The sequence below is a fragment of the Streptomyces sp. NPDC004647 genome, from assembly GCF_040609575.1.
GTDB lineage: Bacteria > Actinomycetota > Actinomycetes > Streptomycetales > Streptomycetaceae > Streptomyces.
In genome coordinates, this window is the sequence record NZ_JBEXKU010000067.1 from 1 (window position 1) to 42,320 (window position 42,320).

At 66.6% G+C, this 42,320-nt stretch carries 36 protein-coding genes and 2 pseudogenes; 11 read left to right on the plus strand and 27 right to left on the minus strand.

The window, feature by feature from the left end:
- Positions 1 to 94: pseudogene (locus ABZW18_RS25645) on the plus strand (transposase); the annotation flags it as partial.
- An 809-nt stretch (positions 95 to 903) separates the two neighbouring features.
- Here the strand turns inward: ABZW18_RS25645 and ABZW18_RS25650 are convergent.
- Positions 904 to 1,509, minus strand: a complete 606-nt coding sequence (locus ABZW18_RS25650; RefSeq protein WP_356191490.1) for a hypothetical protein — start codon at positions 1,507 to 1,509, stop codon at positions 904 to 906.
- A gap of 416 nt (positions 1,510 to 1,925) precedes the next feature.
- Here ABZW18_RS25650 and ABZW18_RS25655 point away from each other — a divergent pair, with 416 nt between their 5' ends.
- The gene (locus ABZW18_RS25655; RefSeq protein WP_356191492.1) at positions 1,926 to 2,630 is read left to right on the plus strand and encodes a hypothetical protein; all 705 of its coding nucleotides are present in this window, start codon (positions 1,926 to 1,928) and stop codon (positions 2,628 to 2,630) included.
- Between the two features lie 29 nt (positions 2,631 to 2,659).
- Here ABZW18_RS25655 and ABZW18_RS25660 read toward each other — a convergent pair whose 3' ends face one another.
- Positions 2,660 to 3,349 (minus strand): permease prefix domain 1-containing protein, encoded by a 690-nt coding sequence (locus tag ABZW18_RS25660; protein WP_356191494.1) that lies wholly within the window; start codon positions 3,347 to 3,349, stop codon positions 2,660 to 2,662.
- Entirely contained in the window at positions 3,346 to 3,687 is a 342-nt protein-coding gene (locus ABZW18_RS25665; RefSeq protein ID WP_356191496.1) for a helix-turn-helix transcriptional regulator, read from the minus strand. Before ABZW18_RS25665 ends, ABZW18_RS25660 begins: the two co-directional genes overlap by 4 nt.
- Positions 3,688 to 3,771: 84 nt before the next feature.
- Between ABZW18_RS25665 and ABZW18_RS25670 the strand changes: the two genes are divergently transcribed.
- From ABZW18_RS25670 to ABZW18_RS25680, 3 genes are read left to right on the plus strand one after another with little or no spacing between them, the layout of a single operon-like run.
- Entirely contained in the window at positions 3,772 to 4,245 is a 474-nt protein-coding gene (locus tag ABZW18_RS25670) for a hypothetical protein (protein WP_356191498.1), read from the plus strand.
- A gap of 5 nt (positions 4,246 to 4,250) precedes the next feature.
- Positions 4,251 to 4,544, plus strand: coding sequence for a hypothetical protein (locus ABZW18_RS25675; RefSeq protein WP_356191501.1), 294 nt, complete (start codon positions 4,251 to 4,253; stop codon positions 4,542 to 4,544).
- Entirely contained in the window at positions 4,544 to 5,206 is a 663-nt protein-coding gene (locus tag ABZW18_RS25680) for an HD domain-containing protein (protein WP_356191503.1), read from the plus strand. Before ABZW18_RS25675 ends, ABZW18_RS25680 begins: the two co-directional genes overlap by 1 nt.
- On the opposite strand, the gene ABZW18_RS25685 is transcribed toward ABZW18_RS25680, so the two are convergent.
- From ABZW18_RS25685 to ABZW18_RS25710, 6 genes are all read right to left on the minus strand, one after another.
- Positions 5,100 to 7,706, minus strand: coding sequence for a preprotein translocase subunit SecA (locus ABZW18_RS25685; RefSeq protein WP_356191505.1), 2,607 nt, complete (start codon positions 7,704 to 7,706; stop codon positions 5,100 to 5,102). The two genes, ABZW18_RS25680 and ABZW18_RS25685, sit on opposite strands and share 107 nt — an antisense overlap.
- 769 nt (positions 7,707 to 8,475) lie before the next feature.
- The gene (locus tag ABZW18_RS25690) at positions 8,476 to 9,510 is read right to left on the minus strand and encodes a hypothetical protein (RefSeq protein WP_356191508.1); all 1,035 of its coding nucleotides are present in this window, start codon (positions 9,508 to 9,510) and stop codon (positions 8,476 to 8,478) included.
- Positions 9,511 to 9,643: 133 nt separating this feature from the next.
- Entirely contained in the window at positions 9,644 to 10,417 is a 774-nt protein-coding gene (locus tag ABZW18_RS25695; RefSeq protein WP_356191511.1) for an ATP-binding protein, read from the minus strand.
- Complete coding sequence (locus ABZW18_RS25700) at positions 10,414 to 12,009, minus strand: Mu transposase C-terminal domain-containing protein (RefSeq protein ID WP_356191514.1); 1,596 nt, start codon at positions 12,007 to 12,009, stop codon at positions 10,414 to 10,416. The genes ABZW18_RS25695 and ABZW18_RS25700 overlap by 4 nt, the downstream gene beginning before the upstream one ends.
- A 434-nt stretch (positions 12,010 to 12,443) precedes the next feature.
- Positions 12,444 to 15,659, minus strand: a complete 3,216-nt coding sequence (locus ABZW18_RS25705) for an SMC family ATPase (protein ID WP_356191516.1) — start codon at positions 15,657 to 15,659, stop codon at positions 12,444 to 12,446.
- Positions 15,656 to 16,897, minus strand: coding sequence for an exonuclease SbcCD subunit D (locus ABZW18_RS25710; RefSeq protein ID WP_356191518.1), 1,242 nt, complete (start codon positions 16,895 to 16,897; stop codon positions 15,656 to 15,658). The genes ABZW18_RS25705 and ABZW18_RS25710 overlap by 4 nt, the downstream gene beginning before the upstream one ends.
- 124 nt (positions 16,898 to 17,021) lie before the next feature.
- On the opposite strand from ABZW18_RS25710, the gene ABZW18_RS25715 reads away from it, so the two are divergent.
- The 5 genes from ABZW18_RS25715 to ABZW18_RS25735 all read left to right on the plus strand — a co-directional run bounded on the left by ABZW18_RS25715 (position 17,022) and on the right by ABZW18_RS25735 (position 23,018).
- On the plus strand, positions 17,022 to 17,843 hold the full coding sequence (locus tag ABZW18_RS25715; protein ID WP_356191520.1) for a hypothetical protein: 822 nt from the start codon (positions 17,022 to 17,024) through the stop codon (positions 17,841 to 17,843).
- Positions 17,844 to 17,891: 48 nt separating this feature from the next.
- Positions 17,892 to 19,034: a hypothetical protein gene (locus ABZW18_RS25720; protein WP_356191523.1), complete on the plus strand. Its 1,143-nt coding sequence runs from the start codon at positions 17,892 to 17,894 to the stop codon at positions 19,032 to 19,034.
- A complete protein-coding gene (locus ABZW18_RS25725) occupies positions 19,031 to 20,521 on the plus strand; it encodes a hypothetical protein (RefSeq protein ID WP_356191525.1) in 1,491 nt (496 codons plus the stop codon). Before ABZW18_RS25720 ends, ABZW18_RS25725 begins: the two co-directional genes overlap by 4 nt.
- Positions 20,518 to 21,882: an AAA domain-containing protein gene (locus ABZW18_RS25730; protein WP_356191527.1), complete on the plus strand. Its 1,365-nt coding sequence runs from the start codon at positions 20,518 to 20,520 to the stop codon at positions 21,880 to 21,882. The genes ABZW18_RS25725 and ABZW18_RS25730 overlap by 4 nt, the downstream gene beginning before the upstream one ends.
- A 506-nt stretch (positions 21,883 to 22,388) precedes the next feature.
- Positions 22,389 to 23,018 carry a hypothetical protein gene (locus tag ABZW18_RS25735; RefSeq protein ID WP_356191530.1) on the plus strand — a complete coding sequence of 210 codons (630 nt, stop codon included), beginning with the start codon at positions 22,389 to 22,391 and terminating at the stop codon, positions 23,016 to 23,018.
- 161 nt (positions 23,019 to 23,179) lie between these two features.
- Here ABZW18_RS25735 and ABZW18_RS25740 read toward each other — a convergent pair whose 3' ends face one another.
- From ABZW18_RS25740 to ABZW18_RS25765, 6 genes and pseudogenes are all read right to left on the minus strand, one after another.
- Positions 23,180 to 24,844, minus strand: a complete 1,665-nt coding sequence (locus tag ABZW18_RS25740; RefSeq protein WP_356191532.1) for a restriction endonuclease — start codon at positions 24,842 to 24,844, stop codon at positions 23,180 to 23,182.
- Positions 24,826 to 24,942 (minus strand): annotated as a pseudogene (locus ABZW18_RS25745) (IS5/IS1182 family transposase); the annotation flags it as partial. The pseudogene ABZW18_RS25745 and the gene ABZW18_RS25740, both read right to left, overlap by 19 nt.
- 427 nt (positions 24,943 to 25,369) lie before the next feature.
- Positions 25,370 to 26,566: a cytochrome P450 gene (locus ABZW18_RS25750; RefSeq protein ID WP_356191535.1), complete on the minus strand. Its 1,197-nt coding sequence runs from the start codon at positions 26,564 to 26,566 to the stop codon at positions 25,370 to 25,372.
- Positions 26,563 to 27,870: an MAB_1171c family putative transporter gene (locus ABZW18_RS25755; RefSeq protein ID WP_356191537.1), complete on the minus strand. Its 1,308-nt coding sequence runs from the start codon at positions 27,868 to 27,870 to the stop codon at positions 26,563 to 26,565. Before ABZW18_RS25755 ends, ABZW18_RS25750 begins: the two co-directional genes overlap by 4 nt.
- Complete coding sequence (locus tag ABZW18_RS25760) at positions 27,867 to 28,394, minus strand: hypothetical protein (RefSeq protein WP_356191540.1); 528 nt, start codon at positions 28,392 to 28,394, stop codon at positions 27,867 to 27,869. The genes ABZW18_RS25755 and ABZW18_RS25760 overlap by 4 nt, the downstream gene beginning before the upstream one ends.
- Positions 28,395 to 28,621: 227 nt before the next feature.
- Positions 28,622 to 29,140: a helix-turn-helix domain-containing protein gene (locus tag ABZW18_RS25765; protein ID WP_356191542.1), complete on the minus strand. Its 519-nt coding sequence runs from the start codon at positions 29,138 to 29,140 to the stop codon at positions 28,622 to 28,624.
- A 354-nt stretch (positions 29,141 to 29,494) separates the two neighbouring features.
- On the opposite strand from ABZW18_RS25765, the gene ABZW18_RS25770 reads away from it, so the two are divergent.
- Entirely contained in the window at positions 29,495 to 30,499 is a 1,005-nt protein-coding gene (locus ABZW18_RS25770) for a helix-turn-helix transcriptional regulator (RefSeq protein ID WP_356191544.1), read from the plus strand.
- A gap of 48 nt (positions 30,500 to 30,547) precedes the next feature.
- Here ABZW18_RS25770 and ABZW18_RS25775 read toward each other — a convergent pair whose 3' ends face one another.
- From ABZW18_RS25775 to ABZW18_RS25830, 12 genes are all read right to left on the minus strand, one after another.
- Positions 30,548 to 31,300, minus strand: coding sequence for a 3-keto-5-aminohexanoate cleavage protein (locus tag ABZW18_RS25775; protein ID WP_356191547.1), 753 nt, complete (start codon positions 31,298 to 31,300; stop codon positions 30,548 to 30,550).
- Between the two features lie 139 nt (positions 31,301 to 31,439).
- Positions 31,440 to 32,552, minus strand: a complete 1,113-nt coding sequence (locus ABZW18_RS25780) for a GNAT family N-acetyltransferase (RefSeq protein WP_356191549.1) — start codon at positions 32,550 to 32,552, stop codon at positions 31,440 to 31,442.
- Entirely contained in the window at positions 32,549 to 33,805 is a 1,257-nt protein-coding gene (locus tag ABZW18_RS25785; RefSeq protein ID WP_356191551.1) for an MFS transporter, read from the minus strand. The genes ABZW18_RS25780 and ABZW18_RS25785 overlap by 4 nt, the downstream gene beginning before the upstream one ends.
- Complete coding sequence (locus ABZW18_RS25790) at positions 33,802 to 34,221, minus strand: hypothetical protein (protein ID WP_356191553.1); 420 nt, start codon at positions 34,219 to 34,221, stop codon at positions 33,802 to 33,804. The genes ABZW18_RS25785 and ABZW18_RS25790 overlap by 4 nt, the downstream gene beginning before the upstream one ends.
- A complete protein-coding gene (locus tag ABZW18_RS25795; protein WP_356191555.1) occupies positions 34,222 to 35,376 on the minus strand; it encodes an acyl-CoA dehydrogenase family protein in 1,155 nt (384 codons plus the stop codon).
- A 26-nt stretch (positions 35,377 to 35,402) separates the two neighbouring features.
- Positions 35,403 to 36,386, minus strand: coding sequence for a beta-ketoacyl-ACP synthase III (locus ABZW18_RS25800; protein ID WP_356191558.1), 984 nt, complete (start codon positions 36,384 to 36,386; stop codon positions 35,403 to 35,405).
- A gap of 6 nt (positions 36,387 to 36,392) precedes the next feature.
- On the minus strand, positions 36,393 to 37,745 hold the full coding sequence (locus ABZW18_RS25805) for an aminotransferase (RefSeq protein ID WP_356191561.1): 1,353 nt from the start codon (positions 37,743 to 37,745) through the stop codon (positions 36,393 to 36,395).
- A 43-nt stretch (positions 37,746 to 37,788) separates the two neighbouring features.
- Complete coding sequence (locus ABZW18_RS25810; RefSeq protein ID WP_356191563.1) at positions 37,789 to 38,526, minus strand: glucose 1-dehydrogenase; 738 nt, start codon at positions 38,524 to 38,526, stop codon at positions 37,789 to 37,791.
- A gap of 11 nt (positions 38,527 to 38,537) precedes the next feature.
- Positions 38,538 to 39,533, minus strand: a complete 996-nt coding sequence (locus ABZW18_RS25815) for a hypothetical protein (RefSeq protein WP_356191565.1) — start codon at positions 39,531 to 39,533, stop codon at positions 38,538 to 38,540.
- 54 nt (positions 39,534 to 39,587) lie between these two features.
- Positions 39,588 to 40,838: a hypothetical protein gene (locus tag ABZW18_RS25820; protein WP_356191566.1), complete on the minus strand. Its 1,251-nt coding sequence runs from the start codon at positions 40,836 to 40,838 to the stop codon at positions 39,588 to 39,590.
- A 28-nt stretch (positions 40,839 to 40,866) separates the two neighbouring features.
- Complete coding sequence (locus ABZW18_RS25825) at positions 40,867 to 41,031, minus strand: hypothetical protein (protein ID WP_356191568.1); 165 nt, start codon at positions 41,029 to 41,031, stop codon at positions 40,867 to 40,869.
- A gap of 108 nt (positions 41,032 to 41,139) precedes the next feature.
- On the minus strand, positions 41,140 to 41,349 hold the full coding sequence (locus ABZW18_RS25830; protein ID WP_356191570.1) for a hypothetical protein: 210 nt from the start codon (positions 41,347 to 41,349) through the stop codon (positions 41,140 to 41,142).
- Positions 41,350 to 42,320 lie beyond the last annotated feature (971 nt).

Sequence of the window (42,320 nt, forward strand, 5' to 3'; positions counted from 1 at the left end):
CTGGCCTCGCACGATTGTCCAGACCTGCGTGGTTCACCTCCTGCGCAACAGCTTCCGTTACGCGGCCCGCCAGGACTGGGACAAGGTCGCCAAAGTGATGGTCTGCGGGGAAGTGTCAGTTGGGCATCGTCATCTGAGTGTCAGTGGCGCAGGCTTAGTGACCTGGTGGTTGGCACTGACGGACGGTGCTCACCTGTTGCTGACATGAGTGACGAAAGGCCATGTCATTCTTACGCCGACCGCTATAGCGGGCGCGGAGTTTGCACTGGTCAGAGACGTGAGTTCCATGCTGTTGAGGTGGGTTCCGTCCGGTCGGTGTCGTGTAACGCCGTGTGTCCAGCACAGTTAGCCCTGGCAGCCAGCGACTGGTACATGGACAGCAGCAGCGACAGCGCGTGATGGCCATTGTGTGTCCAGGCTGGCTGGTGCCGCAGGCCGCGCAGAGGGAACTGACGGATGGGAGCGACCTGGCTTCGCCCTGCGGGCGTTCACTTACGACCGCTTCCAGATCTCCCGGCACCTGTATGTCGCCGCCCTCGACCGCGCCACCTTCTCCGTCGTAGAAGGCCTGTGCTTCTCCTACGTCGAGACCCACCGCATCCGCACCACCAGAGGCTTGAAGGAACTGTGCGACCAGGTCGACCGACCCCGTGACGGCGGCGCCGGCCTCGAAGACCTGGGTATCTCCCTCATGCAGCTCGCCCTCGCCGACGAAACCGTCGACTACGCCGACACCCTCCAGCCCCCCTTGCTATCCGCTGGAGCCGACGAGCCGAGGCCCTGCACCGTCCCGCCCAAACCCCTGCCACCCTCAAAGATCGAAACCCGGAGCGGTCAGCGCGAGTGCTACCCGCCAATCCGAGGCTGGCGAGGCGCTGACGGTGGAGCCAGGCGCGGTGCCGTTCAGGCCGGGGCAGGCGCGGCCTTCTCGTTGATTTCGACAGCGTCGGAAGCTTGGGTGTTGGCGTCGTTCTCGAGCGCCGGTGTGGGGTGGGAGTAGAAGACGTTGCGTCCTTGCTTGCTGCGGTGTGCCAGGCCTTTGGCGACGAGGGAGTTTTCCAGGGTGTTGCGCACGACAGTCTCGGGCGCGGCGTGGTGAGGATGCTCCTGCTTCAGCAGCTGTGTCAGCTCCGCCACCGTGCGCGGCTGCTCGCTGAGCTGCTCGAGGAGGAGGTCGGCGCGGGTGGGGCTCTTGCGCCGCGCTGTGCCTCCAACCTGTTTGGCCACACGCGGCTTCTTTGTGCTTCCTGCCTTCTTGGCCGCGGCCTTCTTCGGCCGGGGCTTGGCGGCGTCTGCTTTCGCGGGTCGTGCGGCGGGCACGGTTGCCGGCTTGGTCGCCTCGGTGTCGGCTTCCGGAAGCTGTGACGTGTCAGCTTCGTTGCTGGGTCCTGTTTCGAGGTGTTGCTGGAGGTCTTCCAGCTTCGTTTTGAGCTGCTGTAGGTCGTCGATCTGTTTCGCGATGCTCTTCAGCTTGGTAGCTACGTGCTCAGCGAGTTCCGCGTCTGACATTGCCCAGCCTGCTCTCTGTCCCCTGATCGTTCTGTGGTTGGCCGGATGCTACTCGTCTTCTCCGCAAGTCACCCCATGCCCTTCCATCCGTCAGTGAGCAGCTGGCACCCGTGTTCCACGGTCAGCCGAGCTCTTCCGGTACCTGGTTGTCGGTCCGCGTCACGGTTTGTGCCCACTGAGTGTGGGGCTTGAATGCGTCGTGCTGGAGACGTTGATGGGGATCGTTGAAATCCCCCACCCCCTGCTCAGGTTCGGGACAGACCTGCTCCCCTCGGTTCCCCACCTCCGTCGTTCGGACGTGCGACGAGGAGCCGCAGCGGACGGCGTCGCCCCTCCCGCACGCCCGCCGATCAGTCTGGATTCCGCACCCCCTACGCTCGCCCGTCAACAGGCCGATGCAGATGGAGAGGGAGCGCATGGCGGGGGACAGGGACATACGCGGGCTCGCGGCAGGAGGCGACCGAGCTGCCCAGCCGGCTGAGAACGCCCCGCCCCCACGCCGTAAGGGCCCCATTCACTGGTTTCTGTGGTTTCTGTTCAACAGCGCGTGCGTTGCGGCTTTGGTGGCCCTGATGTGGTTCGGGCCGGTGGTGCCACTGCCGGCCCTGCTGCGCGGCCCGGCCTTCGTCACCTCCGCGCTGCTGATACCCCTGGCGCTCATCCTGGTGCCGGCCCTCTTGCTCCGCCACGTCCCTCACAAGAAGACGCCGAAATTGGGCGTCGGGGCGCTCACCGTTGCCCTCGTTGCCGCAGTCGTGCTGGCGATCATCACCCGAGAGGCCGGCGACGAGGGGGGACTGGAGAAGCGGGGCCGGTGGACCGAGGCCGTTGTGGTCGAGGTCGATAACGGCAAGACCGACGAGTGCACGCTCCGCACCCGCGACGGCCGGGAGATCTCACCTCAGATGACGGACGGCTGCGACCCGAAATTGGTTGAGCCAGGCGACAAACTGCGCGTGCTGTACGACCCCAAGGGCGCAGCCGATCCGTTGGAGGACGAGGACACGGAAGTGGACCTGGACCCCGGCTCGTACCGAGGGACAATCGGCGGCCTGGCAGGGCTGACCGTCGCGACAGGCACGTGGGGCTGCGTACGGCTGAATCGGCGGGACAACGAGTAGGACGGGAACACCCCCTAGCTAGTGCCGCATCAGGCAACGTTCGCCCTTTGCGTGGTGGGCAGGCGGGCGCAGTGACGGCAGGCACGGGCGGAAGCTGCTACTGCGGCGTGCGAGGCGGCGGCGAGCGTGCCGGCGAACGTGAGCAGTGGCCAGTTCGTGGCCAGGGCGGAGGCGGTGGCGAGCGCGAGCGTTGTGACCGCCATGGCGGCGCTGGCGGTGGTACCGGCCCAGGCGACCACGAGCGGCAGCCGATGCGGCGTGGGCAGCCAGCGGGCGAGGGCTCCGGTAGCGGCCAGCGTCGCTGCGGCGAGCAGCGCGGCGACGGTCGCAACACCGGCCAGATGAACGGCCAGCAGCTGAGCCGTGCGCGGCAGCAGCCCGGCCTGATCGTGGTTGCCGGACCAGGCCAGGTACCAGCAGGCGATCAGGAAGGGGGCTGTGAGGGCGACGGCGCGGGCGGTGTGCCGGGCCTGGGCGATGGTCAGTTCCCGTTGGCAGCTCGGCACGAGCTCGTCGATGGTCCCGAACTCCCGCACTGCTTGGTGGGCGGCGTGTTGGTAGGGCATTCCTTCGCTGGTGTGGGCCGCAGCCGTGTCCGCGAGGCCGTCGCGTATCTCCTCGATCATCCGGGACTTGGCCCGGGCCGGTCCGTGCAGGGCGGCTGTCAGGGCCGCCACGTACTCCTCGATGAGGTCGGTTTGCCGGCCGGTGGCGTTCACGTGGCCAGCCCGGGCGGTGTGGCGGGGTTCAGGACCGAGCCGATCGCTGTGGTGAACTCGCTCCACGCCGTCCGCTCACTGGCCAGGGTGCGCCGTCCCGCATCGGTGAGCTCGTAGCACCGACGACGCCGTTCGCCGGCAGATTGCCAACTGCTGCTCAGCAGTCCGAGCCGCTCCAGCCGGTTCAAAGCCGGGTAGATCGTGCCCGTGCGCAGCTCGAGTACGCCCCCGCTGCGGCGTTGGACCGCGGCGATGATCGCGTAGCCGTGCAGCGGCCCCGGCTCAAGCACGGCCAGCAACAGTCCATCCAGGTGCCCTCGCACCGCATCCGCTCTCATAGGTAGGCAGCCTACCCAAGACTGCTATAGGCAGGGTATGTATTGGTAGCCAATATATTGCGCTCTGCCTTGGAGGCACCCGCAGTGACCAAGCTGCTGTTGTCCGTACACGTCCTCGCCGCGATCCTGGCGATCGGGTCGATCACCGTGGCCGCCTCGATGTTCCCGCGCTATGCGCTGCGGGCATCCAGCGGCGAGGAGCAGGACGGCCGATCCGCCGGGATCGCCCCACTTTTGCACCGAATCTGCCGCGGCTACGCTGTCGCCGGTCTCGCCGTCCCGGTGTTCGGGATAGCCACCGGCGCCCAACTCGGCGTCCTCACCGACGCCTGGGTGATCGCATCGCTCGCACTGACCGCGATCGCCGCAGCCCTCCTCGCATTGGCCATCCTGCCCAGCCAGCAGCGCCTGCTCGCCCTGACCCAGGACGTGCCCACCCAGGAATCAGCGCGTCCCACGGCGACCCGCCTGACGATGCTCACCGGCATCTTCAACGTCCTCTGGACGATCGTCGTCGTCCTGATGATCGTCCGCCCCGGCTCCACCACGGGTGCGTGATTCCGGTGCGCACACTGCGGATCGCGGCCGGCGCCGAAGCCGCATCTCTCGCGATCCTGCTGGGCAACCTGCTCAGCACACACACGCAAGCGATCACCGCGCTCCTCGGCCCGTTGCACGGCACCGCCTACCTCGTCGTCATCGCAGCCACTTGGATGATCCCGCCGGCCACCTCGCCCGGGGCCCGATGGCGCGCCCTCATCCCGGGCATCGGCGGACTGCTCGCCCTGCGGCCGATCCAAAACCGTGCCCGAGCAAGCCAACCCCCTACTCACCAGGCCCCAGGAAGGCTGACCTGATGGACAACGCATACCGGGAACTTCCCTTTCCTCGTACCGACATGGCGCTGAAGGCGGTGCGCTACGTGAAAGGCATCGAAGCCCTTGCGATCTTCAACCACAGCATGCGCAGCTATCTCTACGGGCGCTTCCTCGGCGAGCAGCAAGGTCTGCAACCCGACCGTGACTATGACGACGAACTGCTGTTTCTGGGTTGCCTTCTGCACGACGCCGGGCTCAGCCCCGAGGGCAACGGCGATCAGCGCTTCGATCTCGACGGCGCCGATCTGGCCGCCCGCTTCCTCACCGACCAGGGGCTGTCACCCGAAAAGGTCGACATCGTATGGGATGCGGTCGCCCTGCACCTGCACTACGAGATCGCTATCCGCAAGCGCCCAGAAATCGCCCTGGTGACGGCCGGTGCCGGATACGACCTCGGACCGCAAGGGCCACACACACCCCCGGCCAGCTACGTCCACCACATCCATGCCGCACTGCCTCGCCTGCACGCCGCACCCGTGCTCTACGACACGATCGTCGGTCAAGCACTCGACAAACCGCACAAGGCCCCACCGTTCAGCATGCCGGGGGAGCTGGTCCGCCAAAAGACCCAGGAAACCTGGCCCACGTGGGAACAACTGATGACCCAACCCCCCTCTTGGAACGACTACGACGGCTACTGACGTTCGGCAGCCCTGGCACGTGGGGCCACCGCTTTCGTTTCTGCCTCTGTTTCGGAGTGTCTTTCGTGCCGCGTGGTGGCCGCTTGGCGTTCGGGTGGATCGAGCGTTGAAGGTGTGATGCGGGCCGCAACGACTGCAAGGTGGCGGTCAGCGCGGCGTCGAGCGGCCCGATGTGTCCGTCGTAGAGGGCCCCGACGAAATCGCGAGTCGGTTCGTCGTAGAGGAAGACGACGCCTCGCGGCAGGCCGAGCTGATGCTTCTTGGCTCGCAGGTAGCCACGGAGGTTCTTCTTGGCCTCATCGGGGTCCTGTCCAGCTGGGCGTGTCGCCCACACGAACAACCATCCTTCGGCCGGATCGACGCTGGCCGTGACGGGCACCGTCATGCTGCGGCCCTGGCCGTTTGGGAGCGGGTTGTTGAGGAGGATGTCACCGTGGCGCGCGAACTTGTGCTGGGCGGGCGTTGCCAGGGATAGCAGCGTCGCGCCGATGCTGAGCCATCCGGTGACGTTCCATGACTGCAGTTGGTCGAGGAGAGGTGCGAGTGGCGAGGGCACCATCGCCGGCTTGGGTGCGGATCCGGAACCTGTGTCATCACGTCCCTTGGTGTGAAACCACTTGTCGAGCACGTCGGTTCGGCTGGTCAGGAAGGTCGGCTCCTGTGCCCTGTAGCGGCGCAGCTCGGCCGTGGTCGGCTCAGGGAGGAACGGGAACGCGGCACACACCTGTGCCGGGTCGGGTTCGACCCGAAGGCCCGCCTCGAAGAAGTACAGGAACAGGTCCAGTTCGTCCGGTGCGTGGAACATGACGGTGACATCAGGGTTGCGGCGCCGGCGCAGGTAGAGGAGAAACTCGGCCGGGCGTGCGACGAGTTCGGTGATCAGCTCGAGGTCGTGCAGGGACACCGTCCAGGGGATGTTGTCGGGGGTGAGCAGGCCGGCCCGCACTAGCTCTGCGGTGGCGGTCAGGACGGTCGAGAGGTCGTCGAGGCTGACGGCGATGGTGTGGATCTCACGGATGTGGCTGAGGTCGACCCAGCCTTCGTCTTCGATACGTAGGCCACCGTCCCGCTCGATTGCATCCCGCATGCGGCCGGACTGCTCGGCTGCTTTCGTGATGATGCCGGTCAGATCAGTACGGATCCGTGTCGTCTTCCCTCCGCGGGACAGGGCGCTCAACGCGACGGCCTTGTCCTCCACGATTAGGGCGACGTCGTCGAGGACGATGAGGTGGTCGCCCTCGACGCGCTTGGTGTACTTCGCCGGATCAGCAGTCTTGGCTTCCTTGTCATTCGCGGGCACGTAGTACTCGAACGCGTCCCGGAAGTGAGCCCCGGGGAGTACGCGGTCGAGCGCGTCGCGCGTGCGGGACTCGAGAAGGTCTCCGCGGTGCTTCGCGTACTGGCTCCATAGGGGCGACGTCTTCAGATGCTCTTCGAGGTTCTCCCGGACGGCGAACACGCTCAACGCCGGGTGCGGCAGCATGAAGCGCCCGTTGTCGGCGACGATGAGCGGCCGGCTACGCATCGGGTTCCTGCCGGTGGTGAACGCATCGATGACGTCCGCAGGGTTGGCCGTCACGAGGTCGAGGCGGAACCGTTTGACAACGGCCCCCACACGTTCAACAGCAATGCCCGTGCGCGCGACGACGTCGTCGATCGCAACCGTGGCCTGGTCGCCGTCGGGCTCGAACATCGACATGACACTGGACCTGGCGAGTTCTGCCAGCCCGTCGTCTGCCCGGCCCGCCTCCACCGCGGCCATCGCCTCCAGCACTGCGTCCCCCATCGCTTTGAGGCGGTCATTCAGACCAGCCTCCTGCAGGTGGTGGCATGCGTCGAGGACAGCCAGGGCGTCGGTCGCGTCGAAGCCGAGTTCGGCGTTCAGCGCCGCGCGGACGCTCGGGTTGCCGTCGAGAAGCGGCAGGTTGGTCGTTGCGACCATCTCCGGGTAGGACGAGTTACGCATCCACACCTCGGCGCCACGAATGAGCATGGACACGAGGGCAAGCTTGTCGGTCGGGTCAACAGCGGCGAAGGACCGTATCTGTGCAAGGCGGAGGATCCCGTCGAGTTCGTCCTTCGCCTCGGAGGCGAAGTGGCTCATCTCCTGGTCCTCGACTGCGGGGGCACCAGCCGTCGCCGAATCTTGCCGGGCGGCGAGAGCGACCAGCGCCAGCAGTTCCAGGTACGCGGCGCCCGCCTCCGCAGTGACGGGCGTCTCGCCTTCGCGCGCCATCGGCAGGAACCGCTGACGAGCCACCTCGATGAGCCGGATCGCGTCGAACAGCCCCAGCTTCGCGACGAACTCGTCGACAGCCTTGTCGAATGCTGCGTCGACCGCCGCCGCAGGATCATCGCCAGCGAACGTGGCCATGAGCGCCGTCAACGCAGTCAAGGAGTCCACCATCACTTGCGCGTGCGGGTCGAACGCCGGCGACGCCGGACCGGAACGGCGCTGCCTCCTGTTGCGCGCTTCACGGCGCTTCGATCGGGAACCCATGAGCCAACCTCACCACATATCGGGACCGATCAGCGAACGGTCCGCTTCGATCAGCCGGTGCATCCACGCCCGCTCGCCTCGTGGGTTTGGCCGGCGGGAGCACTCCGGTCTGCTGGGGGGAGTGCCCGCACAGACGGGCAACGACGGCCATGTCTGCTGCGGGGCTCGCCGCGGTGGTGTGGGCGGCCAGGACCACCACGGCCAGGCGGTCTGCGGGTTTTGCCGTCGCCGCAACGATGAGCGGGGCGGGCTTGAGGGCCCAGTGGGTGGCACGCTGGCGGGCGCTGCGGCCCGGGGCCTGGTTCAGCGCCGCGTCATTCAGCAGCCGCACCTGCAAAGCGCTGCCCGGGGATCGGGCAGGTCGAGCCAGCCGTCCTGCACCAGCTCCTGCCACGCCTCGGTGCGCCGGTACAGGCGCATACCGCGCAGCAGGCCGGCCGGCAGTCGGGCGCAGCCAGTGTGTCGGCGCGCAGGGCGCATTGCAGGGCAAGCAGCCGGGCGGCGGGAGAGGTGACGCACCTGCGGGCCAAACGCACCCGTGAAGCGCTTGAGCACCAGCACGCTGCGCGAGCCCAGGCCCGTAGGACTGCCGCGGCGCGCAGAAAGGTGCCCGTGCCGAAGCGCACCTGAGCAGGCTGCCTGTGCTTCCGGGGCGAGAGAACAGGCGTCGCTGCTGAGTCCGGCCACACAGCGGACGAAGCATCCGAAACCACGTGCATCAACGCTGCCGTTTCCCTGCTGCGCAGGGCGGGCGGTCGCTACCCACAGCTCACGGGACAAGGGCGCCGGCGGGCAGGGACAGGTCGAGCCGGGGCAGACGTCCGGCGTGCGCGCGCAGATGGCGTGCTTCGGCGAGCATCGCGGGGGCGAACACGCTGTCCGCGGGCGGGTGGGCCGCCAGACGGTGGTGGGCGCGGGCGCCGGCCAGTAGCGGGCGTGCCCAGGCAGGGACGGCGTGCAAAGGGCAGTACCGATGGCCGACCCCGTGGAGCTTGATGGCGGAGACGTCGCCGGTGATGTCGAGGTCGCGGGTGAAGCGCAGGCTGCCCAGGCTGGCCCGGGTGAAGGCCAGCACGCTCAGCGCTCCGGCGATGAGCGGGTGCGCGAGAGCGGCCAGCGCGGCGGCTTCCTCGGACGCGATCTCGATGGCAGGGGCGGCCTGGACCAGCTGCGCCGTTGCCATTGCGCCGGTGCAAGGGTGTGCCCGCCGCCCGGGTTTCATCGACGCCGCTTCGGTCCCCCGCGGCTGCGGGGCGGGTGACTGCCTCGCAGCCACCGCCATCGCCGCCGGTCCCGTCATTGTCGGGAGAGCGGGAGGGAAGGACGGGCGCGCGGGTATCGGTCCCGGCTCGGTGAGGAGTGCCTCGAACTGGTCCCGGCCGCTGATACGGCGCTCCACGGGGGCCAGTGCCGGCGGCAGCCCGCGCGGCGGCTTCTGCCACAGCAGGGTCAGCTGAGCTCCCGTCAACTCCCGCCAGGCGAGCAGTTGGTCGATCCGCCGTAGGGTCAGCAGATGGGCCCGGGGGACCACAACGTGCCGCACCCCGGTCGCGACACCCCAGGCCGCCGCGGCGAGCCACGCCGCGTTCACCGAGTCCAGCCACGCATCGGGGGAGTTGGGCCCGGGGGCCAACCGCTTGCCCAGCGCATACAGCATGTCGTGCGCCAGCGCGGCCGGGCTGCCACTGGCTGGCGTCGGCTGCACGGTGATGCGGCCTTCCCCAGGGTGGTGTGCCCGCAGCGCCGCCCGTGTGTAGAACAGGTCGTCCCGCTCGTCCACCACGATCGTCACGTCGCTGTACACCAGTGCCACCACTCCTCCCGGCCCGCGCCGCGACACTGCCCCGGACCTGCCAGGTGCCAGGCCGGTCCGTACGGCGCGCAAGGTTGTTGGCGGCGGCCCGAGCTCGCCGGGCCGCCGCGCACCGCGGCCGCTGCTACATGCCGCCCAGCTTGCTGTACACCCAGTTGACGAGGTCCTGGCTGACCTCGGTCAGCCCCTTCTTCTGCATGCCGTTGAGCATGAGCTTGGTGATGGTGGCCCAGTTGCGGAAGTTGCCGTGTGCCGCGGCCCGGTCGATGTTGCGGATCATCTGCGGATCAACCCCGGCCCACAGGGAGTGGAACGCCGGCAGCGTGCCGACGACCTTGACCTCGGGAATGCGCTTGAACTTCTGCCAGATGAAGATCCGCGACGCCAGCATCGGTTCACGCTTGAGGACCTTGTAGCAGTTGTCGCCGCCGGCGAAGATCACCGCGATGTCGGTCTTGCGGTCGTCCCACAGGTGCCGCCAGTACTCGAACGAACTGCGGCCCATCCACTGGGCCTCATCGCACACCAGCACCCGGAACGTCTGCGACAGTGTCTCCTTCAGGAGCGTGTCGAATTCGATCGGCCGGGTCGGCGGTTCCCCGGGCAGCCCCAGGGCGTGGAACAGCCCGTGGCGGATGTCGCGGGGCGTCGGCCCCGAGCGCAGCTCCAGGCGGTAGGTGATGTCGGGGGCGACCTTGCGCAGCGCCGAGTTCACCGACATCGTCTTGCCGTATCCGGCCGCTCCGTAGGCGACCATCATGGCCTTGGCCTCGATCGTCGCCTGGACGTCGCCCAGTGTCGTCATGAGCGAGTCGGTGGCCACCAGATGCGCATCGAGGCGGTGGAAGTGGTCCTCGCCCTCTGCGGGCAGCCTGCCGTAATCCATGTCGCCGCTCACGCGTTCTCCTCAGGGGTGTCGTTTCCCGGCCCGTCCGCGGCCGGTGGGATCGGGCGTGCCCAGCCGTCCGGGACGGGCTGGTGCGGGATGTAGCCGGGATTGGCCCGCCGCAGGTCCGTGGCGGCCGATTCGGCAAGTTCTGCCTCGGCCTCCGCTTCGGTCAGCGCACCCAGACGCTCGGGCGGGGTGGCTGTGGTGACGGCCTTGAAGCGCTCGCGGCGCAGCCGTGCAGCGGCCTTCATATCCGCGCGAAGCCGCCGCGCCTTGGCGGTGCGGGCTTTGCGTACCTTGCGGACCTGTTCCTCGCTGGCCTCCTCGGCCAGAACGGCGCTGCCCAGGTACGCGCCGTCAAGGCCGAAGGCCTCGATGGTCGTGTCGTGGTGGGGCAGGTGGCGCACCGCGACGCGGACGCCGGCCTGGCCGACCATCCAGGGGGCGATGTAGTGGCGGTTGCGCCACCGCACTCCCTGCGTGGTGATGGTGCGGGTCCGTCCGTCGTCCTCGAGCCCGAAATGGGCCAACTGTTCGGCGGGTACGTCGTGCAGGGGAGTGGGGTCGCAGCGCCACGCCTCCATCGGGGTGAGGCCGCCCAACGCCCTGGGCTTGTGCTCGGTGTTCCACCAGTGCACCCACTTCAGCAGCAGTTCCACGAACGCCTCGAAAGTGAGCGCGGGCTCATCCGGATCCGCGGTGTGCCCGCCGGTGAGCCTTTGCTGGTGGACGTAGCGCGGCATGGAGACGAACAGCATCTCTTCGACCGCGTCGTTGAGCGCCTCGATGGTGCCCTTCAGATGCGGGCTGTAGGCCGGGAGATCGACGACCGGTACAGCGAAGGCGCCCAGAGCCGAGGTCACGGTGCCACACAGGAACTCCTTACCGCGGTCCACGCGGACCAGACCGGGCAGCCCACCGGCCGGGCCGAAGGGCTCGCCACGGTCCAGCGCCGTCCGCAGGGCCGCCAGAACCGCATCCCTGCTCGGCGCGTGGGGCGTCACTGCCAAACCCATGATGACCTTTCTGGCGCAGTCGATGAACCAGGTCAGCCAGGGCTGTACGAGTTCGTCCTCGACCCACACCCGCACGGGCACGCACTTGTGGTCGCCCTCCCACGCTTCGTTGCGGTGCCCGGGCGGGCGTTTGCCGAACACGTCGAAGGCCCGCCGGGCGGCCTCCCCCTGGGCGAGCCCGGCCCGTTCCCCGGGGGCCAGGTCCCGTCGCAGCGCCCGGTGCAACGTCGCAAGCGACGGGGGCTTGGGCAGTCGGGGATCGGCCAGGGCCCGCTGTTCCAGCTCACGGTGCACGGCAGAGGCGTTGCCTCCCCACAGCACCACCAGCCGCCGGAGCTCGGGGGTGACGGTGAACCGTGTCCGGGGCGCCGCGGCGACGTGGCCGGTGGTGCGCGCCTTGGCGACCCACCGCCACACCGCCCGCTCCGAGCGGCCCACAGCCGTGGCGACCAGCCGCACGTGCGCACTGGTCAGCTCGCCGTGCTGGTCCAGCGCCATCAATCGCGGTACTGCGGCCAGTCGTCCCGCGTGGGCGGTGAAGACCGGTTTGCCGGTGCCGTGCGTGCCGGCACAGGAGTCACTCATAAGGTCTGCTCCCTGCAGACGAGGGGACAAGGGGGGGTGGTCACGAGCGCCGTGCCTGTGACCGGCGTGAAGTGGTGTCCGGAGCGCGGATGACTCCTGGCCTTCGCCCGGGCGTGACGCAGCGTCGTGCCAGGTGACGGCCAGGGCGGCGGAGCCTGGACCCGTACCGCGGGCCCCGAACCCTGCCGCTCCGGCCCGCGAGCACCAAGGGAACTTCCCTGGAGGACAGGCGCGTGGAGGGCCCGAACCGCCTGGTGCGGCATGCGGCGCCGGAACATCGAGAACGGCGCCGGCCGGCGCCGGTTCAGCTGCCCGGGAGACAAGCGCGGGGTCGCACGGTCACCGGCAGGAACGCTGCCGGTGACCGAAGAGACCTCTCTCACGCCCGGATGACGGGCTTCCTCGTGACGCTGCCGCCCCGGCTTTGCCGCCGCTCAGATGTGCTCCAGCATTCTCTGGATTCCGTCGTGGATGATCCTGGTGCGTTCCTCCGGCGTGAGCCAGACGGCCGTAGAGCCCTGGGCGGCCTTGTCGACGTGCAGGACGTCGTCCACCGCATCGGCCACCGGATACAGATGACTGATGACTGCGACCGTCTTGTCCCGCGTCATGCTGCCGCGCAGGACGGAAAGGGTTTCTTCCAGACGTTCGGAGTCCAGTGAGCCGAACCCCTCGTCCAGGAACAGGCTCTCCAGTTTACTGTGGCCGCCGCTGCGGCTGTGGAGCTCGACGAGCGCCAGTGCCAGGGCCAGGGACGCCTGGAAAGTCTCCCCGCCGGAGAGGGTCTCAGCGTCGCGAGCGAGATGGGTGGCGCAGTCCATGATCTTGAAGTTCTCGGTGAACACGTAGCCACCCGCGGAGATCTGCTGGAGAATCCTGCTGCCGTGGCTGAGCAGCGAATGGGTGCGCTGCTCGGTCAGATACTTCAGGAACTTCCCGTCTGTCAGCTGATCGACCACGCTCCGCCACGCCGCTGCCTGCTGAGTTCCGGCTTCGAGAGCGGCATCCAGCGCGTCGGCGTAGGGGATCTGGGACTGCGCGGTGCGCAGGTCGGCCTTGGCCTTGTCGTGAGCGGCCTCCGCCTGGCTCGTTTTGCGGCTCAGCGGGTCGAGAAGGGAAGGCGCGAGCAGATCGCCCTTCGGCGGCACCCAGAACCCTGGGCTGTCGTCGGTGTCGTCGCCGACGGCACCGGCCTGGCGTGTGATTTCCGTCTTGAACGCGCTGATCTCCGCCAGGGCCTGCTGCGCGCCCTGCCCGAGTGCCTCGGCCAGCCGCTGATCCAGTGCGGCGAGGGCCAGGCTGTAGGCGTCGACGGCGGCCAGGTCCGTTCCGTCCGGGGCGGGCGGCGGTTCAGCGGATGCCCTGTCGCGAAGAAGGCCGGCGGCATCGGTGGCCGCGTCCGCCCAGCGCTCCAGCTGCGTGACGAGGTTACGCGCGGGGGTCTCGACGTTGCGCCGACAGCGCGCGTCCAGGGCGTGCCGGCTCTCGGTGTGCTCCGCGAGGGCCTGCCTCGCCTCATCGCGGTACTGGGTCGCCTGCTCGAGCTGCTTGAGCCGCCGGCCGGCCGCGTCCCGTGCGGAGGCGATGTCCTGCGGGAAGGGAAGCTCCTGCGGGCAGGGCTGGGCGGGGCGCACGGAATCCGGGAGCTCGGCCAAGTCCCTCAGCAGCGCCTGCAGGTCCGTGTCGTACTGCAGCCGGGTCTTGTCCAGCCGTTTGCGTTCACGCTGCAGGCGGCTGCGCCGGCGTTTGATCTCGGCCCGGGCCCCGTCGTGCTCGGCCTGCGCCGCCGCCAGGCCGGCCTGGGCGCCGGTGTGGGCAGAGAGGGCTTCACTTTCCGCGTCGCGCAACGGCTGGACGAGCGCCTTGACCGCACGGGGGATCTGCGTCCGGCCCGTCGGCTCGCCCTCGGCAAGGACACGCGCCTGCGCGATTACCTGCCCGGGCAGGGCGTCCAGGGCACAGGCCGTGGCAGGAGAGCAGGCCGGCCGCACCGAGTCCACCAGCTGCTGCACGTGGAGCAGAGCCGCCTCCATGCGCTCCCCGGCGGCCCGGTGCGCACGCCGGTGTTTCTCGGCCGTCCGCTCCGCTTCCTTCGACTGGGCGGCTGCCTCCGCCTTGGCCTTCCACGCCTTCTCCACGGCCTTGTTGCGCCGGGTGACCTCGCGCCGGGCCCGGCTGAGCGCCTTGCCGTCAAGCGGTGCAGGGGGAGTGAAGCCGCCCGGGAGAGGCCGGCTGCAGACCGTGCAGGCATCCCCCGACGCCAGTCCGGAACCCGCCGCGTGGGCCGCGTCACCGCGCTGCAGCGCAGCGAGGACGTCCTGGGCTGCTACCAGCGTGCCGCGCAGCTCATCCAGCGTGTCCTCCAGGCCGGTGCTGCGGCCACGCTGTTCCTCCACCGACTTCAGCGCCGTGTGGTGCGACTGCAGATGCGAGGCTGCGGCGGTGGCTTCCTGCAGCGTCGCCCGGACGGCCTCGTGGACCTGCTCGGTGTGCGTGCGTGCCGTGGCCACGGTGCGCTCGGCCCGGACGGCCGCCTCGACGAGAGCAGCCTTGCCCTGCTCGCGTTCGGCCAGCTCCTGCTGTGCCCGCGTGTGTTCCTGCTCCTGCGCGTCGTGCTGACGCTGATCCTGCTTCACCCGCTGCATCACGGCGTCCAGGCCGGCCGCACGGTCAGGCAGGCGGGACAGGACAGCGAACGCGCTGTGCAGGGACCCGGCCGTGTCACCGGCCTGCGCGGCCGCGTCCAGTGCGGCCTGCGCCGCGTCCAGTTTCAGGCTCAGTTCACGCCCGGCTGCTTCCTGGGCTGCTGCCTCGGTATCGAGTTCCTTCCTCGCGCGTGCCAGCGCCGCCACCGTGACACCTGCATCCGGGACAGCGCGTTCCCGCAGCAGCCGGGCAGCCTTGTCCAGATCGGCCTTGTGACGCTGGTGCTCGACAGCATGGTTCTGGGCCGCTCGCAGGACTTCCAGCCGTTCGCGCCGGCGGAGCGCGACACCCCGGGCGTGCTCCATGTCCCGTGCTGCCTTTGATGCGGCAGCGCCGGGATCCCGCTGGAGATCCTGACGGGCCCTGTTGGCATCGGTGATCTGCTCTTCCAGACGCTTCAGCCGTACGCCGGCGTGCTTGCGCACACGCTCGAGTTCGCTGACACCGAAGACGTGCCGCAGGATGCCGGTACGGATGGCACTGGGCGCCTTGAGGAGGATGTCGAGCTCTCCCTGGCGCGGCATGACCGTGCGGACGAAGCCGTCCCCGTCCATCCCGATGATCTCGGTGACCGCCGTTGTCACCGCGTCCTTGTGATCGACCCGCATGCCGGGGTCGTCCTCGGACAGGCGCTCGAGCACGGCCTTCGGCCTCGTGCCGTCCGCATACAGAATGCGGCGCACGCTCCACGCGCGGCCACTCGCCTCGAACTCCAACGCCACGTGCATGCTGGGCGAACCCTGGCTGATCAGCTCGTAGGCGGCCTGGGGGGCCTTCGACCACGAGCACATCCCGTACAGGGCGAAGACGATCGCCTCGAGGATGGTGGACTTGCCCACGCCCGTCTCGCCGAGGATGGCGAACAGACGCTTGCCGGTGAAGTCGATGGTGCAGGTACCGGAGTAACTGCGAACACCCGTCAGGGTGAGCCGCAAAGGCTTCACGATGCCTCCGCCCAGGTGTCTTCCAGCGCAGCGCGCAGCAGTTCCTCGGCCGGGGCCGGCGGCGGTGCCTCGTCGTCGACTTCGTTGAACAGATGGATGAACGCGGTGACCGTGGACTCCACGGCAGCACCGCTCAGTCCCTCCCGCGCCAGATAGGCGCGCAAAGCGTCGGGCAGCGCCGGCTCGTCGCCGGGATCGAAGTCGAGGACGGCGTTGGTGGCCGCCTCCCGGGCCAGTGCCGGCTTGACGACGATCGCGTGCGGCACGATCTCGGCGATCTTCTGGCTGAGGGGCACATCGGGCTCCTCGCCGGTGATCAACGGCTTGAGGAAGGTTCCGTCGTACTGGGCAGCCCCAGCCCTCAGTTCGTCCAGGGTTCCCTTGAAGTTGGCCAGCCGCCGGCCACTGGAAAGCCGACGGGTCCGTACCCGCACAGGCCGCCCGGGGTCGGCGTCGACGATGACGACGCTCTTGGAATCATTGGCCTCGCCGAAGTCCATGGGCAGCGGACTGCCCGCGTAGCGGGCGGTGAACTCGGGGCCCCGCACAGCCTGCGGGCGGTGAATGTGCCCGAGGGCTGTGTACGACACCTCCGGCAGATCCTCGACGGCGGTCTCGAAAGACTCGTCCACGGCCCGTTCGCTCGGGGAGCGCCCGGCGCCCGTGACGTACACGTGGGCCGTGAAGAACAGGACGTCCCGGTCGGGGGCGTACCCCTCGCGCATGGCCTGCGTCAGCTCCGCCTGCAGCTTCCGCATCCCCTGGGCGTAGGCGCCGTACGACGTGCCGGCCGCGGACCGCTGCCAAAACCGGTTCGGATGTACGAACGGCAGTGCAGCCAGGCGGATTCGCTGCTCGCCACCGCAGGCGTCGAAGGTGAAGACACCCCCTTCGTGTGCCGGGCGGAACCGGTCGACGAAGAACAGGCCCCGTCCCACCGACGAGCCGGTCATGAGATCGAAGAACTCGAAGTACGTGGGGGAGTCGTGGTTCCCGGCCACGACCACGGTCGGTGCGACAGCGGCGAGTTCGGCCAGCGTCCGCATGGCGCGGATCAGATCCCTGGCCGTGGGACGGGAGGAGTGGAACAAATCCCCGCTGTGGACGATCAGGTCCGGCCGGCTTTCCTGGGCGATCGCCACGATCTCGGCTAAGACGGCGTCGAAGTCCTCATTGCGTGGATGCCCGTGCAAGGTGTGGCCCAGATGCCAGTCGGAAGTGTGGAGCAGTCTGCTCATTCCTTCATGCGCCCTTCGGAAGCGAGGCGTAGGAGGGCACCGGTGGTGCCCTTATGAGCCCGGGACTGTACACCAGAAACACAGGGCAAAATGAGGACACATGAGTGGCTGCTAGCATGCGGGCATGCACGAGCATCTGGTCGCGCTCGAGGAACGCATGCGGCAACTGCAGCAGGCGATCCGGCAGGCGCTCACGCAGCACGACCATGCCCAAGCAGCAATTCTCCGCACGGAGTTGAAGCGGACCCAACGAGCCTGGGACGTGCTGTGCGACCCGGACGACGCTGCGGACAACGCCCAGCCCGAGCCCGCACCACCGACAGCCCCTGAACACAGCTGGGGCGGGCAGCCCGCGCGCGACCAGGCTCGCCAGGCGCTGACCCTCCTCACCGTCCCCGCTTCGCCCAGACTGCTCAGCCAGGTCCACCAGGCATTCTTCTCCGGCCCACTGAACACCGCGCGCCTGACCACCCTGCGCCGCGACGAGGAACGCTCCTTCCGCTCAGCCCCCTACGCCCGCCCCTACTACATCTGCTCCGCTCTGACGTCCGACCTGCTCTCACCCGCCCGGGCCCTGCTCGCCCTGAGCACCTGGCCACTGGAACAGCGCATCGTGGGACCACTCACCCCCCGAGTCCACTTCCTCACCTCGGCCCTGAAAGTCGCGGACGCCGCCGAACACCTCGCCGGCGACACCGAGATGCCGCAGCCCCTCCAGCAGCTCCTCCTGCACTGCAGCCGCAACCTCAACGGCTACAGCCCCCGCGGCCCGCTCGACCTTGAGGCGCTACGCCAGGCCGCGGCAGCCGAACTGGAGATCCACGCCGACGAGGACGCCGACACCCGCGCTGAAGCAGCCCTGCGGGTACGCCACCAACTCGGCGACGTGGAACAGAACTTCGGCAACACTCTGCGCAACGTATCCCGCCAGTCCCGGACTGCGTGACTACCACCCCAACCGCACGACGTGTGCCCCGTCCCTCTCGAGGAAGCAGTGAGTACGCTCGACGCCCGACTGAACGAGTTACGCGGAGCCGCACCGCCCCTTGCGCACAACGCACGAACCCTGGCCGCCCTGACCGCCAACCCGAGCTGCGACCGCCGCTCCCTGCTCGACGCGGCCGGCATCGACAAAGACGCCCTCGCTGCCCACCTGGGCCTCCCACGACCGCTGACAAAGTCCCAGCTCGCCCTCGACTACGGCATCGCCTTCGAACGCCAGGTCACCGACCAGGCCGGAGCGACCCTGGTACCGCTGCTCCGCCAAGCCCTCGGCCTGACCCTGCCCGAGGCGTCCTACAAGGACGTCAACAGCGTCGGCAGCGACGACGACAAATCCCCCCTCCGGCTACGCCACACCCACACCCGCTCGCTCATCCTCAGCGCAGCACACCGCAGGTCGAAGCCCTACACCCTGCTCGACCACCCCGTGCTGACGCTGACCGTCGCCGACCACCAGGCATACCTCGAACCCGACATCATCGCCTTCCACCACGAAGGCGTCTTCCACGTCGTTGAGATCAAATCTTTCCCCGTCATCCACGGGCAGCCCGACCCCATCAAGGCCACCGCGGCACTGACCCAGGCCGCCGCCTACGTCCTGGCCCTGCGTGAACTCCTCGCCGGCGACGGCCTTCCAGCAGACCGCGTCTCCGACACCGTCATCCTGGTCAACCCGCGCAACTTCACCCCCCACCCCACCGCCACCCCCTACAACGCCTCCCAGCAGATCAAGCACCTGAGCCGCCACCTCGGCAGACTCCGACGCCTGCCCGAACTGCTCGACAACCTTCCTGCGGGCACCACCTTCGACCTGGCACCCGGCCCCGACACCAGACCCACCCGCCCCCAGGGCGAACTCGTCGCCGCACTCGCCACCACGCGCCCGCACTACACCCCCCACTGCCGCCACCACTGCGACCTGGCCCCCCACTGCCGCACCGAGGCCCGCAACCAAGGCAGAACCGAAGCCCTCGGCACCACCGTCCGCGACCACCTGGCAGGAATCGACACCATCGCCACAGCCCTCGCCCTCACCGACGGACACCTGCACCCCTCACAGGACCAGGAAGACACCGCCCAGGCCCTGCGCCACGCACAGCGCATCCACGCAGAACTCCAGAAAGACCCTGCATGAGCCTTCTGGCCTCACTCCTGCGGATGCGCGCCCACTCCACCGGCAACGTCCAACACGCCGGCCAACTGCGCCACCTCCACCTCAGCGACCAACCGCTGATGCTGCTGGCGCTGAAGCGAACCGGCCCCGCAGCACGACCGCTCGCCGTCATGCTGGGCACCGATCCGTACCGCCCCGAGCTTCTGGTCGCGCCTCCCTCAGGAAGCACCGCCCCCATGCTCGCCACCCTGGCAGACACCGTCATCGCGTACATCGACGCCTGCCGGCAGCGCAGCGAGCACCTGCCCGCCACCTCCACCAAGCCGGCACGCCAGCGGTACACCGACGCACCCCAGATCCTCGTTCCCAACCCCCAGACCGTGGAGTACCTGAAAGTCCTCGGAGACGACCTGAGATTCCGCCGTGCCGACGATCGGACTCCCGGCTCCCGATCCGCCCAGCGCCTGGGACACTGGCTCACCTATCTCACCGACCGCTCCGACATCCCCGGGTCAGCCGCCCTCATCCCCGTGACCGACTTTCTCGGCATGCACTGGATCACCGGCCAAAGCCCCCTGGAGGACGAGGACTTCGCCACGCTACTGGCCTGGATCGACCCGCCCCGCCACGCAACCTCGGGACGCGACGCCGCCGACGAGGCAGCAGACCCGGCCGCCCACCAGCCCGCGGGACCCGCCACCGACGCAGCCTTCGACAACGACCAACTGGCGCCCCTGTTCCACGCCTACGCCCGCAACCGAGAGCAGGAGCGCACACGCACCCTGCAAGAACTCAACCGCCTGCTGGCCACCTGCATGCAGCCCACCTGGGACCACATGTGGCACGCCTACACACTCCTGCAAGCCCTCCCCGAAGCCAAGAGCACCGCACGCCGATGGGACCACGAACGCACCGCATTCACCGACGAATGCACCTACCTGACCCAGGACGGACGCCCCCGACCGGCCCGCGAACAAGCCGTCGCCACCGCCGTCCGCCTGGCCCGCATGGAACACGCAGCCACCGCCTTTGCCGCCGAACGCGCCGCCGACGACCCCTTCGTCCGGGCAGAACTGCGCACCACCGGTGACGCCTTCGGCGGCCCCGTCACCACGATCGAGCCCCAGCACACCCTCCGCGGACCCACCGGACGAACTCAATGGCGACCCCGGATCACGGTGTCCACCACAGACCCCGTGCACATGGAGCCCGGCCAACTCCTGGCCTGCCACACCCACCGCAACGCCCGCTACACGATCTGCCGAATCACCCCGGCAGACGGCGACACCCTCGTCGGGCTCGAGATCACCGCAGGCATGGGCACCGTGGCCCGCCCCAACCACGCCGTCCTGCCCGAATCCGGCGCCTTCCTCGTGTTCACCCACGCGCCGGACCACTACCGGATGCCAGAATTCCCCGCACGAGACCAGACCCCCTGGACCCATGGCGGCCCTCCTCCCGACCATCCGCACCCCAACGACGGCAACGAGAACGAGGAAGAGCAGTGACACCGCCTCGCCGGCCGTCTCCACAGCAGCAGACGGACAAGGCCACCCGCGCCGTCCTGGAGCAACTGCCCGCACTCACCCACCGCGGACTCGTCGTGGAAGCCCCGCCCGGCGCCGGCAAATCCACCCTGGTCGCCCAAGCCGCCGACGCGCTCACGCAATCCAGCGGCCCCTGCCCCGTCATCGCCCAGACCAACAGCCAGGTCGACCACCTCGTGCGGCGATTCGCCCACAACCACCCGCACCTTCGAACCGCCCGGTTCACCGCAGTCGATCACACCGCCCCGGACGACCTGCGGGCACACTCAGGCGTCCGCATCGGCACCCGCATCGAAGACCTCGAACGAGCCGCCGACGTCATCGTCGGCACCGCCACGAAATGGGCAACAGTTACCGACCGCCGATGGCCGTGGGGGGTCATCGACGAGGCATACCAGATGCGCTCCGACATGCTCCTGAGAACCGCTGATCTCTTCGACCAGACACTCTTCGTCGGAGACCCCGGCCAGCTCGACCCCTTCTCCACCGTCAGAACCGACCGCTTCGCAGGCATGCCCCATGACCCCATGCACAGCGCAGTCGCCGTCCTGATCGCCAACAACCCCGACCTGCCCATCCACCAACTGCCCGTGTCCTGGCGCCTGCCGCCCTCAGCCATCCCCTTGATCAGCAACGCCTTCTACCCCCTCACACCCTTCCAGGCCGGAAGCAACGAAACCGACAGAACCCTCACCTTCTCCATCGCTGGCATGCGCACCCCCGCCGACCACGTCATCGAGCACGCCGCCCGCACCGGATGGGCACTGTTCGAACTACCGGCGCGCACCACCCACCACCTCGACAACGAAGCCCTCCACGCCGTCCTCGACATTGCCGAACGGCTGCTGGCCCGAGGCACCATCGCCACCAGCGAGGAGACCCCCGAGGGACACGTCCTGCGCCCCGACGACATCGCCATCGGCACCACCCACCGCAGCCAGGCTCACCACCTCCGCGCACTCCTGGCCCGCCACCACCCCCAACTCCACGGCATCACCGTCGACACCGCCAACCGGCTCCAAGGCTGCGAACGCAAAATCACCATCGTCTTGCACCCCCTCTCCGGCCGCGGCGACGCCTCCGCCTTCCACCTGGAAGCCGGCCGCCTGTGCGTCCTCACCTCACGACACCGCCACGCCTGCATCGTCGTGGCCCGCGCCGGCATCGCCGAACTCCTCGACGCCCACCCCTCCAACACCCCTGCACGTCCCGGACCCGCCTCCAAGATCCCCGACGGCTGGGAGGCCCACCACGCCGTCCTCGCCCATCTGACGCAGCACACCATCCATGCCCAGGCGCGTCCGCGTCGCCGCCGCGAATGAGTCGATCCCCACCCACAGACGGTCCGGGTGATGTCGTTGCAGAGCAGATGCCGGCCCTGGAGAAGGGCCACCTCGTAACCCAGGAGAGGCGCCCCGCATTCCACAGATGCGGGGCGCCTCGCATGCGCGGGCGGGATGGATCGGCCCAGCCGCCGAGCGGCGCCGTCCGGGCCGACCCCGGGTAGGTCAGAGCTGCCGACTGGTCAAGAGCGCACGCCCCCGCCCCGATCCCCGCGGGGTCCAGAGCCAACGAGCGAGGTCTATTTGGCCAAGCCCGCAAGGTCTGCTCGCTACCCGGGGGAACCCACGAGACGTCACGCAGCGGCTGAGAACTGCCGGCCACTCGAAGCCGAGTCGCCCGATCATAGTTCATTCTTGACCCATGCCCTCAGGTGTGGTCGGGTAGGCATGTGACAACTCCCGCAATCCGCACGACGCTTCCAACGGTTGAGGTACTGAACCTGCTACTGGAGGCTTCGGCGGACGATCCGCCGTGGGCGTCGAGGGTGAGCGAGCAGGCCGGCCTGGGCAAGAGCACCGTCTCGCAGATCCTGGCCAGGCTCGCCGCATTGGCGTGGGTCGTGCTTCGGGATGAGCAGGGTCCGCATCCGGGTCGTCCGCCGCGGGTCTTCTGCACGCTGACCGGGGAGGGACGCCGTCAGGCAGAAGGGGTGCTGGCCGCGAGGGGCGCTCGCCGCCAGCCCCGTGCGCACAAGCCGACCAGTGCCTCAGTGACCCGTGAGGTCTCGACACAACATGATGCTCGCCGCCCCGTTCAATCCGATCCCAGCGCTTCGCAAGCCGGCGAGAAGGCACTCCACCAGCAGGACTCGCGCCCGCGAATGCTAGGCCACTGGCCGATCGATTTCTCAAGCCTCAAGAAGCGCCTTCCCGCAGCCGCTGCTCCTTCCGAGCCAGAAGACGATGTCCCGGAGAGTGACTCTGTTGTGCAGCTGACTGCGCTCAGGGAAGCGCTCAGGACCCTCCAATCCGTCAACAGCACGCTTACGAAGGGCTTCGTCGCCCGGAGCGCCGTCGCTTCTGCTCACAAAATGGAGCACGAGGAAATCATGCGCGACATGCTGATGGCAGCTGTTGACATTCGAGGGAAAGCCTTCCGGGCCCACAACTACTGACGGCTCGACAACTCAGACCGCACGTCTGAACAACGTGATGGCAACGGTGCAGCACCGTTGCCATGCCACTGCAGAGATGCCATCACCGGGCTTGCGCGACACGACGGACAGCAGGCAACGCGGGAGCGGGTCTTCCCGCACCTGATCGCAACCGTGCGGAGTCAGCTCAGGTCCCGTGGATGCCAACCCGGCGGCATCTTCGGCAGTCCGATCAGGGCATCGATGCCGAGGTGTTCCAGCAGCAGGGCCTTCAGGTTCCGGCCGTCGATGAGCTCGAGCCGATTGCGCGGTGCGAAGTCCGTGCTGCTCTTGCCGAACCACGCGGTCGTGACCACGATGCCCTTGGAAGCACCCGTGTCATTCACGAGCCCGGCGACTGCGCGGACTGTGTCCGCAGGTACGACGTTCTTCGTGCGCTTGGCCTGGATGATGCACTGCGTACTGAGGAGCGGCTGCTCGATCACGGCCACAGCGTCGATGCCGTCATCGCGGGATGCCTGAGTGACCCACGACTTCAGCCCCGCCTTCTCGAACAGCCGCCGGATAAGGTGCTCGAACTCTGTTGGATCCATCGCGAGCAGATCGGGCCGGCTGTCGAGGCCTGCGACGACGTCCCGCCCCGGCGCGAGCTTGTACCTGCTCAGGTCGAAGGTGACGACCGGCGGAACGGGCTCCAGGTCGTAGGGATGCTGCGAGACAACGGCACCGAGATAGCGCAGACTCTCCACAGGATCGAGCTCGGGTTCGTCCAGTACGAGTTCGCCGAACGCTTCCCGGCTCACTCTGAGGCCGATCAGGCACGGTTCAATCGCCTTCCCGGTCGCCCGGTCCTTCGCGCGGACGATCCCGTTGAAGGCGACGCCGTCCACCAACTCCGATGGCGTCACCGCGAACGTCTCGTCGATCGCCCGCAGCGCCACACACGCGACCGCGTTCCTGTACAGAGACCGGCACTCCGATTCCTTACGGGGCTGCGGCACCACGGCCGGGGGAGCGGCAGCCTTGAACCGGTACCCCAGGACCGACGGCACGACCGCCTGAGCCGGCAACTCGATCTCAAGCACCAGCTCCCGCGACTCCGGAGCGAAACCCACCCGCCTGGCACCTCCGAGCCCCGCCGGGTACGCGATGTGCGCGAGCGCACCCTCCACACCGACCGTGAACGCCTCGAGGTCCCCTTCACCCAGTGCCCGCTCCACCCGCAAGCGATGATCGTGCAGGTCCACAGGACGCACCCGAAGCACCGACCTGAGCTCCTCCACCTGCGCTGCAATCTGCGCCGTGCGGGCCTCGGCCTCCTGGCGCATGCTCTCAGCGCGGTCCTGCTTCGCCCGCCGCTCGGCAGCTGCCTTCTCCCGGTCCTCGGCACGCCGCTTCTGCTCGGCTTCACGAGCCCGGGCGGCCTCGCGCCTCTCCAGATCCCGAACGATCTGCTCGGCCCGGCGCGAATCGGAAGTCTGCCTCGTCTGCTTCTCCTTCTGTTTCCGGGCCCATGCCTGCGCCTGCTCCCGCTCCCGCCGGGCATCCCTCTTGGCTCGCTCGGCCGCCGCACGCTCTGCGGCTCGCGACTGACGCGCCCGCTCCTGCTCCTCGTGCTTGGCTGCTGCTGCCTTCGCCTTCTGACGGTCCCGATAGGCCTGTACGAGCTGTGCCGCCAGAGACTTCCTCTGAGCCATCCGCCCCCCACAAGTCAAAGCACTAGAACTGCCCCGGGCGAAGGATTGGCAATCCCGAAGACAGGTCAGTGACTCGAACGCAAAGAACTTGACCGTTTCCCATCTGCCGACCTGCAGCACACTGACCGCCTGCGGTGTGGCCGGGCCCATACTCGGTCCCGGCTCCACTGGGCAAACCGCCGGCAGGCTGTTTGCGAGCAGGACCCGAACACCGGCGGCAACTGCCGCCGGGTGCAGCCTGAGGTGGCCGCGCCGTTCCAACGACTCCGCCTGCACATTTGCCAGGTGGCCAAGAACCACGAAAGCCATGGGGACACCGAAGAGCAGTCCCGTGAAGCTGGACATGAGATTAGTGAGGAAGCCGCGGTTATCCCACCATCCCTGGCCGTCTCCGTACACGCCCAGGAGGGCAGCAACCATGCCAAGAGGGACGAGGACCCAAGACAGCAGCCGAATGATCCGCGGTGCCTCACGCCATGCCGAACCGATCCCGCCCATGTGCCCCCTGCTTTAGCCCCCGACTGGAGACGACGGCCGCAAGGTGGCTGCCGGTTCCCGGCAGCCATCTCCAGGAATGCCCTATTCCCGACTGCGGGTCGACGGCTGATGGCTCGTCGGCCACCCGCCCATACGAAGGAGCCGGGCCCACCGTCTCCATCGGAAGCACCAGTGACATCACAGGGAAACCGGCAGCTCTCGAAGGCCGCGGCTGCGCAGAGAATCAGTCCACTGAAGTGCGTCAGCGGTGCCCATCAGCGACAGTTCCGGGAAACGATGCATCAGGGAGCTCACGGCGATGCTGTTCTCCAGGCGGGCAAGAGCCGCCCCAGGGCAGTAGTGAGCGCCGTGACCGAATGCGAGATGACCATTGCTGTCTGCGCGGGTGGGGTCGAACGTCGTCGGCATCGCGAACTGATCGGGGTCACGGTTCGCCGAGGCCCAGGACAGCCAAATGCGCTCGCCAGCTGGGATGGTCGTTGTGCCGATCCGCACGTCCTGTTTGGCGAAGCGCCGGACAGCAAGCATCGCTGGGGAGTTCCAGCGCAGCGCCTCCTCCGTCACTGCATCCATGCTCAGCCCACCAGTACGGACAGCAGCCAGGTGCTCCGGATAGGTGAGCAGAGCCAGCACGGTGGTGGCGATCAGGCTCGCGGCGTTGTGGTAGCCGCCGAAGAGCAGCAGAAAGGCCATGGCCACCAGTTCGTCCTCGCCCAGGCGGTCTCCCTCGTCGCGGACGGCGATGAGCGCAGAAAGGAGGTCATCGCTGGGCGCCCTTCGCTTGCGGTCAATGAGATTGACCAGGAAGCGGTGCATTTCCCGCATGGCTTCTCGGGATCGCACTGCGGCGTCGGGAGCTGAGGACTGGAGCGTATCTGTCCACTGTCGGAAGTCGGGGCGGTTGTTCTCGGGTACGCCCAGCAGATCGCAGATCACGGCCATGGACAGGGGCATCGCGAGGTCGGACACGATGTTCGCGTGGCTGTGAGGAGCCATCCGGTCCAGCAGCTCTCCGGTGACCCGCCGTATGGAATCCCGTAGGCATTCCATACGGCGGGGCGTGAACGCAGTCCCCACCAGGCGTCGCAGCCGGGTATGGGCCGGGGGGTCGGTGTTGAGCAGGTGCGCGTCGAGCTCGGGAGGCATGGAAGCACCCTGGTTGCCGACGGTCCGCCCATGGCACTTGTTGACCGACAGCATCGGGTCCTTGGTCGCGGCACGCACGTGTCGGTAGCCGGTGACCAGCCAGACCGGAACCCCGTCCGGCGCTACAGCCTGGTGGACCGCAGCCGTGCGGTGCAGCGCCGCGTAGGCGGCGTGTGGGTCGGTCAGGAAGGATTCGTCGAGGGCGACTGGATCCTGGGGCGCCGTCACGGGGTCTCCTTGCTAGTTCGAAGGGGGTTCGACGATGAGCCGTCCACGACCTGGTAATTGGATGGCACACGACGGAGGGCTGCGGCTACCAACGGGGAAGTGGTAAATGCGTGTGCTATCGCGGCCAGTGAGGAGATCTCCTCACTGAGCTCGCCTGTCGTCGTGGAGAGCTCCACGGTGTCAGCTCCGGGCACTGGAGTGTCCTGGCGCTTGGCTCGCATGGCGGCGGAAAGTACGGCGGCGTCCACGACGGCCTGGCGCGCCTCGTCGTCGAGGGCCGCCTCAGTGGCGAGCTCGTGGGCGACGGTTGCTATTTCCGGGTCGAAGTAGGGCCGTAGTTCCCGCTCCCCGTCGCGTATCTCAATGACCGCGCGGTACAGCCGTTGCTTGAGGGCAAACACCTTCCACGCAGCTGCCAGGCGTGAACTGGGCACGGGGGCGTATGCGATGTCGGGGCGTACTTGAGCGATGGCGTGCCACAGAGGCTGCATCCGTAGGTAGCACCGAAATAGATGCCCACTCTGCTCCAGGCGGGATCCCCACGCAGGCAGTGTGGACCCGCTTTGGTGCAGGAGAGCGCTAATGACAGCCAGCAGGGGCCCGATGACTACATTCGCGAAGTTCAGGAAGTCGTATCCGAACCACAGTGCGAGCAGGGACGGAACCTTCGTGGCGAACATGGCCAGCCCGCACATAGACCCGAGCATGGTGATATTGAGTCCGCGTCGGGTCCAAGGCATGCCGTCGACCATCGCCGCGTATTTGCGCAGCATGAGGATGTTGGCGATCAGGCCGGCGGCGTAGCAGGTGTTGTAGATCAGCTGGAAGATGGCGATCGACGGCGTGGTCGCGTAGTAGACGTCGAAGTCAATGGGCCGGTTAACCGGTATGGACGCGACCAGGAAAAGCACGATCATGCCGGGAATGATGAGCGCGTACAGCGCCACGAGCCATCGCGCCGTCCGCCACGCCTCCGCCCGATCCTGCTGCCAGAATCGGAGGATGAGCTGGGAAGCCAGGCTTTGGATAACGATGCACGGATACGTGATCAGCGTCCCGATATTGGGTACGTCGGTCGCCTGGGCAAGATGGTCTTGCAGCCAGGGCATGCCACCCAAAAAGGCCACGATAGTGATGCAGCGCGTGACGACAAGAGCGAGAAGCTCCGGGCTCCGCTCCTTCCACCAGGCCATGGCCTTGGCCGCGGTGACCACCGCGCCGGAGCATGCGCACACCAAATAGAGGACATTGAAGAGATCGGCCCAGCCCGCGTACTGGGTAGGGACGGGTGGATAGGAGTTCAATCGAGGTCCTCACGTTGTTCGAGAGACCGCTCCAGACGGCGAGCTATTCCCGCCGCGTTCGGCACGGGAGTCCATCTCTTTGGTAGCCGCCAGCGACCAGCTCGTTCGAGAAGCAGAGACGCGATGAGTTCGGCTTCCTGCTCCTCAGGTTCTGTGTAGCGAGTCCGGCCGAGCATCGCCCGCACTACCTGCGGGTTGAGGTTGGGGAGCAGCAGGCGTGACACCTCATCGCCCATCGTTGGCGTCGCGTCGTGCTCGGAGAGCAGATGGCCGATCTCATGCAGGATGATGTGTTCCTGGTGCACCCTGCTGGTGCGCCGCTCATAAACGATGGCGTCGTAGGAATCCGTGTACAGCCACAGACCGCTCACGCTTACCGGCATGTCCATCGGTACCAGTCGGATCGGCCGTCCACGCCGGTCACCGATCCCGTCGCACAACGCCTTGACGTCGAACGGCGTGGATATCTCAAGATTATCGACTATCTTCCTGCAACGTTCGCGCAGGCGTTTCGTGGATCTCACATCCTGCTCCCTCTCACGGGACCGCCAGACCACCCAGGCGAATGGCGACTGCTGCTGAAGTCCATACCCCTCACTGTTCATGCTCACGTCGCGCTAGTAAGTGGGACCGCGACCGAACCTGACCAATTCCGTCTCGGCGTCCAATGGCAAGCGCCCTGGGTAAGGGCTCGTAGGACCATCTTGAGGTTGAGTGAGGGGTGGGCCAACGGCGAAAGCGTCGCGCGCCATCACTCGGAATGGCCTTCCTGTGCGCTCAGCTGGGCGTCGCCGGAACTGTCCAGAAGGGGCAGCGTGTCACTGGCAGCTTGCGCGGTATCGACGAGTTGGCTGAGCAGAGCCGTCAGCTGGTCCACTGCGGGATTCGCTATCCCGTCGGAATGTGACGCCCGCAGCGCTACGCTTCCCACCTTCCCATCGCGCAGGTTCTTCACCAATTCCAGCTCGGAGTTGATCTGCTGGAAGACGTGCTCGTCGAGGAAGTACGCGTGGCGCTCGATGCCCAGGCTGTGCGCGATCTTCGCGATGATCTCGATGGTGAGGTTTGTCCCATCAGCCGACTCGGCTGCCGACAGAGTCCGCTTGGAGACCTGGGTACGTTCGGCGAACGCATCCAGGGTGAACGGTCCTTGCGGGTGGTTCTTCCGGATGTATCGCAGCCGGGAGGCGATCGCCGCCTTCGCTGCTTGCACGTGATTGTCCAGGGCTTGAGGTGCGGCTTCCGCCGGCTCGCCAAGCTGATCGTTCATTGCCACTCACCTCCGTTGCAGTATGTTGCACTACGAAGCAACTTGTTGCAATCCACCGGGTGGAGAACCTATGGTCATCAGGACCGAAGCATCTCTGAGCCGAGCGGAACATGCTGGCCGGATGTCAGCACCGCGCCGACCCGGTGCGGACCACAACTCAATCGGCCATCTCAGCAGGGGTGACCGCATCTCAGCAGGGGTGACCGCGTCGTCGCCTACTGCCTTCGCCGACGCGCTTCACGGCAGCCGGCAATTGACCTCCTGTCATGCGCTGATCATTTCAGTAGCCTGCCATTGGTGGCGTGGAACCCGGTTGCCCACTTCCGGGGTTCAGCTCTATACAAAGGGGGAACCATGCTTGACCTGCTAGGTCTTGACGCCGTCGCTGAATCCGTTTACAGGGCAATGCTGGTGCATCCGCAAGCGGGGGTGGAGGCCCTGAGAGTCCAGTTAGGGATCTCGGAAGAGAAAATACGTACCGCTCTTGACCGGCTCAGTGAATTGGCACTCGTGCGGCCTTCGGCCAATGATCCGCGCCAGATGCATGCTGTCAGCCCTCAACTCGGCATGGAGATGCTTCTCGCTCAACAGCAGGCCGAACTGGCGGCTAGGCAGCAGCGTGTCGAGGCGAGCAGGGCCGCAGCCGTCAGGCTAATTTCAGAGTTTGCGCACCAAAAACCCGGTGCAGCCGAGACCGACGTGATAGATCTGGAAGGGATCGATGAGATCCGAGACCACCTGGTTGCTCTCAACAGCGACGTCAAAGAGGAGTTCCTGACCTTCGCGCCTGGTGGCCCGCAAACTGCCGCGAACATGCAGGCCTCTCGACCGCTGAACCAGCTCCTTCTAGAACGCGGTATCCGGATGCGTACCGTTTATCTTGACAGCATTCGCAACGACCCACCCACCGTAGCTCACGCTGAGTGGCTCACATCGCTCGGTGGACAGGTCCGCACCGCCCCATTACTTCCTACACGTATGATCATCTACGACCGCCGTACTGCTGTCATTGCAACTGACAGCGACAACACCACAGTCGGAGCCGTAGTTCTCAGCGCCCAGGGCTTGATTGCCGCACTTTGCGCTCTGTTTGAGAGCGTGTGGCAGACGGCTGAGCCGTTGGGTGCTCCTCGGAGAAGAGACGCTGAGGCTGATCCGCTCACTCCTCAACAGTCGACAGCCCTGCGGCTGCTCGCTCAGGGCTACACCGACGAGACCATCGCTAAACGGCTCGGCGTATCGACACGCACTGCGCGGCGAATCGCTACGGACTTGATGGCACATCTCAACGCACGCAGCCGCTTTCAAGCTGGGGCCCATGCAGTTCAACACGGTTACCTTTCTACCGTGCCCGATTGACGTGCGTACGGCCCAGGCGGCTTGCTTGCATGGCTCAACTCTCTTTTCTCAGCCTCTCCTCCTGTCTCCCCTTGTTCCCGTGGAGTCAGGATGGCTGAGTACGTGTTTGGCTGCTCGTACGAGGGTAGGGTTCGATGCCGTCGGAGTCCCTTCCGGGTCATGGAGAACGTCCTCCAGCCCGATGCGTGTATCCAGATGAAGCCTCGCTGCCATCCGGAGGACAGACCAGGCTCCTTCATTCTCGCCATGCAGCAAGATGGGGGCTCTGACCCCCCGCAGGTCACTGAGCAGTCGTTCGCCTGTTAGGGTTGCGGTCTTCGCTGATGAATTCATGACCTCAGCCAAGACTCGAATTACAGAGTCAGCGAGTGGAGAGACGCGGAATCGGGTGGCCGCGTCAGTGCCCGAGTAGATTCCCGCCTCGACGCCGATGTCCTTCTCGAGGAGGGCGCGGACGACCAACTCCACCCCGTTCTCGTGCCAGTTGGCCGAGGCATAGTCGGGTAGCGCAGTCCATTGGCGGACGAGCTCCGCTCGCAACTGCGGATCCGGCGTGGTCCAGGCGCCTGTTGTGACCCCAATCGGGATTCCTGGGACAGCAGCCCGAACCTTGGTGACCGTTTCAGCCACAATGGCGGGATCGAGCGTATCGGTGCCGTCAGGTTTTTTCGGGTGGAGGTGAACGGCTTCGGCACCTGCCTTTACCGCGTCTCGTGCAGCGACGGCGAGTTCGTCAGCAGAGATGGGAAGCAGTGGGCACTCTGCTCGGTTCCGGGAGCCATTCAGGCATACCTGCAACATGTGGCGATGATGACAGAGCCTACTGGCACCGGCGGCGGTCATCCTCCGTCTCCCGGTTCCCGAAACCGCATCTGAGGCAGCCAGGGCAGAAGCCGATCGGGGCGCGGGCTCGCCCGTGCCCCGATCGGCTTGGGTTCCTCTACACCTGGGTACCGGCGGGTTCCGCCAAGGGACGCAGGATGCTCTCGGCGGTCTGGTTCAGTGGCAGGATCCAGGCGCTGCGGTCGAGCTGTCGGCAGCCCCGGCGGAGTTTGACGTCTCCTGCGGAGACCGAGAAGTCGAGGGTGGACACTCCGTGGGCGTAGGCCCATTGGATGGCAGCGTGGTAGACGGTCCCGAAGTAGACGGGAGCTCCCGCGCATGCGTCCTGATCGAATCCTGCCTGCCTGAGGTACGCGGTGTCGCCGTGGCGTACGAGGGAGGCGAATCCGATCGGGGCGCCCTTGCGCTCTGCCTGCACCAGCAGGACGTCGTCCCCGAGGTGGTCGAGGTAGGCCTGGTGGAGGGAGCGTGCCTCTTCCTGGAGATAGTTGCTGCCGTGGCGGCTGTAGAGATCGAGCTCCATTGGCACGATCCAGTCGATGTTGTCTGCCCTCATGGGGGCGACCGTGATGCGAACACCGCCGGCCTGGAGCTTGCGGGCATCAGCGGTTTCGTTGCTCCGGCGCTTGCGTGGCAATGAGCCAAGCCAGTCGCCCCAGGTGGCACCTGGGAGATCGAGAACGAAAGCGGGGTGGGAGGGGAGGCGTAGAGCCCCGTGTTCGGCGAAGGCTGCGGCGAGTGCGTGGTCGTCCTGATCGCAGTACAACGCGGCCAGGGTGGATGCCCCTCGGGATGTGGCTTCTTTAGCCGCGGTTCCTATCAGCTCGGTGAGCATCGTGGATCGGTGTGTGTCCGGCCCACCGTGCAGGAGGCGGCTGTGCCCAGGGCGGCGTCCGCCGAGCAAGTAGCTGGGTAGGACGCCGGTTCCGTCGGCGATGGGGAATCCTTGCTGCTGAAGGAAGAGGTCCAGCCGGGCGTAGGGCCAAGGGTTGCTTGTCTGGTCGAAGCGGTAGGCGGCTGCGAATGCCGTTCCACCGTCGGCATCGTGGGCCCATGTAAAGAACGGAGGTTCGGATGCGACGGCCTGCTCAGCGCGAAGCCACGCAGGGCTTGCGTAGAGGTGATCTGTGCTATCGAGGAGGTTGTGGACCGGGCTGGGCAGGCTTCCCAGCTGGGATGTGGTCTTGCTGGCACCGGACAGGGTGCTCACTGAAGGTCCTCCCGAGCTGGGTGGTGGAAGGATGGGGTCGCGGCTGCCATGACGATCCCGGCAGCGACCACGAGGATCCCGGCACCGACGAGAACAACTTGAGGTGAGGTCGCGGCGCCCAGAACTCCGGCGAGCGCGGAGCCCAGGGGCAGTCCGCCGAAGGCAAGCAGACGGTAGGCGGCCGTCACGCGGCCGAGGAGATGATCGGGCACGGCGCGTTGCCTGTAGGAGAGGGTCACGATGTTGACGAGGACGAGGAGACCAGTGCCAATCATGCCCGCGACCACGAGCGGAAGGTTCGTGGTTAGCCCTGGAGTGACCAGGCCAGCTGCCAGGCCGAGCGAGCCGATGAGCAGACAGGTTCGATTTCCTGCCTGGCGCACGAGTGCCGGTGCGAGGAGCCCGGCTACCAGGCCGCTGATGCCCGCGGAACCAAGCATCACTCCGTACTGCCCGGCGGTGAGTTCCAGCGCTCCCGGCCGCAAGGCGACGACGGGCAGGCTGGTCTGGAAAGCACCGTAGGAGATGTTGAGCGACCCGACACCGGTCGCATAGATCGCCAGACGGGGCCGGGTGAAGAGAAACGCCAGTCCATCTTTGACTGTCGTCTTGCCCTGCGGCGGGGGTTGCGGGGCTGGGCGCTGGACGATGCAGACGGCTGACAGTGCTGCCGCGACATAGAGCAGCGCGACGGCACCGAAGGCCCAGCCAAGAGCGATGCCGGCAAGCATTCCTCCCAGAGACGGGCCGACGAACAAGTTGGTGACCAATTCGGTGGCCTGCATACGGCTGTTGGCGCGTTCCAGATTTGCGCGGCTCACCACACGTGGGGTGATGCTGTGCATGGCGGTGTCGCCGATGGTTTCAGCGATGCCCAGAGTGAACGCCACCACGGTGAGGGCCGCGATACCTCCCATGTCACGGGTAACCACGAGCACGCCAGCGAGGAGGGAGAGCGTGCGCATGGTGTTGGCCGCCACCATGAGCAGGCGACGGTCGAAACGGTCGGCAATGATTCCAGCATGGAGGGCGAAGAGCACCCACGGCAGCCGGGTTGCGGTGTAGACGGCGGCTACGGCGGCTGCTCCGCTGCCCAGCTGCAGGGCAGCGATTGGGAGGGCCACCTGATAGATGCCGTCGGCCAGCGTCGCACTGCCCGAGCTCCCCCATAGCCAGCCGAATGTCCTTTCCAGGCGGGTGGTCTTGAGCGTAAGGGAGGCTTCTGCGGTTGGTGCGGACGGGGAGCTTGTCATTGACGTACTCCTTGGAGTTCGCCGCCTTCGACCTTGCGGTCGAAACGTTCGACGAAGCGCTGCTGGTTGATCAGGGCTCGGATGTGAGTTCCTCGGAAGACGACGTCTCGGGCGTCGGTGGCTTCGACGAAGAAGTGCAGCATGGTGCCATCGACGTGGGTGAGGGTGGCCTGCACTGTCACGGTCCAGCCCTCGGGGGTGGCAGCGAGGTGGCGTGCATCGGTGTGTGCGTAGCCGACCGTCATTTCGCCGTCCTCAAGAGCGCCTTCGAGGACGCGCATGGCTGCCACTTCGCCGAGCCAGAGGAGGACCGGGGTGGCGAGGACGGGTAGGTCGTTACCCCAGTTCGTCGCGCTGTCCTGTGCTCGGACGATGTGGGTGAGGTCGGCCTCGGCGCCGTCCTTAAGGGCTCGCATTCAGACCTCACTCCTCGTGGCGAGCATCTGGTTGAGGATGTTCTTGCGCTGCATCTCGGTGGTTCCGCCGGCAATCAGGGTGCCAAGCGCGTCTTGCATGTCCTGGCTGATGTGACCGCGCATGTAGCCGATGTGGCCTCGCAGCCGCATCAGGTTCTGGGCGGCTTCGACGAGCCCTTCGGAGCCGACGAGTTTCGCGACCGAGCAGCGCAGTGAGGCTTCGGCGTCGCGGTCGACGAGGGCGTCGATGCCGCTGAGGGAGACCGCTCGGGCCACCTCGATGGTGATGCGGATATCGGTGATGCGGCCTTGCACATACTGGTGATCAAGGATGGAGGCACCGAAGGCTTCTCGTTTCTGGGTAAAGCGCACGATCTCATCCAGTCGCGGCTCCAGATAGGCGGCGGCGACTAACCCGTAGAGAGCCCGGTCGAAACTGATGACGTCATAGAGGGTGGCCAGTCCCTCGCCGGGAGTACCGAGGACGGCCTCCCGCGGCAGGAACGCGTCATCGAAGTGGAGTGCGCCGGTGGGGCTGGTGCGCAGGCCGAGCAGTTGCTCCGGAGCGCCGCGGCGGACGCCGGGACTGCGCAGATTGACAAGGAAGAGGGTGATGTCGCGACGGCCTAGGTCCGGGACGCGGGCGAGTATGAGGGCGCGGTCGGCCACGGGAGCGTTGGTGATGTGGTCCTTGGCCCCCCGGAGCAGCCAGCCGTCCTCACACATGCGGGCTTGTGTGCGAGTTCGCGCAACGTCGGATCCGCCGTGGGTCTCGGTGAGTGCGGTGGCACCGATAGCGCCGCGGAGCAGCGGCGGCAAGACGTGGTCGTGGTGCCAGGCGGTGCCGTGGACGGCAATGGCGCGGACCAGGCCGGCGTGGGCGATGAGGGAGAGGGTGAAGCCCAGGTCGTCGCTGCCCCGGGCGATGCCGGCGATGGCGGTGGCGAGGTCCTTCCAGGTGCCGCCTGTTCCGCCGAGTTCGACGGGAACGCCGATGCGCCACAGGCCGTGCTGGGCAAGGCGCCGCCAGGCGAGACGGTCGAGGATCTCGGCTTCGTAGGCCTGGGCAGCGCGGGGAGCGACGTATCGGGCAGCCAGTTCGGTGAACTGCTGGTCGAGATCGAGCTCCTGGGGAGGCAGAAGAGCAACAGTCATGGTCGCATTCCTTGGACGATGAGGGGCTAGTACCAGCGGAGGACGACGGCGCCGGCAGTCATTCCGCCGCCGACCGAGGCCAGGACGACGATGTCGCCGCGGCGCACCCGACCGGCTGCGGCGACCTCGTCGAGGGTGATGGGCACCGACGCAGCGGCGGTATTGCCATAGCGGTCGACGGTCAGTGGGACCCGCTGTTCGGGCACGCCCAGGGAGGCCCCGATGGCTTCGATCATGCGAGCGTTGGCCTGATGGGTGATGAGCAGGTCGATGTCTTGAACGCCCAGGTCAGCGGAGGTCAGTGCCTCCTTGATGACCGAGGGGAGAGCATGCGTGGCGAACTCCCACACGCGTGGGCCATCCATGTGGAAGTGATGGCGGCGGTCAGCGAGCGTGCTGGCACTGGTGGGTTCGACACTGCCACCGGCGCGGATGCCGACCACGTCGAGCTGGCTGCCGTCGGCCATCAGGTGTGCGCCGAGCACGCCGAAGCCGTCGGGAACTTTTTCCAGCAGGACGGCGCCTGCGCCGTCCCCGAAGAACACGCAGCTGGTGCGGTCCTGATAGTTCAGGATTTTGCTGTAGACCTCACAGCCCACCACCAGCAACCGTTCGTACTGGGGGAAGGTATGCATCAGGCCTGCACCGGTTACCAGAGCATAGACAAACCCGGTGCACACGGCCGAGACATCGAAGGCGGGCACCGTGCCGAGGCCGATCTTGGTCTGGAGAGCGCAAGCAGTGGATGGCTGTATGTAATCTGGCGAGGAGGTGGCCACAATCAGGCCGTCCACCTGTTCGGGGCCAAGCCCTGCAGTCTGTAGTGCCCGCTGCGCGGCGGCTGCGCCGAGGTCGGAGCTGGAGGCGTCCTCATCGGCACGGCGTCGTTCGCGGATACCGGTGCGGGAGACAATCCATGCGTCGCTGGTGTCCACCACGTTCTCCAGCTCGTGGTTGGTCACCACCCGATCAGGGAGGAACGCCCCGGTGCTGCTGATACCGATGGCCATGGCGGTTTAACTCCAAGCTGCAGCATGGTGAATGCGGCCGCAGACAACGTCTTCGTGAGCTGCGGTGAACCGTTCAACCATCGATTCGATCTCGGAATCGGAGCTGATGAGTGGCGGAGCGAAGACCACGGTGTCCCCCAGGGCCCGCACCAGAAGGCCCTGCGCGGCCGCGGCATCCCGCAGAGTCGCGCCGAGCTCGCCTGCTGCCATACCGTGGGGAGTCGGATCAAATTCCACGGCGCCCATGAGGCCGTAGGCGCGGACGTCACGGACGGATTCAGCGCCGCGGAGCTTGTCCAGGGCGTTCGCCAGTACCGGGGCTGTGGCCCGGACATGGCCGGGAATGTCCCGCTCCTGCAGAATGGCGATGGTTTCGCGGGCGACCGCGGCGGCGACCGGGTGACCGGAGTAGGTGAAGCCGTGCCCGAAGGTGTGGAAGCGCTCGGCCCCCTCAGTCATCGCGTTCCACACGCGCGCGCTCACCATCACTGCAGAGATGGGCAGGTAGGCCGAGGACATCCCCTTTGCCAGGGTGATCATGTCTGGGCGCAGATCGAATTCCGTCGTTGCGAACATCGACCCGGTTCGGCCGAAGCCAGTGATGACTTCGTCGGCGATGAAGAGGATGTCGTGCCGGGCGAGGACTTCCTGGACCCGGTCGTAGTAGTTCGCCGGCGGGATGATGAGGCCGCCGGCGCCAAGGATGGGCTCGGCGATGAATGCGGCGATAGTGTCCGCGCCTTCGTCGTCGATGAGGTTTTCGAGTTCGCCGATGAGCCAGTCGACAAATTCTGCGTCGGTCAGGCCGTGAGCCGGCGGCGAGAGCGGGTCGGGGCAATGGAGGCGCAGGAAGTGCGGCAGCGGTATGCCGAAACCATGGTGGATGTGCGCGAGACCGGTGGCGGAACCCGCAGCCGTGGTGCTGCCGTGGTAGCCACGGTGGTGAGACAAGATCTTGGTGCGCCGGCGGCGTCCTAAGCTCTGGTGGTAGTACCAGGAGAACTTGAGGGCGCTGTCGTTGGCCTCGGATCCGGAATTGGCGAAGAAGGTCCGCCCCATGGGGAGGGGTGCGATCCGCGCGAGATCATCGGCGAGGGCGAGAGCGACATCGTTCGTTCGATGCCCGAAGGACCCGTAGAAGGGGAGCTTCGCCATTTGGTCGGTGGCTGCCTGGATGAGGCGGGGCTCGTTGTATCCGAGGGTGACGCACCACAGGCCGGCGAGAGCGTCGAGGTAGCGGCGACCTTGTTCATCCCAGACGCTGACGCCTTCTCCTCGGGTGATGACGTGAGGGCGTCCAAGGGCGTCGGTTGGGGTGTGCGGTTCGAGCATGGTCAGCGGTGAGTGGGGCACAGACATGGCACTCCTGCGGCGTTGAGTGGGGAAGGTTTTGGTCGGCGGTTCAGCGTCCGCCACCGACCTCCAGCACGGACCCGGTGGTGTAGGAGGCGAGGTTGGACAGCAGGAAGTACACGGCTTCTGCTACCTCGTCGGGTTGGCCGATACGTCCCAGGGGCACGGTGTGGCGCAACCGGTCGGGACGATCTGGTGCGCCGTTGGCCTGGTGCAGGTCGGTCTGCACGAGTCCGGGTGCGACGGCGTTTACACGAATGCCTTCTGGTGCGAGTTCGTGGGCGGCCCCCCAAGTGTGGGTGTTCACAGCGGCTTTGAGGGCGGCATAGTGGACCCACTCGCCCGCCCCTCCGGTCCGCGCGCCCGTGGAGGAGATGTTGATGATGGAGCCGCCTTGACCGCCGCTGCTCAGGGACATCCGCCGGGCCGCCTCGCGGGTGCACAGCAGGACGCTCCGCAGGACGGATCGGTAGGCACTGTCGGCGCGCTCGATGTCCAGATCGATGATCTTGGTGAACCCGCCAGTGGTGCCAGCGTTGTTGACCAGGGCCGTCACCGGGCCCAGCTCGGCGGTGGCCGCGTCGAAGAGCCTTTGGACGTCCTTCTCTTCGGACACGTCCCCTTGTACGGCCAGAGCGGTGCCGCCGGTCTGGTGAATCTCGGCTACCAAGGACTCGGCGGCCGTACGGCTGCTGCAATAGTTGACACAGACGGGTTGGCCCGCGCGGGCAGCACGCCGGGCAATGGCGGCGCCGATGCCACGGCTGGCCCCGGTGACGATAACCATGACTGCTCCGTCTACCCGTTGACGACGCCGAACCGGTCCTCGAGGAAGAACTCCTCAAATGCCTGCAGGCTGTGGACGTTGTGGGTCTTCAGCAGCCAGCGCTGCTTGAGGGAGTCCAGGTCCGTGATCTTGTGTACTTCTCGGCCGTGAATGACGTGGTGGTTGGAGAAGGTGACCGAGTCACCCGGCCGGGAGATGCGGACTCGCTTGTTGCGGTGGAGCGCCTCGATGAACCGGGCGAGGACGGACTTGGCCTCCTCATCAAGGCCTTTGGTGCGGCCTTCGAAGACCTTCGCGCCCTGTTCCTCGATGAGTACTGGGTGGTCCTTCGCCCGGCCCAGCTTCACCTTGGAGTTGGTCGTTGAGACATCGTCGAACGGGGTGTAGAAGCGCGGGGAGCTGAGGACCTCCAGCTCACGATCGCTGAGTTCCTGCATTGCGTGCTTGGTGACGGTGAAGGTGGAGTAGACCTCGTTCTGCGGAGTGTCGCGCAGGGTGAGAGTGTTGACGAAGTCGGGGCAGACGAAGTGGTTGGTGAAGTCGCGGTGGAACCTCAATGTCTTGAGGGTCTTCTGCGACTGGGTGTCGTACATCGACTCCTTCGGATAGATGTCGTGGAAGAAGTCACCCTTGTTGACGCTGAGGTGGCCGATGATTTCGGTGCCGGTCAGGATCGCGTACAGTCCGAGGAAACCTTCTGCTACGAAGGTGTTCTTCAACCGGTACTTCTCACCTACTGGGTCGGTGCTGCTGAAGCGCGGCAAGTGCACGTCGATCGGTGCGTTGCCGATCACGACGAAGGGCTCTTCAGCGAAGTCGCGGAGCATGGATGCTTCGCAGAAGTCCAGGAAGCGAGTAGGCAGGCGGCTGTCGCCGCGCAACCGCGCGAGCTCCTCCATGAACGTGTCGAATTTGGTGTAGGGATGCGCGATGACCTCCAGGAGAGCGTCGCGCAGCAGTTCGACTTCGGTGTCGGTGAATACGAAGTCGTAGTCGATGAACTTCATTGGTCCTCCTTGTGGCTGCCACACGGCTGGACAGATTTGGACGATCTTGCGGGATCACTGGGTGCTGAGGAGGGTGTGCTGGTCGAGGCGCTCCAGGTCGTCGCGTAGTGCGGTGTAGTCCCCGTTCCACAGCAGAACCGAGGCGGCGAAGTCCCGGATATCGGTGGAGTCAGGCAAGGTTTCCCCGATGGCCACGTTCCACGTCCACTGGTGATCCGAGGTGATTTCCGGTGTATGGATACCGGTGAGGCGGCCGGCACGCTTGGGGAAGTACACCCAGGCGGCGAAGGGCCCGGACCCAGCTAAGGCCTGGATTCGCTCGCCCCGTTGGAGTTGGAAGTGCGCTTCTTCTATGTCCAGGCCCCAGCGGATGCGTCCGGTGGCAGGGATTCGGGCAGCGGGAGCACGGGCGGCAATCTCCAAGAAGACCAGTTCCCCGTCGGGGAGCAGGAAGATCTCATGGTGGTAGACGCTCGATCGTGGCTTGTCGGAGAGGGCGTCCAGAACACGCCGGTTGAATTCGATCAGTCGTGCGTGGTGCGAGTCGTCCTCAGGTAGCGTGAAGGACGAGCAGATCCGTCCAGCGGCGTATTCGTGGCAAGGATGGAGGTACTGATTCACCCGGGCGTAGACGATCTCGCCGTCCTGCACTGCGGTATCGACGTGGTACAACTCCCCGCGGAGGTATTCATCGATCTCGTACTCAGCCCCTGGGCTACTCTCGGCTGCCCAGGTCTGTAGCTCTTCCAGGCTGTCGATACGGGCCGTGCCCACACTGCCTGACTCATTGACAGGTTTGACGAACGCGGGCAGCCCGACGGTATCGATGACCTGTTCCGTGTAAGCGTCCGGGGCGGTGCGGTAGGCGTCGCTGTCCCAGGCGATGTGGCGTGGCATGCGAATGCCGTGGCCAATCAGCGCGGCCTTCATCGCCAGTTTGTCGATGAACGGGGTCACGCTAGCCGGCTGATCTCCCGGAATCCCGAGCTTTTCCCGGACGCGGGCGACGATGCCGAGGGAGTACTCATCGTGGCAGAGCAGCCGTGCCTGGGCTGGCTCATGGCCGCCCTCTTCGAGGAGTGCGCTGACCACGGCTGCAACGGAATCCGCAGTGAAGTCACGCAGCGTGACGATCTTGTCGAACACGTCGCACCTGCCGCGTGCCGCCAGACGTTCCTGGTTGACGGGGCTGACGATGAGGATGTTCCGGCGATCTGGACGTGCCAGCACTGCGGGGTCTATTCGGAACGAGGCGACATCCTGAACCAGGATGTCGACGGATGAAACCCTCCCGGAATTACGCATATCAGAGACTCCGATCCTCAACAGACGTTCACTGCCAGCCAGAGTCGTCACCGACGGCCGAGTAGTCAAAGCCAGAATCCTCATGGCTCGCCATGGAGCCCTGAGCGGCCGCCGCAACAGTCGGCGCGGCAAGGCCGAAGGCCACAATGATCACGCCGGCAGATACTGCACTGACAATTCCCTCGCGGATCATTCCTGCAGTCCTCTCATCGGGCTGGAATTCGTTGACACGCAAGAGTCTTGCCGAGCCGGTGCGGCGCTGAAAAGAGCTTCCTGCTGGACCAATCCGGCCCTGACCTATTCAGTCCAATGGGCCGCCACCAGAAGGTGGCAACTCCACATCCAGGGCAAGCAGCGGAACCTCCGAACGGAGCAACTCCCAACTCTCCAGGAAAGGATGAATCGCTACCGTGCGCAGCCATACAGCTTCCGCTTCCGCTTCCGCTTTCACCAGAGTGCTGGCTCTCACGAAAACACCGACGACCGGGTACGGCAGCGCCTGGGCATGCACAACGACATGCTCGACGGCCTCCGCAGCAGCAGCACACGCCACGACGGCCTGCCTCAAGCTCCCCAGAAGGAAAAGGTTTGGACCTCGAGGGCGGAGATGGAGATGTACGAGGTACATGACCCAATCATGCGCGTGTTTGACGGGCGTTACTAAGCCTATCTACAGGCCGCTTCCGGCCATGGCATAAAGCGTCCCGCAAGCCAGACCCTCAGCGCAGATATGGTCCGAGCGAGGAATGAGACTCCACTGAAGGGAAATCTCGGAGACTGATTGAATTCGGTTGAAGGCGGGTGGCCATCGTTGCTTACCCGCCTGGCTCACCGACGCCAGCCCCTCACGTGTGAGTCATGTCATCTGTCGATGTGAGGTCTCAGGACTTCCTTGACGTTCCAGGAGATCGCTGAAGCGCGTGGTGCTGCTTGCAGCCGTGGTGGCGCTGCTGCCTCTCACGGCCGCTGCGGCGAGTGATCAGAGTTACCGCTACGCCCCCTGTGTACCGGCACCCCCACCCAACTCACCGGCATCGGCCCCAGTCGAGGATTTCCGCACCACATGGCTTGATCCCCAAGCAACGTTGACGGAGAAAAAGCTTACTCAGCCGCGGCAGCCCCGGTGAAGGATGTTATGACACCAGTGCCGAGCCCGATGAGGATCCAGGCTGGCTTCGGCCTCAACGGCGAAGAGACCAGGTTGGCGAGGTGGCAACCGCAACGGCACCCGCGCAAGAGCATTTCCTAACGGCGGCGGACCGGTGGGATCCGTGCCCCGCGCCCGAACGGCTGCTGCCAAGAGGTTGGTGCGAAGTGCGCGGAGACCGAACCTATCGCTATGGAGGCAAGAGCCGGGCGCGCCGTCGACGCGTCCGGAGCCCTGGCCGGGAGTGTCTAATCAACGGCGGATCTGCTGATCAAGGAGAGACGCCGAGTGAGCGAGACGATGATCGGGCACGAGTCCGTCGAGGAGTCGGCCGG

Coding starts and splice junctions, on each gene's coding strand:
- ABZW18_RS25785 (WP_356191551.1), bottom strand. CDS start 33,805: ATGACAAGCTCCCCGTCCGCACCAACCGCAGAAGCCTCCCTTACGCTC.
- ABZW18_RS25770 (WP_356191544.1), top strand. CDS start 29,495: ATGCTTGACCTGCTAGGTCTTGACGCCGTCGCTGAATCCGTTTACAGG.
- ABZW18_RS25795 (WP_356191555.1), bottom strand. CDS start 35,376: ATGACTGTTGCTCTTCTGCCTCCCCAGGAGCTCGATCTCGACCAGCAG.
- ABZW18_RS25815 (WP_356191565.1), bottom strand. CDS start 39,533: ATGAAGTTCATCGACTACGACTTCGTATTCACCGACACCGAAGTCGAA.
- ABZW18_RS25700 (WP_356191514.1), bottom strand. CDS start 12,009: ATGAGTGACTCCTGTGCCGGCACGCACGGCACCGGCAAACCGGTCTTC.
- ABZW18_RS25725 (WP_356191525.1), top strand. CDS start 19,031: ATGAGCCTTCTGGCCTCACTCCTGCGGATGCGCGCCCACTCCACCGGC.
- ABZW18_RS25650 (WP_356191490.1), bottom strand. CDS start 1,509: ATGTCAGACGCGGAACTCGCTGAGCACGTAGCTACCAAGCTGAAGAGC.
- ABZW18_RS25655 (WP_356191492.1), top strand. CDS start 1,926: ATGGCGGGGGACAGGGACATACGCGGGCTCGCGGCAGGAGGCGACCGA.
- ABZW18_RS25715 (WP_356191520.1), top strand. CDS start 17,022: ATGCACGAGCATCTGGTCGCGCTCGAGGAACGCATGCGGCAACTGCAG.
- ABZW18_RS25800 (WP_356191558.1), bottom strand. CDS start 36,386: ATGGCCATCGGTATCAGCAGCACCGGGGCGTTCCTCCCTGATCGGGTG.
- ABZW18_RS25790 (WP_356191553.1), bottom strand. CDS start 34,221: ATGCGAGCCCTTAAGGACGGCGCCGAGGCCGACCTCACCCACATCGTC.
- ABZW18_RS25740 (WP_356191532.1), bottom strand. CDS start 24,844: ATGGGCCCGGCCACACCGCAGGCGGTCAGTGTGCTGCAGGTCGGCAGA.
- ABZW18_RS25810 (WP_356191563.1), bottom strand. CDS start 38,526: ATGGTTATCGTCACCGGGGCCAGCCGTGGCATCGGCGCCGCCATTGCC.
- ABZW18_RS25775 (WP_356191547.1), bottom strand. CDS start 31,300: ATGTTGCAGGTATGCCTGAATGGCTCCCGGAACCGAGCAGAGTGCCCA.
- ABZW18_RS25825 (WP_356191568.1), bottom strand. CDS start 41,031: ATGATCCGCGAGGGAATTGTCAGTGCAGTATCTGCCGGCGTGATCATT.
- ABZW18_RS25665 (WP_356191496.1), bottom strand. CDS start 3,687: ATGAGAGCGGATGCGGTGCGAGGGCACCTGGATGGACTGTTGCTGGCC.
- ABZW18_RS25820 (WP_356191566.1), bottom strand. CDS start 40,838: ATGCGTAATTCCGGGAGGGTTTCATCCGTCGACATCCTGGTTCAGGAT.
- ABZW18_RS25805 (WP_356191561.1), bottom strand. CDS start 37,745: ATGTCTGTGCCCCACTCACCGCTGACCATGCTCGAACCGCACACCCCA.
- ABZW18_RS25685 (WP_356191505.1), bottom strand. CDS start 7,706: ATGGGTTCCCGATCGAAGCGCCGTGAAGCGCGCAACAGGAGGCAGCGC.
- ABZW18_RS25680 (WP_356191503.1), top strand. CDS start 4,544: ATGGACAACGCATACCGGGAACTTCCCTTTCCTCGTACCGACATGGCG.
- ABZW18_RS25710 (WP_356191518.1), bottom strand. CDS start 16,897: ATGAGCAGACTGCTCCACACTTCCGACTGGCATCTGGGCCACACCTTG.
- ABZW18_RS25765 (WP_356191542.1), bottom strand. CDS start 29,140: ATGAACGATCAGCTTGGCGAGCCGGCGGAAGCCGCACCTCAAGCCCTG.